This window comes from Haloarcula vallismortis ATCC 29715, assembly GCF_000337775.1.
Lineage (GTDB): Archaea > Halobacteriota > Halobacteria > Halobacteriales > Haloarculaceae > Haloarcula > Haloarcula vallismortis.
The window spans coordinates 108665-163477 of record NZ_AOLQ01000065.1 but is presented as its reverse complement, the minus strand read 5'-3'; the positions used below and the strand labels follow the sequence as shown (position 1 = coordinate 163477).

The following is a 54813-nucleotide window of genomic DNA, read 5'->3' as shown; positions in this document are numbered from 1 at the left end:
TCACAGGCCGCGACGGCAGTGAGGCCGTCCTTGTGCTGTGAGACTTCGAGCGTCCGCCGTCCGATACCACCGGTTCCAAGCACTGCAAAGCGTATGTCGTCCATTGTCAGTCGTCGGATTTGAGTTCTGATTTGGTCTGTGCTGTCCCTGCTGCCGTCTCGGTCTCTGTCTCGTCGGCCGCGCGTTCTTTGACCGCCTCGGGGTCGAACTCGTTCGCCTCGGTGTTCGGTTCGAGCCCGGCCTCCTCCATGATTTCGAGGTCGTCGGCCGCCGTCTGTCCCTCGGTAGTGAGGTAATCACCAGTGAGGATGCCGTCCGCGCCGGCCTCCAGCGCGGCCACCTGTCCGTCCGTGTCGAGATTGACCTCGCGGCCGCCGGTCAGGCGCACGCGGGACTCGGGATGGAGCAGGCGGTACACCGCGATGGTCTTCACGACTTCCTCGGTCGTGATGTCGGGCAGCCCCTGTTCGGCCATGGGAGTCCCAGCGACCGGGTTCAGGATGTTGACCGGCAGCGAGGAGATACCGATGTCCTGCAGGGCCATCGCCGCATCAACCCTGTCAGTCGGCGATTCTCCCATCCCCAGAATGACGCCGGCACAGAGGTCCATACCGGCCTCTTTGGCGACCCGGAGCGTCTCGACCCGCTTTTCGAACGTGTGGGTCTGGACGACCTCCGGGAAGTATCGCGGGGAGGTCTCGATGTTGTGATTGTAATGGTTGAGACCCTCCTCGGCCAGAATTGCGGCCTCCTCTTCTGTCAGGATACCGAGGCTGGCGTCGACCTCCACGTCCGTCTCGTCGCGGACGAGGCGGATGGCTTCGAGGACTTCCGCCCACTCCTCGGGGCGGTTCTCCTTCGAGACGCCTTTCTCGGCGACGACGATACCGAACCGCTGTGCGCCGTCGCGTTCGGCGCGTTTTGCGGCCTCCAGTATCTTCTCCGGGCCGAGAAAGCCGTAGTTGTCGATGCCGGTGTCGAAGTGGACCGACTGGGCACAGAAGCCACAGTCCTCCGCGCAGTTCCCGGCTTTGGCGTTTACGATCGAACACGCGTCGACGGTGTCGTCACCCAGTTGCGTGCGCACGTAGTCGGCCCCGGCTGCCAGGTCGTCGACTGGCTGTGCGATAAGCGCCAGTCCGTCCCGTCGGTCGAGGCGCTCGCCGTCCAGCACGCGCGTGACGGCGTCGTCTACCGTTTGGTTGCCCGTCTCGTAAACCACACTCGCGGTGTCGGTTGACGGCTGCATAAAGATTCGGGTGGGTTCCGCAGCCGACCTGCTAATTGCGGGGGTACCGTTTTACCAGCCCCAGTGTTACACAGTCACATGGCTGGTTCGACGGAGGCGGGAACCGAACACATCACCGAAGACGGCCACGAACACCGGAGTCGGTGGCCCCTGATAGCTGCAATCGGCGCCGCATCGCTGTACCTAGGCGTCGGGCTGGTCTTTGTCGGGCTTGACTTGGTCCCGTCTGTGGTCCCGATTGTCCTCGGCGGCGCTGGTGTGATTGGCTTGCTGACCGGACTCGCCGGGTGGGCCAACGAGGCGTTCATCGCGGAGTACCTGCAGCGGCGTGAGGGGAAGGCGGCGGAGCTGTACACCACGACGATGCTCCTGTTTCTCGTCTCCGACGTAGCGACGTTCGCCGCCGGCTTCGTCTACTACGCGTTCATCCGGGCCGGCGCGTGGCCGCCGGCCCATCTTCCGCCGTTGCTCGGCTCGCTTGTAGCCATCAACACAGCGTTGCTGCTTGCAAGCAGCGTCACGCTCCATTACGGCCACGAGGCGCTCGAAGGCGGGAACCGGCGGCGGTTTCTCGGCCTGCTCGGCGTGACCCTGCTGCTGGGTGTCGTCTTCCTCGCCGGCCAGGTGTACGAGTACTACGAGTTCGTTGCCGTGGAGGGGTTCGGCATCGGGTCCGGTGCGTTCGGAAGTGCGTTCTACGGGCTGACTGGCCTCCACGGCCTCCACGTCGCGCTTGGCGTAGTGCTGCTCGCTATCGCCTTCGGGCGCGCGCTCCGGGGCCATTACACGCCTGAGCGGGACACAGCTATTCGGACCACGTCGCTGTACTGGCACTTCGTCGATCTGGTATGGGTATTCCTTGTCGTCGTCCTGTACCTTGGCGCTGCGCTCTGAGCGCACAGCGAGTGCAGGGCCGCTACTCCGACCGTCCGGCCCGCTGCTCCAGCCGCACCAGCCGCCGGTACAGCGGCGGGGCCAGAACGCCGAGGAACCCGAGCGCGATGGCGAACACCCCGAGCGGGAACTGGAGCGGCGCGGCCGCAAAGCAGGTGTTCTCGGCGACGAGAGTCACGTAGTACTGCTCGCCCTCGTAGGAGACGATGCTCCCGCGTCGGAAGCTGTCGGCGTTGGGCACGTCACCGACGACCTGCTCCTCGCCGACCGGGTCGTCTACAGCCGTCAGAAACGCCGTCTGTTCGGCCGGCGAGAGTTCCTCGAAGGTGAGCTGTGGAAGCTGCGGTCCCGGTTCATTCTCGCCGAACCGCTCGGCCGTCTCCTCTGGCCCCTCCACGCCGATAGTCGGGTTTCCACAGTTCTCCAAATCTGGCTCAATGAGTGCGTACCCGCCGGGCACAGCTCCGGCGATGCCGACCGCGATGAGCAAGACGCCGACGAAGGGCGCGAGATACTGGAACACGAACGAGTCAGCACCGTCGCTCATCTGTCAGCCGCCCCCATCAGTCCGGGTCCGAAGCGTCTCGTCTGATTTGAGGTACTGGAAGGTCACGGTCAGCCCAATGCCGTACGCCCAGTGGGAGACGAGCACGAACGTGAGATAGCCGACGAACGCGAGCCCGCTCTGGCCGGTGTAGAAAGCGATGGCAAACCCGGTGGATATCAGCGTCGCGAACACCAGTCCGGTTTCGAACAGCAGGCGACCGGGGAGGTAGTCAGAGAAGGCGAGGAACAGGAGCGGCCACGTAACGGTTCCACCGACCAGAAACAGGACTGCGCCGATGGCCGGACTCGCAGGCAGCCCAACCAGCTCGGCGATTTCACCGAATGAAACTGGATCGAGGACGCCGATGAGTATCGCCGTAATGAGCCCGCCGGACATCAGAACTGTGCCGACGAACCCGCCCGCGGCGGCCATCCAGGCGTTCCGGGAAACGGTCTGTGCGACAGTGCCGACGCCGCCGGCCAGCCCAGTCGGCTCGGCTTCAGGGGCATAAGAGCGCCGGGTCGACTCGGGCTCGGTCGGCTCAATGTCGTATTTGTCTATCATACGCTGTTCGAACCACTGCCATTCACGGGTGAACTGGTTCGTCGCTTTCAGCCCCCACGGGTCCGTCGTTGTAACGGGGGTTCCGCGCCAGTAGGAGACGAGCATGTTGTACAGCCACAGCAGGGCACTCAGGCCGATGATGTAGCCGCCTACAGTCGCGATCTGCTGGGCGAACTGGTACTCCGGCGGGTAGATGGCCTGTCGTCGCGGGAGCCCTATGCCGCCGATAACCAGCAACGTCATGAACGTCACGAACGACCCAAAGACGATCAGCAGCGCCTGAAACCTCGCCATCCGCGTGTCGTACCACCGGCCCGTGATGAGCGGGTACCAGTAGTAGCTCGCGGCGATCATCAGGAACGGGATGATGCCAACGACGATGAGGTGGAAGTGGCCCACGACGTAGTAGGTCCCGTGATAGAGGATATCGACGGGGATGACGGCGAGGAACACGCCGGTGACGCCGCCGATGATGAACGTCCCGATGCCGCCGGCACAGAGAATAAACGGTGCAGTCAGGCGGATGTCTCCCTCCCACATCGTCGTGATCCAGTTGAACACCTTGATCGCGCTCGGGACGGCGATAGCGATAGAGACGGCCATAAAAGAGAGTTTGACTCGCGGGTCCGCACTCGTCGTGAACATGTGATGCGCCCAGACGCCAAAGGAGAGGACGCCAAGGCCCAGCGTCGAGTAGACGATGAACTGGTAGCCAAAGAGCTTCCGGCCGACGAACTTCGGCAGGATGAGGCTCATCAGCCCCGTTGCCGGAAGGAAGAGGATGTACACTTCGGGATGGCCCCAGAACCAGAACAGGTGTTGCCAGAGAATCGCGCCGCCGCCCTCCGTGGCGAAGAAGGCCGTTCCGAGGTTTCGGTCGAGCAGGAGCATCACCAGTGCGCTCCCCAGCAGCGGGAACGCGAACAGCGCGATGCCGCTCGTGACGAGCATGTTCCACGAGAAGATATCCAGATTTGCCCAGCTGACACCCTTGCCGCGCTCGTAGACGATTGTGGTGATGAAGTTGATGGCTCCGACCGTGGTGGCGATGCCGCTCAGGTGCAACCCGAGCAGTAGCAGGTCTATCTGGGGATTGGGCTGTTGCACGGACAGTGGTGCGTACAGGGTCCAGCCGACGCTCACCTCTCGCATCGTGAGGAAAAACCGGATGGCGTCCGCCGGGAGGACTAGGTTCAGCACCTGGCCGAGCACCTGCATCATGAGTCCCATCCGGACCAGAATCAACGCCGGCGGCAGCAGCCAGAATCCGATGGCGTTGACTCGCGGGAAGGCCATGTCGTCGGCCCCGATGAGCAGCGGCAGGACGTAGTTCCCGATGCCAAAGAACACGGGCAGAACAAAGAATATCAGCATCGTCAGCCCGTGCGTCGTAAACAGCGCGTTGTACGTCTCCGGTGTCCAGATGTCTGCCGGCGGCGTCAGCAGCTCCGTCCGGAGCATCATGGCGTCGACGCCGCCCCACAGGCCGGCAACAGTGCCAAAAGCGATGTAGAGCAGGCCGATGTCGCGGTGGTCAGTCGTCGTCAGCCAGCGGTACACCTCGGATTGGATCCGACCGATTTCGAACTCGATTTCTTCCCGGGTCGTGTATCCGCCGTCGCTCTCCGGTCGCGCCTTCCGCCGCTCCCAGACCCACAGGCAAAGCACTGACAGCGCCAGCACAGTCAGCGCGGTCCCTTCGACGATAGCTCTGTTTAGCATCTGTGTGTAACGTGCCGTCCCGGAACGATTGGTCGTGTCGCCATGCTACACGTTACCAATTTCTGACACGGCCACACTGATAAAACTACGCAGGAGCCACGGGCCCGGTAGCTGTCACTGCCTGCGTGTTCTGGCTTTGGGCAAGTTATTTGACATGGGGATTGGTACAGTGTGACAATGCGTCTCCGACGGCGCGTGGTTCAGGCGGGCCTTGTCGTGGTCGGGCTCTCGCTACTTGCTGCTCCGGCTGCAGCGCAGTCGGTCAACAGGGCAGCTATCGATGACCTCAACGAACAACTCCTGTACGTCGCTTTGCCGCTGACGTTGTTCGTAGAACTCACGCTCGTGTACGTGATCTACCGGTTCCGGAACAATGCCGACCCGAAGCCGACGGTCGATGACCCGGCGCTAGAGGTGACCTGGACGGCCGCGACAGGGGCAATACTCGTCTTTGTCGGGGTCTCAGCGTTCGTGGTGATGGCCAACCCCTATATCACGCCCGCAGCGGCCGAGGCATCCGCTGACGGCGACGCCTTCGCGGATGATACGGAGATAGATGTCCTCGCCTACCAGTGGGGCTGGGAATTCTCGTACACCGACGTGAACGTCACGACTGAGGAACGGCTCGTCATCCCAGCTGACGAGAACGTCACGTTCAGGCTGCAAACGACGGACGTGATTCACGCCATCTACATTCCGAAACTGGGTGTCAAACAGGACATCTTCCCTGGCCGGACGATGACGGCCCGTACGCGTGCGACCGAACCCGGCGAGTACCGGCTGTACTGCGCCGAGATGTGCGGGGCCGGCCACAGCAGGATGGACGCCACCGTCGTCGTCAAGAACCAGTCCGCATACGACACGTGGGTCGAGAATCAGACCGCGACGGCCGGATAGGTCGGCCGCCCAATGTGACCGCTCAGTATAGGTCGTCGAGCTCGCCTTCGGTGTGGCTGTGGGACTTGCTCGGGAACTCGCCGGATTCGACAGCGTCGATGTACTCGTCGACAGCGTCTGCGACTTCGCCGCGAACGTCGCCGAACTGCTCGGCGAACGGTGGGCTAGACTCGGAGAGGCCGACCACGTCGGTAAACACGAGCACTTGCCCGTCGCAGTCGCCGCCGGCTCCGATACCGATAGTCGGAATGTCGACGGTTTCGGTGACCTGAGCGGCGAGGTTGGCCGGGATGTGTTCGAGCACCAGCGCGAACGCGCCAGCGGCCTCGTGTTCGCGCGCTAGGTCGAGGATTTCCTCGGCCTCCTCGCGGCCAGTCGCCTGTCTGGTGTAGCCGGTCTGGTTCACGCTCTGTGGCGTGAGTCCGAGGTGGGCCATCGTCGGGATGCCCAGCTCCGTCAGCCGCTCGGTCAGCTCGACCGTGTGTGGGCCGGATTCGAGCTTGACCGCGTTTGCGCCCTCCTCTTTGAGCATTCGCCCACAGTTCTGGATGCTCTCGCTCTCGTCCGCGCCGAAAGAGAGAAACGGCATATCGGCGACGACCAGCGCGTCGTCTGCGCCGCGTGCGACCGCGCCGACCCGGGACGCCATCTCATCAAGCGTGACCGGGAGCGTGTCGTCATGACCGAGGACGGCGTTCCCCATACTGTCGCCGACGAGGATGACATCGACACCCGTGTCGTCGACGATGCTCGCGGTGACGGCGTCGTACGCTGTCAGCATCGTGATCGACTCCTCACCAGCCATCGCCTGCAGATCCCGGACAGTTGGCATATCCGAGCCGGGGCGCGCCTCCGCCTTACCTGTTCGGGTTGCGCAGTTTGTGCGGGAAACCGCAAGGTGCTTGCCGCACCTAGCTGTACCATCGGACGTGCCAACAGTCGAGAAGACGGACCCGGACGGCGTGGACTTCGGGTGGGTAATGCAGGTCACGTTCGTGTCGACGATTCTCGTCGGCTCGCCGCTCGTCGTCCTCGCGTCGACTGCGGTCACCCTTCAGACATGGACCGCGCGGGCGCTGTTCGCGGTCCGCGTCGGCGCGCTTATCTGGTTCCTGACGGCCGTCTGTGTCTACCTCTACGCGCGATACCGGGCCTGATCGAACTCGCTCGCCCACTCGAAGGCCATCCCGGCTCGCTGGGCGGCCGTCGCGTCGCTCTCCGAGTCGCCGACGAACACGGTCGCTTCGGGGTCGACGCCGATCTCTTCGGTAATTGTCAACAAGCCCTCTGGGTCCGGCTTCGAGGATGCGACGGTGTCCCGGCCGACGACCGGGCCGACGTAGCTGTCGAGGTCATGCGTATCCAGCGCGGTCCGACACGCTTCCTCGGCGTTGAGTGAGCAGACGCCGACGGGGACGCTGTGGGGGAGGCCGTTTGCGAGGGCCAGTCGCTCCGAATCGTACGCACCGGTCCGCTCGTGGTCGGTGATCGTCGCTTCGACGGCGTCACGGTAGCCAGTCTCCGAGGACAGCGTCAGCATCTCCCAGAGGTCGCGGTTCCCAGGGTCGACGTTTCGTTCGCGCAGCACTGCCGCAACGTCGCTGGTCACTGTCCCCCAGTCGACAGCCAGCCTGACGAGCGTCCCGTCAAGGTCGTAGATGACGGCGTCGTGTGTCACACCCACCGCTAGGGCCGACACCTGCAAAACCGCTTCCCCTCCGCTCTACTCCAGCAAGTCCTGTGCGATGATGTTTTTCTGGATTTCGCTGGTCCCCTCGTAGATAGTCGTCACCTTCGCATCGCGGTAGAACCGCTCGATAGGGTAGTCAGTCGTGTAGCCGTAGCCGCCGTGAATCTGGACGGCCTCGTTGGTCACGTCGACCGCTGTCTCGCTCGCGAAGTACTTCGCCATGCTCGCCGTGGCTCTCGCCCGCTCGCCGCGTTCCAGTTGCTGTGCGGCGTTCCACGTCAACAGCCGTGCCGCCTGCACGTTCGTCGCCATGTCCGCGAGTTTGTGCTGAATCGTCTGGAACTCGCTGATCGACTGGTCGAACTGCTCGCGCTCCTGTGCATAGTCGAGGGCTTCGTCGAGAGCGGACTGTGCGAGTCCGACCGCTTGCGCAGCGATAGCGACCCGGCCGGTCGTCAGAATCGACAGGGCTGCGGCCAGTCCCTTCCCTTCCTCGGTCAGCTGGTAGCGTTCGGGCACGCGGACGCCGTCGAACTGCAGCGGCGTCGTGTCGCTCGCACGAAGCCCAAGCTTGTCTTCCTTCTCGCCGACGGTGAGCCCGTCTGCGTCTTTCGGAACGAGGAACTGCGTTATCGAATCCGGGTCGTCTGGGTCGGCCTTCGCGAAGACGATGACGACGCCCGACCGCTTGCCGTTGGTAATCCACTGCTTCTCACCGTCGATGACGTACTCGTCGCCGTCGCGCCGAGCAGTGGTCGACATCTCCCGGGGGTTCGACCCGGCCTGTGGCTCCGAGAGCGCGAACGCGCCGACAGGCCGGCCGTCGGCCATCCTCGGGAGCCACTCGTCCCGCACTGCCTCGGAGCCGAACTGTGCGATACACGAGGTCGCAAGGCAGTGGACTGACAGCGCCGTCGCGACTGCGAGGGACCCGTACGCGAGCTCCTCGTTGACCAGCGCGTAGGTCGGTTTGTCCGCGCCGAAGCCGCCGTATTCGACCGGCGTAGTCAGCCCAGTGATATCGATATCCGCGAGCCCGTCCCAGCACTCCTCGGGAAAGGACTGCTCACGGTCGGCGTCGGCGGCTTTCGGGCGGATATCCTCGACGGCGAACTCTCGAACGGTGTCGCGGATGGCTCGCTGCTCAGCGGAGAGATCCATACCGACCGTTACGCCGGAGTCGGCAAAATATCAAGGGGTCAGCTGGACTCGACGAGGTCGATGTCGAGATACTGTTCGAGCGCCTTGATCGTCGACCCGCCGACGTTCGCCTGCGTCGCGCGCCCTTGCTCGACAGCGAGGACGTCCGCTTCGTCCAGATCGAGTTCCGCAGCCAGTTCACTTGTCTGCAGTCCCTCACTCTGGCGCGCCTCTGTCACGCGCTCGCCGTACTTGCTCACCAGATACGGGAGCTGGTCGTCGTCGTAGTCAGCGCCGTCCTCCCAGTGGGACGTGTCGGTCTGTTGTGCGTCCTGTAGCTTCGCCGCGTTCTGTGCGGCTTTGCGCTTCCGGTTCTGCTCGTCGCGCGAGCTGTCACTGCCCGTCGTTCGCTCATTTTCCCCGTGGTCACGTGCGCAGCTGTCACACACCTGGAGGGTCGCACCAGCGACGTTCGCGGTCTGGAGGTCGCCGTCGCTGCCGCAGAGCTCACAGCTCCCGCCGGCGCTGTCGCCACCACTGCCGGTCGAGTATTTGGCCATGCCCCCCGTAGCGGTTTCGTGATATTTCAAACGTCCGGTTCGACCGAGTGTCACACCCTCCCGGGGCGGGTCCAAACGAAAGCGCTTTTATTGACCCACCGGGAACGATTGAATGCACTAAGCAAGAGCGCGCGTGGGTAGCCAAGCCAGGCCAACGGCGCAGCGTTGAGGGCGCTGTCCCGTAGGGGTCCGCCGGTTCGAATCCGGTCCCACGCACTCTCAGAGTGCAGGTGCATTCCCTTGGGACTGCACCCACGCAAACTTACTTCGGACACAACGCTTCCAGAGCGTTGGCTGTCCAATCCGTTCTCAAGAAACCGATAGACGCGTCCTGAGCGAGCCCACTCCTCGCTCACCGCATCTCGTCGAGCGCGACAGCGTGGTCTATGTCGACCGAAATCCAGTGGGTCGGGAGCTCCTCGTCTTGGTCGCTAAAGACGGTGAGCTCGGTCGGATTGTCCGCGTCGTCAACCGCATAGTCGAACCGAGTCGATCCTGCGGGGCGAGCAGACGAGTCACGGAGTGGGTCGTACACTGACATCGTCAGTCCCTCACCTAATCCGACGTAGACGCACCCTATAAGCGGCAGTTGCCATTCTTGCCCTGTGGGAATCTGGTCGGTGACCCGCTTCAGTTGCTTCTGGCAACGAGAACTCGCGGGACCGGACTCGAACCGGATAGAGCCGGTTGGCCTCACCTCGTTCGGCCGCTGCGCCTCCCAGGGCTCGAATACCCCCCGGCCGCTATTCGTCCTCACTGTCGTTCGGACAGAATATGCGCGGGACCGGATTCGAACCGGAGCAAGAAATGCTCGCTCACAACAGTTCGCTGCGCGTTCCTTGCAGGGTTCGCTCCGGTCCTGCTCTTCGCTCACTTCGTTCGCTCATGCGCGGGACCGGATTCGAACCGGCGGACCCCTACGGGATAGCGTCCTAAGCGCTACGCCTTTGGCCTGGCTCGGCAACCCGCGCGCACCAGTCGATATCCGCGTTGGCATCAAGAACCCTTCGCTTGCGGGCGACGAAGGTTTAGGTAGGATGAGGAACAACGAGCTGTTATGCACCGCGCCAGCGACCGAATCGAGCACGACGAGTGGCTGTCCGATATCGAGGCGGCGTCGGACAGGCTCGACCTCGGAACGGCGGCGCGGTCCCATGCGGTCGACCTGTTCCTTTCGACAGTTCCGGCGGAGGACCGGTCGAAACAGGCGACGATGGCGGCCAGTGTGTACGTTGGCGCCCTGGTAGCCGGCGAGGAGCGGTCCCAGTCCGCTGTCGCGGAGGCGACTGGCGTCTCCCGGTTGACGATTCAGCAGCGCTGGAAGGGCCTGCTGGAGACAGCCGGACTCGAAGCGCCGGGCTGGTAACTACGAAATGTTCTGACGGCCGGTGCGATTCGGGGTCAGGTTCCCGTGTTCGTCGATTTCGCCCTCGACGATTCGGGTCGAAGAGATGATATCGCCGTCTTCAGCGCGGACGTGTGGGACGACTTCGATTTCGAGCGGGTCGTGGCCCCGTTCTTCGCGGATTTCGTTGATACGACGGCCGCCGGTCTCCGTCTCTGGCGAGACGACGAGCATGTCGAACTGCGGTTCCGTGGCGATGCCGGTCGGTTCTGTGAGTTCTCGGACCTCCCACTCGCGCTCCCAGTCGGCGGCGAGCGCCGCGAGCTCGTCGGCAAGTGCGGATTTCCGTTCGCTGAACGGGCGAACATGGCGCTGGTCGTGGCGCGTCTTCGGCGCGAGGTCGTCGCTGGTGAGGCCAACTGTCACGTCCCCGAGTTCGAGTGCGCGTTCGAACAGCGCGCGGTGCCCGTCGTGAATCGGGTCGAACGTTCCCCCCAGCGCGACATTCATATCCCGGGCAACGGCACGGGTAGGTTTAGTAATATCGACTTGCGAAACAGCCTGCTGGAGCCGGGTTTGACTACACGTCGGCGGCGTCGTTTTAATCTTCAGACTCGTCTGGGTCGGTGCCGGTGTCCTCGCCTGCATCGGCGTTCGTCGCGTCGTCGTCCGCATCTTCGACCGTAATCGTCACTGGCTCGTCGTCGGGTTCCAGTGTCGTTTCGCCGCCGATGTGGTCGTCGAGATTGAACACTGTGTTCAGTTCCGACTGGATGTCACCGACGATGGTGTTGACGAGGTCGCTCGGCGAGATGGCGCTGTACTCGTAGGGGTTGTTGCCCGCGCCGTTGCTCTCACGCTTCTGGCGCGTCACAACCTCTTCCTCGGTGAGCGCGGCCAGGGCCTCGCGGACGGTGCTCGGGTACAGGCCGGTTCCCTCGGCTATCTCCTCGCTGGTACTTTCGGGCTGTTGTCGCAGGTGCACGTAGATCCGCGCTCGCGTCTCCGTGTCAAGGACCCACGCCAGCAGGTCGACAATTCCCTCGTCGAACTGCTCGACCGCGCGGTCTGCCTCCTGTTCGATTCGGTCGCGGACATCGTCTGTGTCCTCGAGGTCGTCGTGGTCGTTGTCGTCTGTAGACATACGTTGTCTCTGTGAGGACAAAAGCTATAGCTGGATAAAAACCCTTGGCTATGGCGCTCTGCCGTTCACTCAGCCGGTTCGGCTCTGGACAACAGGGCAGCTCAGGACAGTCGCAGCGAGTCAGCGAGCGCCATGACGCCCTCCGCAGAGCGAAGCCGGCGCTGTCGTTCTGCGCCGCTTTCGCGGTCGTACAGCTTCCACAGACCATCGATACCTAGGCGGTCACTCTCGATTTCAACCAGTTCCTCGACTGACCGTGTGGTCGATAGGTCACGCGACAGCAGTTCGGCGGACTGGCCGTGGCGAATTGCGCGCCACTTGTTCTCGTCGAGGAACTCCCGACGGAGTCGTCGGCCGGATTCTCCGTCCTCGTAGCGCTCGGCGAGGTCGACAACGAGTTCGTAGACGTACTCGACAAATGCCAGCACCCGGTCCGGGTCAGCCTGCCCGTCTGGCGCACGCACTTCGACGGTGCCGTGGCCGGAGTGGGGCCGTACATCGAACCAGAGCTCGCCGCGGTCGTCGATGCTCCCCGTTTCGAGCATCCGCCGTTCGTAGGTCTCGAAGGCGTCGTAGTCGTCGAACGCCGTCGGCATCCCGGTGTTGGGCAGGGCTTCGAATATCTTCCCACGGGCGGACTGCAACCCGGTGTCGAAGCCGTTCCAGTACGGCGAGTTCGCCGACAGCGCGAGCATCAGCGGGAGATGCCAGCGGAGTTCGTTCGCCACCCAGACGGCCTTATCGGCGTCGTCGACACCGACGTGGACGTGCAGCCCCGCGGTCGTGTTGCGGTGCTGTGGATACTGGATGCGGTCCAGCTGTGACTTGTAGCGGGGCTTCTCGGCGTGTTCGAGTTCGCGCCACTTCGCCAGCGGGTGCAGACCCGCAGCGGCGATATCGAACCCGTTCGCTTCGGCGTGGTCGACCAGCGCGTCCCGGACTGACCGGAGGTGGTCACCGGCGTCCGCCGGGTCGTCGATGCGTGGCGTCTGTGTCTCGATAACGCACTTGAACAGCTCGTGGTCAAGCCGGCCGTCGAGAACCGCTGGCGGCTCCGTCTCGTAGACGAGTTCGTCCGTGCCAGACGTCGGGCGACCGAACTCGTCGACGACGTAGAACTCTTCCTCGATGCCAAGCGTCCCCATCCGGGTAAAATGCTCGGCAGAACCCGTCGCGTCCATTATTCAGCACATCGGAATCGACCCGGTAAAGCCTTCCGTCCCTGCCCGCTCGGCCCACATAACTGGCTCTGCTCCTGAAGTGAGTCGCGCGAACAGAACGGACCGAGTCAGTCCTCGCGGGGCCGGGCAACGATACCGAGGTGGTCCTCGTGATACGGGTCCAGACGCGCCGTCTCAAGCAGCTCGTATTCGGCGCTCAGCTCCTCACGCACGCTATCAAACACGTCCGCAGGGTCAGCGGTCACGTCCTCACTCCGGGCTTTGATAGCCGCGAGGAGCCGCCCGTCGTCGCCGAGGAACCGCTTGTTGAGCGCCGCTACCCGGGCCTGCCCTCTGGTCGCCACGTCCTGCACGATAACGTCGACCGGTTCGACGACGTGAGCGTAGCTCCCGGGCTTTCGCGCGTCCTTGAGCAGCGGAAAGAGGTTCTGTCGGCTCTCCGCGGCGTCCAGCAGTTCCCGAACCGGCCGGGGCGCGAACTCGACGGCGTAGGTCGGGCCGCCGAAATCAGCGACGTGACTCACGGTCGTCCCGGCTGCCGCGCCGAGATACAGGACGGTTTCGCCGCCCTCGAGACCGGTTTCCATCCCCTGCTCCAGCATCGCCCCGAGCTTCGAGCGGTGGGGGTCCCATCGCCGCCAGTCGCCGTCAGTCCGCTCGCCATACACCGGCTGTCCCTGTGTGGCGAGGCTCGTTTCGCCGCCAAAGTCGTGGCGCTCGACGCCAGTTGGGAGCGTCATTCGCTGTCTCCCTCCTCGGCTCGTGCCTGAATCCGTTCGATGCGCTCGTCGAGGTCGGCCTGCAGGTCCGGCCGGCGGTCGCCGCTGTAGTGGTCGATGCGGGCCGCGATGGAGAGCTTGCCCGCCAGCGCCCGCGCGGCCGACCCGCGGTCTTCCCGGCGGGTCCCCCGAACGTACTCGTGGGTGAAGATGACGCCGTGTTTCGGTGAGGGGGCATTCCCCTTGAGGTGGGCGAACAGGGCGTCCTCGGCTCCAAGTACTTGCACCGTCCCGCTCGGTTTCTTCGCAAGTGCTTCGAGCCCGCCGGCCAGTGAAATGAGCCGGGCAGCAAGCACTGGCCCGGCCAGCATCGAGAGGTTCGGCGCGACGGCGGGCGCGGTCCGCTCGATGTACGCCCGAAGCGAGTCCGCTTCGTTGGCCAGTTCGACCGTCTGCTCTGCAAGTGACCGAAGGGCGATGTCCCCCTCGTCCTCGTCGTCCCGGTCAGTGACCGAGCGGGCGTACTCGACGCCACTTCCGCTATCACCGTATCGGCTCCCGCCCCATTCAGCGACCCGTTCGGAGAGCTCATTCGCCGTGCGTTCGCAGTCGGCCATTGCTCGCACCGCGTGGACCAGTTGCTGGTCGTCGGCCCCCTCCTGTTCGGCGACCGCCGCGCTGGTCGCCGCCATCGTCACATCGTGGAGGCGGTGGTAGTAGTCCGCCTCGTCGTCGGCGAACCCAGCGTCGACGGCCTGCTGTGGCCAGTCGTCCGGCGTGTCGGCTTGCCCGGCCGCTATCCGTTTGACAGCGGCCGCGTCGTCGTCCGGGTCCAGCCCGGCGAACCACCCGTTGCTCATAGCCGTGTGTGCACGCCCGATGCGAAAAAGTGACCCGATTAGTGTCTGCGAAGCGCGCCGGTTGCCGCTTTCGATCCGGCTTCAGCGCATTCCTGGCGGCGGACCGCGGTCCCGTGGGTCGTCGTCGCCGTCCTCTTCTTCGAGGTCGATACCGGCCTCCTTGCGTCGACGAATCACCGCCTGCAGCTGTCGATAGTAGTACAGCGTCCCCACGACGCCGATGACGATGGCGATGGCCGACAGGCCGCCGAACAGCCACAGGTCGCGGTCGAGGTAGTACCGGACGACGATCTGGTCCGCGGTCACCTCGTCCCAGCGGATGACCTGCTGGCCGTCGACGGTCTCGGACTCGTAGCCACCCGGGCTAATTCGCGAGAGGAACGGTATCCCGGCCCCGGTGTTAGGCGGGAGCACGACCGTGTACGACCCGTCTTCGACGAGTGCCGGAGAGGCAAAGCGCTTGCCGGTCCGTGCGACCGAGTACCCCACCTGTCCGGAGACGTTCCCCGAGAAATTAATCGTGGTCCGCTGGCGGGTCTCCGAAGCGCTCAGCGACGATTCGTTTGCGCTAACGACCGTCCCGTTGTCGTACCTGAACCGAAGTGCGCTGATGGGGACGCTCCGCTCGCGCCCGAGGCCGTCGACGGTGTACACGTCGAACGTCGTTTCGTTTTCGACGGCGTAGACGGCGGTGTACTTCGACTCCTCGATAACAATGGTCCCGTCAGCGGAGGTGTTCCAATCGTAGCTCGCGTTCTCGTTCAGCCGCTCCGGGTCGACCTCTTCGGAGCCGAAGAAGCCGGTACAGCCCGAAAGGGCGACCAGTGCGAGAACGGCGACAAGCAGGAGGTGTCGGCGTTTCATAGCTCGAAAGTCAGGGGACGATTGCCAGTAGCTCCGACGGCATGTACTGCCCGATATCGGCGAGCAGCCCCGGCGGGTCAGTGTCCGGGTTGCAGATGATACTCTGTTCTAACAGGCCGATTCGTTCGACAGTGACGATGTCCTGTGCGTGGCCGGCGCGGTTGACCGTCGCGCGCGCCTCTGAACGCGTGACGCTGTTTGCGTTGATGCGACCGTTATCGCCACGGCTCCACTCGTACAGGCGGTCCTGTTCGACCTCCGCGAGGCGCGCCGGGTCGCCAGCGACGAAACGAAGCGGGAGGTGCTGGACCAGTCCGAACCGCTTCCGGATCTGGGTCGGCGTCCCCTGTCCGAGCCCGAGCTGGTCGGCCGGAATCCGGACCGTCTGGCCGAAGCCGACATCGAGGACGAAGCCGTCCTCGTCCCAGCTATCGAGGGTTCCGACGTACGTCTCGCCGTCCTCGTGGTCGGCGACCATCTCGCCGAACTCCTCACGCAACAGGTTCTTTGCGACGGTCTCGTCGGGGCCGTCGACGGTCACCGACGGGAACTCGTCGTCCCGCAGGCTGATGTCGTATTCCACGTCGAGGTCGCCGAGTTCGTTGCCGACCATCGAGCGCAGCCCGTCGAGCGTACGGTCCCGGGCGTCGCCGGCGACGTACACTTTTGTACCGAGAACGACCATCAGGCTTCCACGTCCACGTCAGCGTTCAGTTCGTCTCTGAGCTCGTCGATGCGGCTCTCCATCGCGGTGACGAGCCGGGTGTTCTCCATCGTCTCGACCTGATTGCCACACTCGGGGCATTCGAAGCCGAACTCCATCGCCTCACCGAACTCGAAGCGGATGCCACAGTGTTCACAGAGGTAGAACTCGTTTTCCCGCTCGTACTCGCGGCGCTCTTCGAGACCGTCAAGCAGGCGGTGCATCTCTTCTTGCAGTTGTTCGGGAATCTTCTCGTACTGGAACGTCCAGAGGTACGTGAGCCACCCGGAGTCCTCGTCGCGGAGCCGACGGTAGGTCGCGAGGTCGTTCTCGTAGAGGATAAACAGCGCTCTACGCACGTCGTTCAGTTCGAGTCCGAGCTCCTCGGCCAGTTCCTCGTCGGTCACTTCGCCGTCCGGCGGCGCGGCGGCGACCGGCATCCCTTTCGGTCCGACCAGCTCGTGGAGGTACTTCTGTATGACGGGGTCCTCCAAGAGTTCCTCAAAAGCCATTACCCGCACATCCGGGAGTCATGTGGTTAAAACCATCGGGTCGTCCTCTCTCGAACGGTGACGCCGGGGCGGTAAGCATGATTGTGCTCATAAGGCCGTGGAGCCCAGCTTTGCCTGCCCGCAGCAGCTACCTACGGCAGGCAGCAGCCCCGCTCGCACCTGCTGCCAGCACTGAAAACGCTGACTGCACCGCTACAGACCCGCTATTCGATTCGCTCGACTGGCGTCCGACAGGAGGCGCAGGTCTCTTTGTCGATAGCGACGAAGACGGAGTCACAGGACGGACACTCGTATAGATTCGATTCGGGTTCGCCGGCCGCGTCCGTCCCGCTATCGCCGGCAGCGCTGGCCTGAACACGTTTCTCGGTCACTGTTCCGGCCTGTGGTTCGTCGTCCGACTGCCGCTTCCCACCCGAGAGCACGTCCGAGACGGATTCTTTGATTTTGTCTAGCATCACGAGCTGTTGCAGGATAGTAGTCATTTGAATTACTTTAACAGCTATGGTTTTCAGGTCACAGACAGTTACGGACGACCGCCCTCGTTGCTGAACGGTCAGAGGTCGTCGAGCGGCCGCGGCGACGCCTGCCTGTACTCGATGACGTCGAACCCGTCGTGAGACTCCCGGGACAACTCCGTCCACTCCTCGCCAAGGTCCGGGAAGTAGCGATCTCCCTCGTTGTGCTCGTGGATACGGCTGAGGAAAACCCGGCCGGCGAACGGGAGAAACAGGTCGTACACCGCTTCGCCGCCGATGACGTAGGTGACGGGCGGGGCGTCACTCGGTCCGGCTGAGTCGTCGCCGGCAAAGGCCTCGGTCGCGCCGGCGCGGGCGGCGGCGTCGACCGCAATCCGGGGCGTCGTGGCGTACTCGACGCTCTCCGAGTCGGCGCTCCGGCTGCCGTCACTCGTCAGAACGACGGTGTAACAGTCCGTGAGCGGATCCATCGAGTCGAACGTCCGTCGGCCGAGGATGACCGGGTGGCCGGCGATGCGGGCCTTGTACTGTCGCACGTCCTCCGGGTAGTGCCAGGGGACACCGCCGTCCAGACCGATGACGTTGTTCTCGTCTGCAGCAACCACGAGGACCAGTTCGGTGTCAGGTATCGTCGTCATCTGTATCCCAGTGCCTCCAGTCGCTCGTCGAGGTCGTCAGCGAACTGCGTGTCGGACGCATCCTCGAACTCGGTGTAGCCGTCGAGCGGCGTCGCAATATCCACGTCGGTGTACCGGTCGCTGTCGAAGTGGTTCCGGACGACGGCGGCATCAATATCGCTGTCCTCGGCCGTGCCGCCACAGCCCTTGATGACGGATTCGTGGGCGCTGTCGCCCCACGCCGCCCGTTTACGCACTTCGTCGCCGGGCCGGTCGTGATAGACCAGTCGGGCGTGCTTCGCGAACGGTGCGGCGTCGCCACAAACCCGTTCGGCCTCTTCGCGCATCGCCGGCCCGATGGGGGCCTGGGACGCGACGACGGTCCCGTTCGGCGAGGCGAACGCCGGGCCGTCCGCGTTGCCGTCGCCGAGCGCTATCGCGCGGACGGCGTCGGGGAACCGGCTGAGGGTCGCCAAGTCAGTGACGCGGTGACCGTGCCGCTGGCCGGGGGCACGGACGATGAGCGGGACGTGGTACATGGTGTCGTGGGTTCCGATGCGGTGGCTGACGGCCGGCGGTTCCTCGGGAATTGCTGTCGGGTCGCCGAAACCCTCGCCGTGGTCGCCGGCGAAGACGACCAGCGTATCGTCGAGGACCCCCTGTTCGTCCAGCCCGCGGATCAGAGTCTCGAAGATGGCGTCGGCCTGCCGGACTGCGCCGTCGTATATTTGTTCGAGGATGCTTGCAAAGCCAAGGGAGAGGTTCCCCGAGAGGAACTCCCAGTGCCACTTGAATCCCATCGACTCCTGCATCTCACGGGAGCGCTCGTCGCTCCACTCGTCGTACTCGGCAAGCGGTTCGTACGGGCGGTGGGTGTCCATCAGGTTGATGCAGGCAGCCCACTCGCTCTCTCGGTCGTCGATCCACTCCAGCGTCCGGTCGGCGTACCAGAAGCCGTTGGGCCAGTCACCCAGCGAGCCGTTCGTCTCGTATTCCGAATCGTACTGCTCGGGTGAGCCGATAGCCGTCTGGAACACCTCGTCGAGCCCCGACTCGTGGTCCGTCAGGAACGGATTGTCGGAGAACAACCCCGTGTCATAGCCCGCCTCGGCCAGTTCCTCGAAGATTGTGTGGCCGGCGTCGAGTCTCGCGGTGTGGTCGACGCCGTGCTCGTGGACCTCGTGGCCCGTGAACATACTGACGTGGCTGGGGACGGTCCAGTTACTTGGGCTGCGGGCCTGCGTGTACACTGTCGCCTCCTCGGCGAAGGTGTCGAGAAACGGCGTTGTCTCCCGGCGATAGCCCAGGACGGAGGTGCTCCGGGCGCGGAGACTGTCGGCGACGACGACCAACACGTTGTGACGCGACATCTGCGCCACAGTTAGCGTCGAGGGATAAAAGCCCCGCGGCACAACTGCGTGGGTATCACTGTTCGTCGGGGTCGACGACCCGCTTGCCGGTCTCCTGTGGAACGACGACTCTATCGGGGTTCTCCCATTCGCGGTCGAGTTCCCGGCCCTCGAACAGGCGGTCGAGGAAGACGGCCAGCGAGGCCACCTCGGAGTGTGGCTGGTTGGTAACGCCGACGTTCCAGTCGGCGTGCTCGTACACCTCGAAGGGAACCTTCTCCGCGCCGACGACGACCAGCAGCGGCTCTTCGGCGTGGGCCGCCCGAACGTCGTCCTCCACGTCCTGAACCGGTTCGCCGTACATCGTCAGATGGACGACGCGGCCCTCGAAATCGCGAATGAGTCGCTTTGGCTCCTCGGTTGAGGCCACGTCGAAGGGGCCGCCGAACCGGTCGGTGATATCGATGACGGTGTCGGCCTGGTTACGGGCGGCGTTGGCCAGTACGACCTTGTCGGCCCCGAGCGCGCGTGCGGTCAGCCCGACGTGGGTCGTCATCCGCTCGTCCCGGCCGGGTCGGTGGCCCAGTCGGAGCACCGTCACCTGTGGCGAGTCCTTCATCCGTCGCTCCGTGCCGACTCGATGGCCGATTGGACCGGCTCGTAGGCGATTTCGCTCCACTCCACGGGTTCGTCGTTGACGAACACGGTTGGCGTTCCCTGCACGCCCCGGTCGATACCGGCTTCGCGGTCGTCGGACACCGTCGGGCGGTACAGTTCCCCCGTCGCGGCCGCTCGGACCGTCTCACCGTCGACGTCGAGTCCCTCCGTCAGGTCGGCGTAGGTGGCCGGCCCAAGCTGGTTCTGGTTTGCGAACAGGCGCTTGGAGTAGGTGAAAAGGGCCTCGTCGCCGGCGTTGTCCTGAACGGCCCGTGCGGCGCTTGCGGCCTGCCAGGAGACGGTCTCGTCGACCGGAATCGGGAAGTCGTGGAGTTCGTAGCGGACGGTTCCGTCAGTGAGGTAGTCTTCGTGGACCTTCGGGTAGACGGATTCCGAGTAGGTTGCGCAGTGTGGACAGGCGTAGTCCTCGTAGACTGCGACTGTCACGTCGGCCTCGGGATCGCCCGCGACCGGCGTCGCGAGCGGTTGGCCCGGGATGGGCGTCGCCGTCTCCCCGCTTTCGGTCGGCTCCCCTTCCGAACTGCCCCCGGAACAACCGGCTATCGCACCGATGGCAACCGTCGTCGCCGAGAGGAAGCCGCGGCGAGTGAATCGAGTCATAGCCGTTTCTCACAGGGGAAGCTATAAAACGACGTTGTCATCCGTTACGAGGCTAGCGACTCCACTGGAATCGGCCGCAACCGCAACGTTTTACCGCGCATACGAAACATCGCAACCATGGACGTATCAGAGAAGCGAATAGTCGTCACCGGCGGGGCGGGCTTTATCGGGTCGCACCTGGTCGAGCGTCTCGTTCCGGACAACGATGTAGTCGTCGTCGACAACGAAGCGAACGGGCAGTCCGAGTGGGTCCACGAGGACGCGACCTATCTGGACGGTGACCTCACCGACCCCGACGTCGTCGCCGAGGCCATCACGAGCGATGTCGACCTCGTCGTCCATCTAGCGGCGTCGAAACTGGTCGACACGGATACGCCCCGCCGACAGTTCGAGGACAACAGCGACATTACCTACAACGTCCTCGAACGGATGCAGGAGGCCGGCGTCGAGAACCTCGTGTTTACGTCGTCATCTACAGTATACGGCGAAGCGCCGCGGCCGACGCCGGAGGACTACGCACCGCTTGAGCCAATCAGCGTCTACGGCGCGACAAAACTCGCAGAAGAGTCGCTGGTCTCGACGTACGCCCACAGCCACGACATCCAGTCGTGGGTGTTCCGGTTTGCGAACATCGTCGGCCCACGCCTGCGCGGCGCAGTCATCCCGGACTTCATCGAGAAACTCACCGACGACCCGTCGACGCTGACGATCCTCGGTGACGGTCGGCAGGAGAAGTCATACATGCACATCACCGAGTGCATCGACGCGATGCTGTTTGCCGTCGAACACGCAGATGCGGACCACAACGTGTTCAATCTCGGCACGCGGACGACCACTTCGGTCGACCGCATCGCCAGCATCGTCGCCGACGAGATGGACATTGACCCCGAGTACGAGTACACTGGCGGCGACCGCGGCTGGACCGGCGATGTGCCACGGATGCGCCTCTCTATCGACAAGCTCTCAGCGCTAGGCTGGGAGCCCGAACAGTCGAGCGACGACGCGGTGCGGCAGTCGACCCGCGAACTGCTCGAAGAACTCTGAGCGGGGCGTCAGGCCGGGTACGTACCGGTTAGTTGTGCCTTTTCCACGACGTGGCCGCTAGCCGCGTCGTATACGTCATCTTTGTCTGCTGCCGGAGAAAGGTCGAGCGACGTATCTAGCGCGTACAGGAGAAACCGGTAGGTGTGTTCCCGGTCGGGCGGACTCGGGCCGCCCCAGCCACCTTCGCCGAAATCGTTCTGCCCCTCTGTAGCCTCGTCGGGCTCCCATCCCGCCGGAATCCGACCGATATCTGGCGGGATATTCCAGATGAGCCAGTGGTCCCATACCTTCCCGGCCGGCTCTTCGGCGTCCGGATCGTCGACGATGAGGAGGAGCGACGACGCGTCCGATGGGACGTTCTCGACCTCCAGCGGGGGGTTTGTGTTCGCCGCTGAGTAGCCGTGCTCCTCGGGAATGCGCTCGCCGTCGTCGAAAGCTGGACTCCGAAGCTGTAGGTCAGCCATGTGCGGATATTTGACAGGCAAACACAAAAACGTCGTCCCGGCAGCCATTTGCGGCTCCGGGTCGAACCGCCGGACGTGCAGGTCGTGGGCTACCGCGCGCGGGTCGACAAACACGCCGCGCTCCTGTTGGCCGAGGGCGGGAGCGTGACTACTGAGCGACTGGACCCGGATACGGACCTCTCCTACACGCTCGGCGAGCGCCACTGTGCCGGGGCAGTCGACGGCGACCGCCACTTCCGCTGTGACAGCGATTCCGCCCCGTACTGTCCGGAACACACTGATATCTGGCCGTGTGCCCGGTGCACCGGGGACTGCAACAAGCCTCTCGACACCTGCGACGAGGAACACGCGGTGTATCTGGCGGCGTTCGCGCCGGATGTCATCAAGGTCGGCGTCACCCGTTCCTGGCGGCTGGAAACGCGGCTCCGCGAGCAGGGTGCTGATAGGGCCGCCCATCTCCGAACCGTCGCCGACGGCCGTATCGCCCGGCAGGTCGAGGCCGATATCGCTACCGAGCTAGGTGACCGCGTCAGAGTCCCCAGGAAGATATCGGGCTTCGACCAGTCCGTCGACACTGACTGGTGGGCGTCGCTATGTGAGCGCTACGACCCGCTTTCGACCTACGAGTTCGAGTACGACCTGTCACTTTCCGAGCGGCCGATGGCCGAAACCCTGGCGACGGGGACCGTCCGCGGGACGAAGGGGCGAGTCGCCGTGCTGGAAAACAACGACAGCGTCTACGCCGTCGACCTCCGGCAGCTCGTTGGATATGAACTTTCGGACGGTGGGACCGACCGCGACCTTCAGTCGAGTCTCGGCGCGTTCGGCTAGCGCGGGAGGCTTCCGTCGGCGTTTGAACGTGCAGAAGACATTTAGTGGCGGCTGTTGGCCATCCTCGTGTGCGACGTGAAACCCTCCTGACCGGTGGCATGGTCGTGGTCGTCCTGACCATGGTCATCGGTGCAACAGCGGTCCCCGGCGCGCTCTCCGAACCCGAAGACGGCGTTCGCGAGAGCTATCTCGACCTCCGCGAGACGACCATCGAGCCGGCTGCCGTCGACGGCCAGACGGTGACGCTCTCTCTGGACGCCCGGCTCTCACACCGCGGCGGGCCAGCCGAGAACGTCACCGTGGAGACGCGGGCCATCGACGCGGACACTGGCCTCGTCGCGACGACGACGCGGCGGTCAGTCGGCACAATCGAAGGGGAACGAGAGGTATCGGTGCGGTCGAACATCACAGTCGAGCGGGCTGGCGGGTATCAGATAGATACAATCGTCTACGAGGACGGGAACCGCGTCGAGACCGGACAGCAGTCGGTCCAGAATGTCGACGCTCTCACGCCAGCGTACGCCCGGAGTACCGTGACCTTCCAGCGGTTCGAGAACGCCGGCGTCCCGCTGGACTCCATAACCTATCGGATTGATAGCGTCTCGAACAACCAGACGACGCTGAACGTCTCGGTGTACGTCACGAACGCCGGCAACAATCCGTCCGATGACCTTTCGCTCCGGCTTCGAGCGCGGCAGGCCGACTCGAATGTTATCGCCGACGAGTCGACCGTGCGGGTCGGCCAGATTCGCCCCGGTCGGACAGAGATCGTCAGAACCCAGCTGACGGTGCCCGACGACTACAACTACTGGCTCGACGGGATGTTGCTCTCCGACGGCGTCATCGTCGGGACGGAGAGCTCCCCGGCGAACCTCCATCCGACGGAGCGCCTCCGGGAGAACGAAACCCGGCAGGAAGTCGGCTTCCAGTCCAGTGACTTCGAACAGGACCGGCCGCCGGAGCGGGAGAGGGACGAACCACAGCAGACGATGGCCGAGGAAGGCCCCGGCTTCACGGCGCTGGTCGGACTGGGTGCGGTCCTCGCAAGCGCCCTCCTCATCGCACGGAGACAGACCAATGAGTGACACCTCCAACACCGACACAGTGGCACAGGACATCGACGCGGAGACCAGCGGCGCTGTCGACGAGGACGATGCAGACGGCTCCGGTCAGTCGATAGCCGTCTACGCACAGTGGGCCGTATTCGCTATTCTCACGCTTGTCGCGCTCATCGCGACACTGCAGTTCTACTTCTCCGCTTCGTCGGCAATTGATACGTTCGTCACCGACAGGTATCGGCCGCTGTTCAACGCGGCGTTCAACCTCGTCGTGGTGCTTGGCTGTGGGCTGGGCCTCTCGGTGCTGGTTCGACGGCTCGCCTGAGACGGACCGTCGCCGGCCAGATCAGGTAGCCACAGTCGGCGTTTCAGTAATCCGAGGTTTCAGGGACCTGTCAGACATACGTCGAGAGGTATCCGCATGACCCGACGAAACGCGACGCGGCGACGATTCCTGCTGAGTTGCAGCGCCATCGCCGGCGTGAGTCTGGCCGGCTGTACCGGCGGGGACGACCCGGCCGAAACCGACTCCACACCGACACCCACCGCTGACGGCGGTAGGGCGGAGCCATCGACAGCGACCGCGACCGACACCGAGACAGCAACGCCGGAGCAGGCGGCCGTCGAGACGCTCGTCTCTGTCGGCGGCGACCGCGTGCCAGAGAACATGGCGTTCGGCCCGGACGGGGACCTGTACTTCGGCATCACTGCTGGCGAGGTTCGGCGGGTCCCCGAAGCAGAGACCGGCACGACCGGCCTCTCGCTCGAAGACACCGAACAGGTTGCGACGCTGCCCGGCGCGATTGGCGTCGAGACAGCGCCCGATGGAACGGTGTACGTCGCCGTCGCCACGCAGGACGACCAGGCGGGTGTCTGGGAAGTCCCACCAGACGGCGAAGCGACACAGCTTGTCGGGATTAGCGGCTTCCCGAACGACATCCACTACGACACCGACCGGGAGCGTCTGCTGGTGACCGAGTCACAGAACGGCGTGGTCTATTCGGTCACGACCGACGGCGAGCGGTCGGAATGGCTGGACGACGACCGGCTCGCGACGGAGAGTTTCGGCGCGAACGGCATCACTCGCGACGGCGATGGCACTATCTACGTCGCAGTGACGCGAGCGCCCGAGGAGACCGGCCGCCTGCTCAGCGTCCCGGTCGAATCGGACGGCGTCGCCGGCGAACCCTCGATGTTTTTTGAGGGCGGTGCGATATTCGGTGCCGACGGGATTACCAGCCGGGACGGTGACATCTACGTCGCGGCCAACAGCCAGAACCGCGTCGTTCGAGTGACTGCTGACGGAGCCACGGAGGCGGTGGCGACCGGAGACGACGGGCTGGTGTTCCCCTCGGACGTGCTCTTCGGCGTCGGCGACCAGCGCGAATCGCTGTTCATCTGCAACTTCGCGAACAACTCACCCGAAGACGGCGCGATTCTCCGGACCAGCGTCCCCCGCTAATCGTCCGGTCGCTCGGGTCCACAGCGGTCTGTCTCCGGACGGCAACCCTTTTCAGCGGCCCAACCAAAGCCGGGCGTATGGCAGACGATGAACCTGAGAACGCTGACGAACCGGCGGATGCGACCGAGGAAGGCGGCGAGGAGAAGTCCTTCCGCGAGCGGGTCGAGGAGATCCGACAGCAGCGCGCCGAGGAGCGCGAAGAAGGTGAGGGTGACGGCGAAGAGATGAGCCGTGAAGAGCGCATGGAAGAGATGATGGGCGGCGGTGGCGGCCCCGGCGGTATGGGCGGGGGCAATCCGTTTGCGCAGATGATGGGCGGTATGATGGGCGGCGGGCCCGGCGGCCCCGGTCCGGGCGGCCCCGGCGGCATGGGCGGCGGCCCGCCAGGCCGACCGGAAGAGGAAGGCAGCAGCGACAACGAGGAACTCACCCGCGAAATCCGAAAGCTCCGGGACGAAGTCCACGACGTTCGACGCTCGCTCGACCGTATCGCCGACGCACTGGAAGACTAACGGAACGCGGCTTGCTGACGTTTCTGCCGACGAACAACTCCATAGCAGAAGTCGCTACCCATCGCAAAACGAGACGCCGGTAATCTCGAAGCGTGCACCACCGTCGGCACTGTCACGAACGCTAATCTCCCAGCCGTGGGCCTCCGCGACCTGCCTGGCGATACTCAACCCGAACCCGGTCCCCTCCGCACTTGTCGAGTAGCCGGCTTTGAACACCGCCTCCCGGTCGTCTTCGGAGATACCGGGGCCGTCGTCGGCGACGTAGAACCCGCCGTTTAACTCACCGACAGTGACGGTCACGTCCGCGCCGCCGTGCTCGACCGCGTTCCGAACAAGATTTTCGAACAACTGCTTCAGGCGGCTTTGGTTTGCCGAGACGGTCCGGTCGATGTCGGTGACGAGCGTTGCACCGGCCGTCGCAACGGTCGCCCAGCAATTTTCCACGAGCGACGCGAGCGCGACCGGTTCGCGGTCGGTTACGGTCTTACCGTCCTGTGCAAGCGTAAGCAGATCAGTTAGCAACGTGTCCATCCGCTCGTGTGCTCGCTCGACAGCCGCCAGATGCTCACTCTCGCACTGTTCGCGTGCCAGCTGCAGTCGTCCCTGAGCGACGTTCAGTGGGTTCCGTAGGTCGTGGGAGACGACGCTGGTGAACGCTTCCAGCCGGTCGTTGTGCTGTTTGAGGTCTTGCTCGCGGTCGCGTAACTCTTCGGTCCCTTCGACCTGCGTGAGCGCGCTGGTAACATGTCCGGCCAGAATCTCCCCGAGGACGACATCTCGCTGGTCGAATGCTGCAGCCGTCTTCGAGCCAGCCAGTAGGATGCCGTACTCGCCGAGCGGGAGGAACAGTTCGCTTTTGATCAGCGTGTCCGGATTGTAGATGTCCGGGTCGGCATGGACGTCATCGACAGCGAGTGCGTCGCCGGACTCGAAGACCCGCCACGCGATACTGTCTCCGGGTGTGAACGTCGGTAAATCGTCTATTAGCTCATATATCGCGTCAGATGCGGCGGCGGGTTCGAGAGTCCGTTCGTCCTCGTTGTAGAGATGGATCGTGTTCGCCTCAAGTCCAAGCACAGTGCGCGCCGTTTCGACGCCGATCTCGGCGACTTCCTCGCGCGTGTCTGCCCGAAGCAGGTCTTGGACTGACTCGCTGAGGGCTTTGAGGCGGTGTTCGTGTTCTTTCCGTTCGGTGACGTCCTGCTGGAACCCGACGTAGTTGACGACCGTTCCGTCGTCGTCACGCACGGGTGCGATGGTCACCTGATTCCAGAACATGGTCCCGTCTTTCCGGTAGTTTCGGAGTTCGACCGAGACAGGTTCGTCTGTCTCGATGGCCGCCCGCATCGCGTCGACTGGCTCGGATTCGGTCTCTTCGCCCTGCAGGAACCGACAGTTTCGGCCGCGCACCGCTGACTCCGTGTAGCCGGTCAGTTCCAGAAACCGACGGTTAGCATACGTAATCGGTGTGTCCTCCTGCTCGGGGCCGGTGATCGTTATCCCGATGGGTGCCTCGTCCATGGCACGTTTGATTCGGGTGAGTTCCTGTTCGCCGTTGCGCTGGTCGGAGATATTCCGGACGGTACAGACCAGCTCACCGCGGTCGGTCCGGGCGAGCACATGGTCCTCCGTGAACGTACTCCCGTCAGCACGAAGCCCCGTCGTCGTCCCGGTCCAGTAGCCGTTTTCGTCGACAGTTGGAACGATGTCCTCGTAGATGCGTGGGATGTCTTCCTCCCGATACAGCAGTTCCCAGTGTTCCCCGCGCATCTCCGCCGGATCGTAGCCATAGAGGTCCGCGTAGGCTTCGTTGACGAAAATGAACTGCCCATCTTCGTCGAGAATGCTGATTCCTTCCTGTGCGGTTTCGATGGCGTCGAGCTGTCGGTTCCGATCGCGCTTGACACGCTGGGACTCCACAGCGTTCGTGATTCTGTTCGCAAGCACCGCGTACTGGTCGGTGCCGCTCCCCTTCTGCAAATAGTCGGTGACGCCGGCCGAAATCGCGTCACTGGCTATCTCCTCTGAGCCTTTCCCGGTGAAGAGAATGAAGGGAAGAGACTCGTCCTGCTCGCGGACGGCTTTGAGGAACTGGATGCCGTTCTGCTCGGGCATGTCGTAGTCGGAGACGATACACTCGATATCGTCCTCGGCCAGCGTCTCAACCCCTGCCGCGGCGCTCGTCGCTGTCTGAACCACCAACCGCTCGTCCTCGCGTTCAAGAAACGACGCCGTCATCTCGGCGAACCCCGGCTCGTCGTCGACGTGAAGAATCTGCATCGTATCTGCGATAGTCGTCATGAATCTATCCGTTGGATATACTTACCTGACGGCGTCGGCACAGATAGTCTCCGTGGCCGGAGACCGGGCTATCGTCACCCCCGGGTGCGGTCCGTCCCCCAGTTCGTCTTCAGACACGTCTGGTCTGTGTGGCTGTCGTGCGTCGCTACCCCTGGCCGACCATCTCGTCCTCGTCTTCCCACTCCTGTTCGCGAAGTTCGTACTTCTGGACCTTTCCGGTCGCCGTCGTCGGCAGTTCCTCGACGAACTCCACCCGGCGAACGACTTTGTATGTCGCCAGTTGTTCGCGGGTGAAGTTTCGGAGGTCCTCGGCTGTCACACCGGGGTCGTCTGTATCGCCCGAATTCGGGACGACGAAGGCCTTCGGCGTCTCACCCCACTCGTCGCTCGGAGCAGGAATAACGGCGACATCGCTGACGGCGTCGTGTTCGTAGAGCGTGTCCTCCAGTTCGATGCTGGAGATATTTTCGCCGCCGGAGATGATGATGTCCTTCTTGCGGTCGCGGATGGCGACCATGCCGTCCTCGTCGACGGTTGCCAGGTCGCCCATGTGGTAGTATCCCTCGACGCGGTCGGAGAAGGCCTCCTCCGTCTGTTCGGGTTTGTTCCAGTAGCGGTCCATCACCTGATTGCCGCGGACGACGACCTCCCCCAGCGTCTCGTCGTCGTGTGGCACGTCGTTGCCGTCCTCGTCAACGACACGGACATCGGTCCCAAGGTAGCCGATACCCTGACGCTTCTTGACGCTGAAGCGGGCATCGCTGCCGTCCTCGAAGAAGCGCCGGGCGTCGGAGGTCGTGACGAGCGGGCCGGTTTCGGTCGCGCCGTAGACGTGTTTCAGGTACCAGCCGAAGTCGTCCTCGACAGTTCGGATGACGGCCTCCGGCGGCGCGCTGCCAGCTGTCGCGATGCGCACGTCGTTGGCCCCCGTCGTCTCAATCTCCCCATTGTGGTCCTTGTAGCGGTCCGAAAGAATGTTCAACACTGTCGGCGCGCCACAGAGATAGGACACGTCCTCTGTCCTGACGGCGTCGAAGATGCCCTTGGCGTCGACACCGCGGGTACAGACGTGTTTCGCGCCCATGCCGGTGACCGAGAAGATGTGGCCCCAGCCGTTGACGTGGAACATCGGGAGCGTCCAGAGGTAGACGTCGTCGTCCGAGAGTTCCTGATGGAGCGCGACCAAGTAGGCATGGAGCGTCTCCGTCCGGTGGGTCCGGACGACTCCCTTCGGGTCGCCGGTCGTCCCGGACGTGTAGTTGATGGTTATGTCGTCGTCTTCGTCCATCTCCGGGCGCTCGTAGTCGGTCCCCGCCGCCTCGATGATTTCGTCGAAAGACTCCCAGTCGCCGTCGACGGCGTCCGTGTCGTTGGTGACGAAGATTTCCGTGGGGACGTCGTCACGGATCGGCTCAATCTTCTCCGCGTACTCGTAGTCCGCGTAGACGGCGTCGACCTCCGCGTCGGAGAGGATATATTCGAAATCGTCCGGAACGAGCCGGTAGTTCAGCGGCGTATGGACCGCGCCCAGCTGCATGGTTCCGTAGGCTGCTTCGAGGTGGTAGTGCGTGTTCGGGTCCAGCACGGCCACCCGGTCCCCCTTCTCGATGCCACGGGCAGCCATCGCCGCCGAGAACCCGTCGGCTCGCTCGCCGAATTCGTTGTATGTAAAGCGCTCACCGGTTGTGGCGACAACCGCCTCTTCGTCCCCGTAGTATTCTCGCGCACGGTCGAGAAAATCCGTGGTAAGCAGTGGCTTATGCATCTCAGGCTATCGTATGGTTAATCATGATAAAGTGGTTGTGATACTCCCCTGATCTTGCTGTCTCAGCACGGGTCATATTTTGGGTGTCCGTCGAACCACAGTCGCTTTGGGGATAGCGTCCCCAGTTTTCACCAATGAGTACAGCGACGGCAGACGTTTCGAAGCGGCAGGCGTGGGTGATGGCCGCGCGGCCACAGACACTGCCCGCCGGGGCCGCGCCGGTCATCGTCGGGATGGGTTTGGCGGTCCACGCCGGCGTCTTCGCCCTATTGCCGGCAGTCGCAGCGCTGGTTGGTGCGCTGCTAATCCAGATTGGAACGAACTTCGCGAACGACTACTACGACGCGGTGAAAGGGGCTGATACCGACGACCGCGAGGGGTTCACCCGTGTGACCGCCGGCGGCCTCATCGATGCCGAGGAGGTCAAGCGGGCGATGATAGCGACCTATGGGCTCGCTGTCGTCATCGGCGGCTATCTCGTCGCTGTCGGGGGTCTTCCTATCGTCGTTGTCGGTCTCTCGGGCATCGCCGCCGGGGTTCTCTACACTGGCGGTCCGTTCCCCTATGGCTACCGCGGTCTGGGCGACCTGTTCGTCTTCGTCTACTTCGGCGTCATCGCGGTCACCGGCACATATTACGTGCAGGCCGTCGCCAGCGCCGGCGGCGTCGGCACGTTCCCGATGACACTACCGGCGGGGTCGGTCACTGCCGCCGCCATCACCGCGAGTCTCCCGGCGGCCGGCCTGTCGACCGCGATTCTCGTCGTCAACAATATCCGCGACCGCGAGACGGACCGCGCCGCGGGCAAGAAAACCCTGGCCGTCTACATGGGCTACGGATGGAGCCGCGTCGAATTTCTCCTGCTGGTCGGGATGGCCTACGTCGTCCCGGTCGTGTTCGCCCTCGACGGTCAGTACGGGCTGCCGGCACTGGCCCCGCTGCTGACGCTGCCACTGGCGGCGACCATTTCGAAGACAGTCCTCACACAGACTGGCGGTGACGCACTGAACCCCACGCTCGAACGGGTCGGCCAGACGCTGTTCGCCCACTCCGTCCTGTTCGCCCTGGGACTCGCCGTCCCACAGCTACTATGAAGGTCGACCCGTTTTCGCTCCCGCTGTCGAGCCCGCTCGCCACCGCGCGGGAGACGATACGCGAGCGGTCTGGATTCGTCGTCCGCTACGACCACCGCGGCGAAACCGGCGTCGGCGAAGCCACCCCGCTCCCGGGCTGGACGGAATCGCTCGACAACTGCCACCGCGGGCTCGACGACGCAGCCACAGTCGCGACTGACGGCGGGCATACGGATATCCTCCTGTCGCTGGACGCCGCTTCGGTCCCGGCCGCCCGACATGGCTTCGCGACCGCGCTACTGGACGCCGACGCCAAAGCCGACGGCGTGCCGCTGTACCAGTGGTTCGAGCCTGACAGGCGATGCGACCGGGTTCCGGTCAATGCGACGGTTGGCGATGGGTCGCCAACGGAGACAGCTGACGCCGTCGAGCAGGCGGTCAAGGCGGGCTATGACTGCTGTAAGCTCAAAATCGGGAAGCGATCCGTTGCCGAAGATGTGGAGCGCGTTCGGGCCGTCCGCGAGCGGGTGGGCGACGACGTGACCCTGCGAGCCGATGCCAACGGCGCGTGGTCCCGCGGACAGGCCGAAGACGCCGTCGACCGACTCGCGCCTCTGGGCGTCGCATACGTCGAACAGCCGCTCCCGGCCGACGACCTCGCCGGGCACGCCGCGCTCCGGGGCGAGGGCGTCGGTATCGCGCTCGACGAATCACTCGTCGACCGCCGGGTCGACAGCGTACTCGACGCCGACGCGGCCGACGTGTTGATACTGAAACCGATGGTGCTGGGCGGCCCGGGGAACGCCCACACGCTGGCCCTGCGTGCCCGCGAGCAGGGCGTCGAGCCGGTCGTCACGACGACCATCGACGCCGTCGTCGCCCGCCTCGCGGCGCTGCACGTCGCCGCCGCGGTGCCCGATATCGGGGCCTGCGGTCTGGCGACCGGTGACCGACTTGCCGTCGACCTCGCGCCGGACCCGACGACGGTAACTGACGGCGCGATGTCAGTCCCACAAAAGACCGGCCTCGGCGTCGACCCCGCGGAGGTGGGGACCGATGCGTGACCCCGTCGACTGGCCGACGAGGGACCTCGTGACCCACCGCGCCGACACCACGCCCGACCGAACGGCGATGGTCGCGGCGGAATCGGGGGCGGCGGTCACCTACCGCGAACTCGACGCCGCTGTCGACGCGGTGGCTGCCGAATTCGACCAACGAATCGACGGCACGGACCCTACGGTCGCGACGCTCCTGCCGACTCGACCGGCGGTCGGCACGCTCCTGTTCGCGGCGATGCGGCTGGGGGCGACGCTCGCACCGCTAAACGTCGAACTCGACGCGGCGACGCTCCGAGCGCAGTGTGCGACGGTCGGGGCGGACCTGCTGGTCTGTGCGCCGTCGACGCACGACCTCGCCACGGAGACGGCGACATGTCCGGTCGTCCCGGTGGATGACCTGCCAGTCACGCCGGACGGCACAGGAGCCGACCGCGAGACCGACGTGCCGCCAGCGACCCTGTCCCGGACGGACACACAGCTCGTCATCTTCACCTCGGGGACGACCAGCGAGCCGAAAGGCGTCCGGCTGACTGTCGGCAACCTCGTCGCCAGCGCCGTCGCATCGTCGTACCGCCTCGGGGTCTTGCCGACGGACCGCTGGCTGGTCTGCCTGCCAACCTACCATATGGGCGGGCTGGCCCCCTTCGTCCGGAGCGCCCTGTATGGCACCGCCGTCGTCGTCCAGCAGTCGTTCGACGCCGCAGCGACGCAACGGGTCGTCGCAGAGCACGAGGTGACGGGTGTCTCGCTGGTGCCGACGATGCTCTCGCGGCTACTGGACGCCGGTTGGGAGCCGCCGTCCTCGCTCCGGTTCGTCCTGCTTGGCGGCGGCCCGGCCAGCGAGTCACTCATCGAGCGCTGCCGGGAGCGGGGCGTGCCAGTCTGTCCCACCTACGGGATGACCGAGACGGCGTCCCAGATAGCGACGGCGCGGCCCGAGACGGCCTTCGAACACGCCGGCACCGTCGGCCAGCCGCTCGTATTCACCGACGCGACGGTCGTCGCGGACGGGGAGCCCTGCGACCCCGGCGAACGCGGCGAGATAGCTGTCGACGGCCCCACGGTGACGCCGGGCTATCTGGGCGGCGACGGCGCGGCGTTCGGCGAGTTCGGCTTCCGGACGGGCGACCTCGGCTACCGCGACGCCGACGGTCGCCTCTGGGTCGAGGGCCGCGTCGACGACCAGATTGTGACCGGCGGAGAGAACGTCGATGCGAGTACGGTCGCTGCGGTGGTGCGGGACCATCCCGGTGTCGAGGACGCTGCCGTGGTGGGTCTGTCAGACGAGGAGTGGGGCCAGCGCGTCGCCGCGCTGGTCGTCGGGGATGTCTCGCCGGAGATAGTGCGTGACCATTGTGCCGAGCGGCTCGCGCCGTACGAAGTCCCGAAGACGGTCCGGGTCACCGACGTGCTCCCGCGGACGGCGTCGGGCACCGTTGACCGGTCCGCCGTCCGGTCGCGGTTCGCGGCTGCTGACGAGGCGAGCGAATCAACCCAGTAGCTCGGAGCAAGTGGCCAAGCGGTTTTTTACGTCCACAGCGTACGAGGTCCTGTGTGTACAATCGTCCTCGCGTGGCAGGTCTTCGACGGGACGCCGGTCGCCGTCGCGGCGAACCGCGACGAACGGCTTGACCGGCCGTCGCAGTCGCCACAACAGCGCCACTGGGGGAGTCAGGTCGTCGCGCCGGCCGACGAGGAAGCCGACGGGACGTGGATCGGCTACAACGAACACGGCCTGCTTGCGGCGGTGACCAACCGCTGGGTTGAGACAGACCTGGCCGGCGACCGCTCACGCGGGCTGTTGGTTCGGGACACGCTCGGTCACGAGAGTGCTGAGTCCGCCGCCCGTGCGGTCGAGCAGGCGACCCGCGAGGCCGAGTACTCGGGCTTCAATCTCCTGCTGGCCGACGAGAACGCCGCGGTCCTGCTGGAATGGGACGGGCAACTCGCTGTCCGAAACTTCCAGCCCGGCATTCACGTCGTCGTCAACGTCGGCGCGGACGGCGACTACCGGATTCCGGCCCATCGGCCCGACGCCGGTGAAGAACAGGCAAACAACGCGACGCGGCTCCACGAGGCGCTTGTTCCGGAGCCCGGTGAATCCGCCGACAAGTGGCTCGGACGGGCGGGCGATACTATCAGCGACCACGAGTACGGCGTCTGCATCCACGGCGACGGCTTCGGGACGCGGTCGTCGTCGCTCATCACGCTGGGTGCTGACTACGAGTATCAGTACGCGGACGGGCCGCCGTGCCGGACACCGTACCGCCCGGTCGAAGGTCAGATTTAAGCGGCCGTCTCACGGTGTACACAATACATGAGTTCAGCAGCGTCGGAGGCGGACCTTTCTGACGGCGAGCGGGCCGGGCTCGAACTGATTCGTGAGTCCGGTGGCATCCACCAGAGCGACTTCTGGAAGGAACTCGACGTTTCCTCGCGGAAGGGAAGTCGCATCGTCGAGTCTCTGTTCGAGAAGGACCTCATCCAGCGCGAGGAGACTGTGTACGAGGGCCATAACACGTACTACCTGACGCCCGCAGCCCGCGACCTCGACTTCTCGCTCCTGATGGCCGGGGACCAGCTCTCGCCGTTCATCGGCGACGAAGAAGTCGACCCCCACGACGACACGTTCTCGCAGTGGGTCATGACCCTCGCCTACGAGGACTGAGCGCGTAGCTTCTTCCGTCCCCGTCGATCCCTACAACGCCCGGTCAACCATCGCTTAGTAGTGCCACGGCACGCCGTCGAAATCCGGCTTCCGGCCCTCGTTAAACGCGTCCCGGCCCTCCTGGGCCTCGTCGGTCATGTACGCCAGCCGCGTCGCCTCGCCGGCGAACACCTGCTGGCCGACCATGCCGTCCGAATCGAGGTTGAAGGCGTACTTGAGCATCCGCATCGCAGTTGGTGACTTCTCGTTCATCCGCTCGGCCCACTCGATGGCAGTGTCCTCAAGCTCTTCGTGTGGCACCACGTCGTTGACCATCCCCATGTCGGCGGCTTCTTCGGCGTCGTAGGTCTTTCCGAGGAAGAACACCTCTCGGGCTTTCTTCTGGCCGACCTGTCGCGCGAGATACGCCGAGCCGAAGCCGCCGTCGAAGCTCCCCACGTCGGGGTCCGTCTGGAGGAATTTCGCGTGCTCCTCGCTGGCGAGCGTGAGGTCACAGACGACGTGCAGCGAGTGGCCGCCGCCGACGGCCCACCCCGGAACGACGGCGACGACGGGCTTGGGGATGTGGCGGATCTGGCGCTGGACTTCGAGAATGTGGAGGCGGCCGACGTTCTCCGGCGTGTCGTCTTCCACGCCATCGCTGACTTCTGTGTCTCGCGGGTCGCTCTGCTCCCCGCTCGCTGTGTCCGAGTCGTGTGGCGACTCGCTGTACTCGTACCCGCTCTCACCTCGAATGCTCTGGTCCCCGCCGGAGCAAAACGCCCAGCCGCCGTCCTTCGGCGAGGGGCCGTTCCCAGTGATGATGACGCAGCCAACGTCGGTCTGGCGCTTGGCGTGGTCCAGCGCCGTCGCGAGCTCATCGACTGTCTCCGGGCGGAAGGCGTTGCGTTTCTCCGGCCGGTCGAAGGCGATACGTACTGCGCCAGTATCGGTCGAACGGTGATAGGTGATGTCGGCGAAGTCGAACCGGTCGATGGCACTCCACCGCTCCGGGTCGAATAACTCAGAGACCATACCGTGGCTCGGGACGGCCGTCGCAAAAAGATTCCTCGTACGCGCTCTCACAGCGGAGGAAACGCTTTGGTGTCGCGCACGTGAATCCACTAGCGATGCCCTCCACACGGAACCGGAAACCGATACTGGCGCTGTTTGGCGTCGTTTCGGTGGTGATTCTGGTGTACAGTGTCGTTATCGTCCAGCAGATTCTGCTCGGCCTGATAGTAGCCGTGGTCCCCTGGCTCCTGTACCTGTTCGTGCGATTCGTCTTCATTCTGGAACGCATCGCGACCGCGCTGGAACGGCTCGCCACAGCACGCGCCCAAGAATCGGAGTCGGCTGGTCCCGGCGGGACCTATCAGCGGCCGTCTGAGTCGTACGAACGCGGCACAGAGTCCGAAGGAGGCGTCGAGAACGAGTGACTGATCGGGGTCGGTGGCAGCTAACGTCAGTCGCTCGCTTGCAGGTGCTACGTCCGGCATGACGGAGACGTTCTACGAGGTGCTGGGCGTTCCGACCGACGCCTCGACGGCGGCCATCGAAGCGGCGTACCGGGAGCGGCTGAAGGAGACCCATCCCGACGTGAGCGATGCGGCCGACGCCGGCGAGGCGACACAGCGGCTCATCGAAGCCCGCGACGTGCTCACTGACGAGGCCGAGCGGGCGCGGTACGACCGGCTGGGTCACGACGCCTACGTCGCGGGCGAAAGTAGTGCGGCGGACGACGACGGCAGTAGCGCGGCGGAAGCGGCACGGCGAGCGGGCTATGACGGGTCTACATCGGCTGGTGACCGAGCCGAAGCAAGCACCGACCGACGCGCGTCTCGAACCAGCGCTCGGGAGCGGGCCCGGCGCGAGCGGGCCGCCAGAGACCGCGTCTCCGAGGACCGAAACGAGCGCTCGACCGCTGCTGCAGAGACGTCGGCGAGCGACGAGCAGTCGACAGACGGGACCGGCGGAACGACGACCGCGTCGAACGCAGAGTCGACCCGGCGTTCCGAGACCGCTGCGACCAGCGGCTTCGGCGACAGCGGCAGTAACGGCGCTACATGGAGTTCGTCGTCAGCGTACTCCGTCCGCCAGACCGACACCCCATCCCGCGGGTCGATTCTGGAGATGCCGACCGGCCGGGGGCTGACGCTGTTTGCCATCACGTTCGCCCTCTACCCGGTGATGCTGTTCAGCGCGCTGCTGCCGGCGTTTCCGCTGTGGGTCAACGTGACAATCGGTATCTGTACCGTCTTCATGGTCGGCTACCTCCAGTCCGAACCCACTATCGCGATCATGGTGTTCGGGAGCTGGAGCCTAGCGACGACAGTGCTGCTTTTCACGCTGAACATCAGTGCGGTCTCGCTCATTGGAGCGCTCGCACTGTCGGGGACGTGGCTCCCGTTCGGACTGTCGCTGTTGACGGCGTCGGTGTTGCGACTCTAACGGTCGCCACCGAGGGCGTCGCCGACCTGCCGGGCAACCCGGTCCCTGACCGCGTGGCTGTCGCCGGCGTCGAACTGGACCTCGATGACCTGTGTGCCGTCGGATTCGACCGATGCACCGAACCGCTCGCGGAACTGCCGGCGGTCGGCCGCCCGCTCGAACTCCAGCGAGTAGAGCGCCTCCGTGGGTTCGAAATCGAGACCGTGTGGCGTTCGGAACTGGTCCTCGAAGGTCGGGTGGTCATCGATCGGGAGCATATGGAAGATACCGCCCCCGTCGTTGTTTACGAGGACGACCGTCGCGTCGACCGCACAGCGACCGAGCGCGAGCAGGCCGTTCATGTCGTGGTAGTACGCCAGATCACCCGTGACCAGCACGAGCGGATCCGCCGTCGCGCTGCCAGCCCCCAGCGCCGTCGACGTGATGCCATCGATACCGCTGGCTCCGCGGTTGCCCAGCACGGTCAGATCGGCGTCGCGGGGCCGGCCGAAGCGGTCCATGTCCCGTATCGGCATGCTGTTTGAGACGAACAGCGTGGCCGGGTCAGGGGCCAGTGCCGCCACGTCTGCGAGGACGCCCCCCTCCCAGTAGGTTTCGGCGGCAGCATCGTCGACGGCGTCCCAGTGAATTCGTTCCGCCCTGGCGAACCGCTCGCGCCACGATGCCGCAACGCTACCCAGCGACCCTGATGCGAGCGCGTCCGCGGTGGCGTCTTCGTCGGCGACGAGCAGGTCCGTGGCGGTGAACTCCGCCTCTGGCCATCCCCCGCTCGGGTCGACGACAAACTGCCGACAGTCGGCGTCCCGGAGGTAGTGACGCAGCGGCTTCGAGGTCGGCGACGCGCCGAAGCGGACGACCACGTCGGGGTCGCTCCACTCGACGCCATCACTGCCGAGATAGCCGTCATAGCCGCTACAGACCGGCACGTCAAGGCGGTCGACATGCGGGCCGAACCGCAGGCCAGAGAGCGGGTCTGCGAGGACGGGGAAGCCAGTCGCCGACGCCAGCTGTTCAAGCGATTCTGCGCTGAGCCCTTGATCGGCCGGACCAGCGACGATGAGGCCCCGTTCGGCGGCCCGAAGCGCGTCCTGTACACGGCGCACCGTCCGCTCGTCCGGCGTGGCGACTCCTTCGCTCGTCGAGACGAACGGGCCGTCGCGGCCGGCTTCGGCCGCGTCGTCGCCGCCCGCCCAGTCGGCCGGCACGCCCGCCGGGTCGTCGTCGGGCGTCGGCGTCGGTTCCAGCGGCTTCCGGAACCGACAGTTCAGGTGGACCGGGCCAGGATTGCGTCCGGTACTCTTCGCGAGTGCCCGGGCCGCCGTCGTCCGAAGCATCCGCATTTTCCGTGGCTCGGCCTCCGGCTCGGGCATATCCCGATACCAGCGGACGGCGTCGCCGTACAGTTTCTCCTGGTCGACGGTCTGGTTCGCCCCGCTGTCGATGAGTTCCGGCGGACGGTCCGCCGTCAGCAGGAGCAGCGGAACGCCCGACTGATTGGCTTCGATGACCGCCGGGTGGTAGTTCGCCGCAGCGGTTCCCGATGTGCAGACCAGCGGCGTTGGCTCGCCAGTTCGACGGGCGCGCCCAAGCGCGAAGAAGGCCGCTGACCGTTCGTCGAGATGGGAGAACACCTCGATATCGGGGTGCTCGGCGAACGCGACCGTCAGCGGCGTCGAGCGACTGCCGGGCGAGAGACACACCGCGTCGACACCGCCCGCGGCGAGTTCGGACACGAGCGTCTCGGCCCACAGCGTGTTGACGTTCGGGGCCGTCATTCTAGTTCGTCCAGTATCGGCCGGTACTTGAGCTGGACCTCGTCCCACTCGCGGTCGGGGTCGCTGTCCGCGACGATGCCCGCACCCGCGAAGAGGGTCGCCTCGCGCGCCGTGGCGACGGCCGAGCGGATGCCGACGGCGAAGGTCCCGTTGCCGGCGGCGTCGACCCAGCCAATCGGGGCGGCGTACCAGCCGCGGTCGAACGCCTCTGTCTCGCGGATGGTTCGCAGCGCCGCGTCCGGCGGCAGGCCGCCGACGGCCGGCGTCGGGTGCAGCGCCTCGACCAGCGAGAGGACGTGCTCGTCGTCGTCGAGTTCCGCCGTTATCGACGTTCGGAGGTGCTGCACCGTGGCGAGCCGGCGGATGGTCCGGTCGCCGATGCGGACCGTCGAGGCGAACGGTTCGAGCTGGTCCCGTATCGCGTCGGCGACGAGCTTCTGCTCGTGGCGGTCCTTCTCGCTGTCGAGGAGTTCAGCGGCAAGCCACTCGTCCTCGGCAGGGGTGTCGCCCCGCCCGGTCGAGCCAGCCAGCGCCTCTGTCCGGACGGTTCGCCCGCGAACCGAGACCAGCCGCTCCGGCGTGGCTCCAAAGAAGGTGCCGCCGGCCTCGGGCGACAGCATGAACCGGTAGCAGTCCGGGTACGTCCGAGAGAGTCGGGCCATCACGTCCGGGACCGACAGGTCAGCCGCCAGCGCGACCGTGAGGCTCTGTGCGAGGACGACCTTCTGGAGGTCACCCCGGTCGACACTGGAGATGGCGGCCGACACCTGCTCGCGCCACCCGTCCTGTGTTGGCGTGCGCTCCCGGTGTGAAATTCCTGGGGGAGTGCCCGGCTCGCGTTCGGTGTCTGTGGTCAGTCGGTCGCGCCACTCCTCCAGTAGCGCCTCCGCTTCGGTCTCGGCCTCGGGACCTGTCGCGACCGTCGTGAGCCAGGTATCGTCGTCCCGCTTCGTTACCTGTATCTCGGGGACGAAAAACGCCGCACTGGGAAACCCGTCCCAGGGAGAGTCCTCCCCTTCGTGCGTTCCATTGTGGAACGCGAATCCCCCGAACGCGCGCGGTCGAGCGATGCTCGAGAGGCTGTCGGGAACTGAGCAGTCATCGAACAGCGCTTCGAGCGCTGTCCGCACGTCGTCGAACCGCGACTGCCCGTCGGCAGTCACAGTCGCCGCGCTCCCGCGGGCTGCGATTGACTCTGTACCGGCCGCCCAGAAGAACCGGGGGCGAGCGTCCGTCTCCAGTACCGCCCGCACCGGTGCATCGTCGAGGCGACACCCGCGTGCGACGACCGTTGTCTCACCAACCGTCGTCTCGTCACCACGCAGTGGTTCCATCAGCCATGTCTTAGGATTGCGCACCTTTGAGCCTAACTATACGCTCGATTCTGCATACACCCGGACCGCCGTACTAGAGCCGCCGATTTCACGCCGTTCTGACCCGCCACGCGAGATAACTGTAACTGGGTTCCGATTCGCGCAAATTAATATCTGGGTTCACAAACTTCCTCTCTCAGTTCTACAATTGTAATTCTGCAATATCCGAACATACCCCCGTCAAATTTAAATAGGGCATAGTCGAAGCCCCCTATGTTGCGATGCCTAAGGTAGAGATCAATATCCCGGAACATCTGGAGATGCAGATCGCGCAGCTCGTCGAAAAAGGCGAGTTCCTCAACCGCGAGGAAGCTATCGAAGACCTCCTGTCGACCGGGCTCAAGGCGTACAAAACCTCCGGACCACAGGACGAAGACGAGGAGCCAGGGTTCGAAGAAGACGGCATGATGGGCCACGACGACGAGTACGTCTTCTGAAAATACAGGCGTGAGCGTCTGGTATCCCTTCTCAAGCAATTCTTATGCACGTCCCACCGCATACTGTAGCTATGCACAAAGACGAGCTTCTCGAGCTACACGAGCAGATGGTGACGATTATGGAGTACTTCCGCGACGATATGGACTCGGTCGATCCGGACCTGTTCGACGCGTACCAGGAGCTTGACGTACGGCCATCGGACGTCCACAAGTCGAAAAGCGAGCACAAACACGCCGTGTTCGTACTCGGGAACTCCCTAGCGACGGCGATGAGCGAAGACGAGTTCTCGGATGCGGGCCGGGTCAGCAAGCGGATGAAGGAACTGGCCGAGGACGCAGAGCGGAAACTGTAACTGGGACCGCTATCGAGTTGCCGTCTCTCTCGTCTTTATTCTGATCCGTCTTCTCCGCCTGATTACGACCTCTCTCCGTCGAGTTCTGTGAACAGCTCCGGATCTGTCTTGAACTTCAGGACATTATGGACGACCGAGTTCCGAACGTTCTGAATCACGTCGCCGTGCTCCTTGTAGAAGTCGTGTATCCAGCGAGACTCGGCCGTTCGGCTCGGGAACATCATTACTGACTTCCACTGATACTCGCCGTCGGAGAGGAAGTAAAACAGTGTGTGGCAGTCGTCCCGGATGGACACCATTGCATCGTGCCAAGAGTCGGCGAAGTGCTCTGGGTTGAACTTGAATTCGAACAGCGCGAAATTGAACAGTTCTTCGTTCGGGACAATAGTCTCCCGGAAGACATCCGCATCGCGCATCTCCCGGATCGATTCGCTGACCGTTACGTGGGACACGTCGATGCCGTACTCGGACGCTAGCAGGTCCGCAAGCTCGCGGGACGACCGCTGGGGGTCCGCCGAAAGCTCTCGTAGAATGTACATATCCCGCTCGCTGAACTCCCAGTCCGGGGGGTCGTCGGTCATGTCGGACCCCCCGTCCCAGCAGAGGGACAGACGCGCTCAGTCACGGTACTGGTGGCCGGTCGAATCTGTGTAGGAAAACTCATAGGCGTCATCTATCTGCTAGCTGATGGTGATCGAATCAGTATTGGCGTCGGTCACAGTCATCAGTTTACTGACCCTCAAACTCCGGGTCGCGTTTCTCGACGAACGCAGTTGTCCCTTCCTCGTGGTCGTCCGTAGTGAAGGCAACGCCCTGCGCGGTGGCTTCGTTTTCGAGTGCCTGCTCGAGTGAACTGTCCAGGCTTCGGTTGACCAGCCGCTTCGCGTGCCCGAGTGCGACTGTCGGTCCGGCGGCGATGTCTGCGACGAGTCCCGAAAACGCTGATTCGAACGTTTCTGCGTCGAATACTCGTGTGAAGAGCCCGAGTTCTCCGGCCGCCTCAGCGTCCAGCAGTTCGCCGGTAAACAGGAGGTCTTTGGCCTTGTTCGGGCCGACGATTCGCGGCAGGAAGTAGGACACGCCGGAGTCACTCGCCAGTCCGACCTGCCGGAAGCCAAAGCCGATCTGACCGGCACTGCTTGCGACCTGTATATCACAGGCCAGCGCCAGTCCAGCACCGGCACCAAATGCGGGGCCGTCGATTTTTGCGACGACTGGGAGGGGACAGCTGTGGACGGTCCGGATCGCTTCGTGGAGTGATGAGACCACCAAGTCGACCTGTGTGGCTGGCGGTCGGTCGTGTTTCACGCCCTGTAGCATCGCATTGATGTCTCCGCCGGCGCAAAACGCCGGTCCCGCGCCCTCCAGCACGACACACCGGGCGTCGCTGTCGGTCACCGATTCGAACTGGGCAGTGAGTGCGTCGGCCAACTCTGCCGACAGGGCGTTTCGCGACTCCGGCTGGTTCAGCGTTACTGTGGCGATCCCCTCGTCAACAGACAGCGTCACGGTCGCGTCTTCCATACGTTGGCCCTCGACCGGCGGCAAGATAACAGTGGTGTCCGTCAGCGCCTGACAGACCAACATCGTTGGGCAGTACCTTTTGACCGGGCTGGCACATGTATACTATATGCGCCTGCACTGGCACCGCCGTGACCTCCGGGCAGCGGACAACGCTGGCCTCGCCGCGGCGACACCGTCCGACCCGGTTGTCCCGGTGTTCGTCTTCGACAGGGCCGTTCTCGACCACGCCGGCTCACCCCGGGTCGCGTTCATGCTTGACGCTCTCGACAGTTTGCGCGAGTGGTACCGCGACCGCGACAGCGACCTTGTCATTGCCGAAGGTGACCCCACGAATGTCCTGCCAGAACTGGCAGCAGAGTACGGCGCGGAGAAAGTCACCTGGGGCAAAGACTACTCTGGGCTTGCACGGGAACGTGACGCGGCCGTCCGGCAAGCGCTCGACGACGCGGACGTGGCCCGCGAGGCCGTCCAGAACGCCGTGTTGCACGAGCCGGGCGAGATAACGACGAACGACGGCGACCCATACAGCGTGTTCACCTACTTCGGCCGGAAGTGGCACGACCGGGAGAAGGATACCGCCTACGAACCACCGTCAGCCGATGAACTGGCCGATGTCGACGGTGACGCGCCCCCGACACTGGCCGACCTCGGTTTCGAGGAGCCAGAAGCGGACGTGCCCACGGCGGGAACCGACGAAGCACGCGCCCTGCTCGATGACTTCCTCGACGAGAACGTCTACGAGTACGAGGAGCGCCGAGACTTCCCGGCTGACGAATGCACGTCACGGCTCTCGGCCCATCTGAAGTTCGGAACCATCGGTATTCGAGAGGTGTACGAGCGAACGCAGGACGCCAAAGAGGGGACCGGTGGCGACCGCCGCGAGTCCGTCCGTGAGTTCCAGTCCCAGCTGGCTTGGCGAGAGTTCTACACGCAGGTGCTGTTCGCCCATCCACACGTCGTCAGTTCGAACTACAAGTCCTACGAGAATCCAATCGAGTGGGAGAACGACGAAGAGCTGTTGCAGGCCTGGAAGGACGGTGAGACGGGCTATCCCATCGTCGACGCCGGAATGCGACAGCTCCGAGAGGAGGCCTACATGCACAACCGCGTCCGGATGATTGTCGCCTCCTTCCTCACCAAGGATCTGCTCATCGACTGGCGACACGGCTACGAGTGGTTCCGGGAGAAACTGGTCGACCACGACACGGCCAACGACAACGGTGGTTGGCAGTGGGCGGCCTCCACAGGAACTGACGCTCAGCCCTATTTCCGCATCTTCAATCCGATGACGCAGGGCGAAGACTACGACCCGAACGCCGAGTACATCAAGGAGTACGTCCCGGAGCTACAGGACGCTGCGCCAGAAGTTATCCACGACTGGAACGAGTGCTCGCTCACACAACGGCGCAGCGCTGCGCCGGAGTATCCGGACCCGGTGGTGAAACACAGCGAGCGCCGCGAGGAAGCGCTCTCGATGTTCGAACAGGCCAGAGGCGACGACTAACGCAGCTACTGTTCGTTTCACTGAACTCTCCCGGGTGCTTACATGCGAGACGGAGCCACTGGGTGGCGTCAGTGTCCCGGGCCGCTACGGCCCCGTCCCGCTGCTCGTGTTATATGATACCAAATGGCTCCTAAACGTTTAACAGGCAGCCGCGCGACAAGTACTGATGGAGGCGTTTTCATATGTCCGAACATTCAAATCCCGAACTGCCACCGCTCCCGTACGACTACGACGCACTGGAGCCACACATCTCCGAGCAGGTGCTCACCTGGCACCACGACACCCACCATCAGGGGTACGTAAACGGCCTCGAATCGGCCGAGGAGACACTCGCCGAGAACCGTGAGTCCGGCGACTTCGGTTCGAGCGCTGCTGCGATGGGGAACGTCACCCACAACGGCTGTGGTCACTACCTCCACACGCTGTTCTGGGAGAACATGGACCCCAACGGCGGCGGTGAGCCGGACGGAGACCTCCGCGACCGCATCGAGGAGGACTTCGGTTCCTACGAAGGCTGGAAGGGCGAGTTCGAAGCCGCCGCATCAGCCGCCGGCGGCTGGGCGCTGCTCGTGTACGACCCCGTTGCCAAGCAACTGCGCAACGTGCCGGTCGACAAGCACGATCAGGGCGCGCTCTGGGGCTCCCATCCCATCCTCGCACTCGATGTCTGGGAGCACTCCTATTACTACGACTACGGTCCCGCCCGCGGTGACTTCATCGACGCCTTCTTCGAGGTTGTCGACTGGGACAAGGCTGCTGAAGAGTACGAGAAGGTCGTCGGTCGCGTCGAATAAGGGATAGCACCCGACATTTTTTGTGACGCTGCCGCCCCTCTGAGTGCACTCTCCACTGATAGCGAGTCGCCCGGCGTTAATATCTGACGACGACGACAAAAAATATCGATGGGACAGGAGCAGACTACGGAACAGCAGGGTTACGGGAGGATATAGTTTTATAAGATGTCCAGCAGTGGTAAGTGGTATGTCTCGCGATATCAATCGGCGAGCGTTCCTGAAGCGCACCGGGGCGATAAGCACTGTCGGTCTGCTTGGCGGGTTAGCAGGCTGTTCGACTGAACAGACCGGCGGAGACGGCGGCGATGGCGGCGACGGCGGCATGACCGGAACCGGGACCGAATCCGGTGGCGACAGCGGTCCGGAGTCGCCGGACGTGCTGATGGTCGTCGGCTACCCCCAAAGCGGTGTCCAACTGTTCAAGGACTTCTACGCCGACTACGGTGACGACGCCGCCGACATCCTCGTGACCGACGGGCTGCAAGACGGCGAACTCCCGAGCAACGTCGGCAACGACATGTCGAACGTCCGCGGCACAGCCCCGTCAGCGGCCGGGCCGGGCGTCGACACGTTCACCGAGCAGTTCACCTCTGAGTTTGACTACGACGAAGCCGGCGTGTTCACGTCACAGGCCTACGACGCGACAGCGGTCCAGATCCTCGCCAACCTGCTGGCCGGGGAAAACGACGGACAGGCCGTCCGGGACCACATGCGCGTTGTCGCCAATCCCGGGGGTGACACGTACGGTCCCTCCGAGTTGCCAGCGGCCGTCGAAGCGGCCGCCGCAGGCGAGAACATCCAGTACGAGGGTGCCTCGAGTGCGGTCGACTTCGACGAAAACGGAGACATGGCATCGGCCCAGTATCAGGTCTTTGGCTTTCAGGACGGTGGGGGCGTCGATACGCTCAACACTGTGGACTTCAGCGCTGGCGACGACATCCCACAGCCGGAACCGAACGGCTCCGGGAGCGACTCCGGACGGACGATTCGGTTCGGTGTGCTGATGCCCGAAACCGGCGACCTCGGGCCGCTCGGCAGGCCGATCCGCGACGGCGCGATACTTCCGGCCCTGCAACTCGAAGGCGAAGTCGACTTCGAGTTCGACTATCAGGTCGGCGACACCCAGACGCAGGCACAGGCGGGCATCGACGCGGCCAACTCCCTCGTCAGCGCGGGCTATCCGTCGATTACCGGGGCGGCAAGCTCCGAAACGTCCATACAGGTCGCCAGGAACGTACTCATCGACAACAGCGTCGTCGGCTGTTCACCGGCGTCTACGTCGCCGACGATCACCGACCTCGAAGACAACGACTACATGTTCCGTACCCCGCCAAGCGACGCCCTGCAGGGGCAGGTTCTGGCGCAAGTCGGCGTGGACGAACTCGGTGCCGAGACCGCATCGACACTGTACGTGAACAACAGCTACGGGCAGGCGCTACAGGAGGCGTTCGCCGGCGCGTTCGAAGCGGAAGGCGGGACCATCGTCAATCAGGTCGGCTTCGAGCAACAGCAGTCCTCCTACACGTCTGAAATCAACAGCGCGATGAACCAGTAACAGAGCTGTCAGCGCCGCCTTTTTTGGAGTTATCCGCCGAGGAAGTCCTGACGAACCTGCTCGTCGTTTAGGAGGACCGTCCCGTCGTCCTCGTAGCGGTTCTGACCCTGCACGAGCACGTAGCCTCGGTCACACCGCCGGAGTGCTTCCTTGGCGTTTTGCTCGACCATCAGAATAGCCGTGCCGTCGTCGTTGATGCGGTCGATGCGGTCGAACATATCCTCGACGAGGTCGGGCGCGAGCCCAGCAGAGGGCTCGTCGAGCAACAGCAGGTCGGGGTCGAGCATCAGCGCCCGGCCCATGGCGAGCATCTGCTGTTGGCCGCCCGACAGCGTTCCGGCCGACTGCTCGGACCGCTCCCGGAGAATGGGGAACCGGTCGTACACGTCTTCGATCCGGTCCTCCGGCACTTCATCGAGGATGTACGCGCCCATTTCGAGATTCTCGCGCACACTCAGCGAGCCGAATACGTTCCCAGTCTGGGGAACGTAGCTGATGCCCTCGTAAATAATTTCGTCGGGGTTGCGCTGGCTGATGTCGGTCTCGTCGAAGATGACCTCTCCGCCCATATACGTCGTCAGGCCGAAGACGGATTTCATCACTGTCGACTTGCCGGCTCCGTTCGGGCCGACGATGACCACGTACTCGCCGTCGGCAACGTCCATGTGAACGTCGCTGAGCACCTGCAAGTCGCCGTAGCCTGCGTCGAGGTTTCGGATAGCAAGGAGTCGCTCGGCCGGGTCGGGGAGCGTAACGGTCTCTGACGCCGTTGCGCGCTGGCTCATACATCCCCTCCAAGATACGCCTCAAGTACCCGCTCGTCCGATGTGATAGTCTCGGCGTCCCCTTCGGCGAGGACGCTCCCCTGATGCATGACGATGATGTGTTCGCAGTTGTTCATGATGACATCCATGTCGTGTTCGACGAGCAGGAAGGTCAGCCCCTGCTCTCGGCGGAGCTCGTGGATTCGCTCCAGCAGTTTCTCTTCGAGCGTCGGATTGACGCCGGCGAGCGGTTCGTCCAGCAGAATCATCTCGGGGTCGGTCATCAGGACCCGGGCCATCTCAAGCAGTTTCCGCTGGCCGCCCGAGAGATTTCCGGCGTTCTCGTGGGCGAGGTGGTCGATCTCGAAGAACTCCAGTGTCTCCCACGCGCGGTCCCGAACAGCCGCTTCGGCTTTGATGACCTCGCTGCGAAGCCCCGGCGTCACCGAGCGGAGGACCGATTCCCCGACCTGCCCGCCCGGCGCGAGCATCACGTTCTCCAGAACGGTCATCTCGGACAGTTCACGCGCGATCTGGAACGTCCGAACCAGCCCGCGGTTCGCGAGCGTGTACGGCGCGAGCCCGGTAATGTCCTGCCCGTCGAAGGTGACCCGCCCGCCGGTCGGCTCGTGAATGCCCGTGATGCAGTTGAACGTCGTCGATTTGCCGGCCCCGTTCGGACCGATAAGGCCGGTGAGCGACCCCTCTGCCACGGAGAACGTCGCCCCGTCGACCGCGACGACACCGCCGAACTCCTTTCGGAGGCCGTCGACCTCCAGCAGCGGCGACTCGATGGCGTCACTTGTAACGGCGGTCTCCTGTCGCGGTGCAGCCTCGGGTTCACTCATCGGTCTCACCTCCGGACCCGGACTGTGGTCTGTCCAGACTCACGCTCGTTGCGGGTTCGTTCCGATGCCCGAGCAGCCCATCTGGCTGGTTCTGGATGATGTATATCAGTACGACACCGATGAGGACGAACCGGAGCGTGCTGACGTTGCTAATGATGTATGCGAGGAGTGGAGCCGGGTCCAGCGACGCGAATCCAGCGACCGCGTCGACGATGTTGCCGGGTGCGCGGGTGCCGCCCAGCGAGATGTTCTCCCCTAACCGAGCCGGCAGATAGAACAGCAGCCCCGAGAACGTCGCTGCACCGACGATACTGCCGGTGTTGGACCCGGAGCCGCCGATGATGAGCGCCGCGAACACGTAGAACGTGATTGTCGGTCTGAACTGCTGTGGGCTGATGTAGCCCGCCTGGCCACGGAACAGGACGCCGGCCAGCCCCATCAGCGCGCAACCGATCATGAAGGTCTTGATCTTGAACAGACGGGTGTCCTTGCCGAGTGACTGGGTCACGGTCTCGTCCTCACGGATCGCCTTCAGCACGCGACCGAACGGCGAGTCCGTAATGCGGGCAAGCACCCAGTAGCTCGCGGCCACGACCAGCAGGAGGAGTATCCCGTAGGTGAGATTCGCCAGGTTCGGCCCGGAGACGCCGACGCCTTCCGCGGCAGTTACGAGCGGCTGCCCGACGCCGTTGATGAGCGTCGACGCCACATCGTTCGCGGACTTGAACGAGATGCCGGTCGCGCCGCCGGTTCCGACCGGCACCCCGAACAGCGAGACCTCGGCGAGACCGTCCCAGTTGACGATGAGCCGGATGATTTCGGAGAACGCGACCGTCACGATAGCGAGGTAGTCGGCTTTCAGTCGGAGCGCCGGCAGCGCCGCGAGACCCCCGACGATAGCGGCCATCACCATGCCGCCGATGAGGCCAACCCACAGCGGGAGTCCAAGCCCCGGAACTGCTCCGGCAGCCGGGTCAGTTGGTGCGGTCAGAATCGCTGTCGTGTATGCACCGACGGCCATGAATCCCGCAATACCGATGTTGAACAGGCCGGTGTACCCCCACTGGAGATTCAGTGCCAGCGCGAGAATCGCGTAGCCGCCGATGAGCACGGTTACGCTGCCGACGAAGCCAGCGGCGAGGTTCGCCCAGTTTGCCCCGCCGACAGCAATAGCCAGCACGAGCATGACGGCCCAGATAGCGCCGATGAAGCCGACCACCAGCCCCACGTCCGGGAGTGCGTCCAGACGGCCTCGGATAGTGTCAACAGTACTCATGCTGTCGACACCCCCCCGAAGATACCGGACGGGCGCAACAACAGGACGACGATGAGCACCAGAAACGCGGAGGCCCGCGTCAGCCCGGACGGCAGCCAGATCAGGGCCAGACTATCGACCAGCCCGATGAGAATCCCGCCGGCCATCGCCCCGTATATCGAGCCGATGCCGCCGACGATGACGGCGGCGAAGATGAGCAGGAGCAGAATCCAGCCGAAGTTGAACGATATCGTCCCGCTTTCCAGCACGAGCAGGTAGCCGCCGATGCCCGCCAGACCGCCGCCGAGAATCCACGTGAGCCGAATCACGCGCTCTGTTGGAATCCCAGTCACGCGTGCGAGGTCTTCGTTATCGGCCATCGCCCGCATTGCTTTGCCGAGCTTCGTCCGCTGTAGCAGGAGGTGGACGCCGAGCATCAGCAGGACCGACACCACCAGCAGAGTGATTTCGTTGTCGGTCACCGAGATCATCGAGAAAACCGTCACCCGGAGCCCGCCGCTTGCAACGCCACTCGTTTCCGTGCCGAAGACGAACGCGATGAGATAGCGCAATGCGAGCGCGACACCGATTGACGCGATCAGTAAGGAGATGTTGTCCGTGTCGCGCATGGGGCGATAGGTGAGGCGGTCGATGAGTAATACGATGCCGATTGAGCCGACGCCGGCGACGACGAGACCCAGAAGCACTGGAGCCAACGTCGAAACGGTGCTTAACTGCCGTCCCGAATTGAGCATGAACAGCTCTGCAATCGGGGCACCGGTCCCGAGGCCGGCGGTGATATACGCGGCGACCCACCCCAGGAACGCCCCGACAGTTACTGTGTCCCCGTGTGCGAAGTTGGCGAAATCGAGGATGCTGTATGTCATCGACAGGCCGATTCCGGCGAGCCCGACCGCCAGTCCGACGAGCAGCCCGTCTACCACCATCGAGAGCAACGAGCTCACAGTGAGGGAGCCACCCAGCAACTTGGTCCCGACGAAGAACACGGTTGTCCCAGCAAGCTTTGCAACTAAATCCAGCAAGAGGAAGCCACCGACAGCGGCCACCACTGCTGCTCCCGGCCGTTCGCCCACCACTACGCGGCCGTCTCTTGCGAACTCAGCAATTCCCATAGGTTACCGTTCGTTGGACCCTCCTCTCTAAATAACCCACCGGAAATTCGTGTGAAATACCGGTGTAGAAGCCAAGACACCGGTGTCAAAACAGAAATCGCCCCCTCCCATGGTCACGTGTCGAGCGAGAGACAATCAATACCACGGGACAGAGTGGCGATTGGGACCGCTTCGAACCGAGTGAGGGCTGTGTGATCGAGCGCCCGCACAGCCCGCGACACCGGTTTCGGGCACTGGCACTTTGCGTTGTCCTCGTATCGAGAAATCGCCGGACATCGGCCCGATACTGACTGAGAACAGTGCTATTCACAGCGCTTTTATGCGGTCCATCGATGATATACGACAGATGGTACGCCTGGTCGTCGCCAGTCTCGTGCTGGTTCTCTTGCTTGGAAGCGGTGCCGCGCCGCTGGCGGTGGCACAGTCGGCCGACGAGAGCGTCGGCGTCCAGACGCCCGACAGGTTCGACCGGACGACGTTTCAGGTCACGCTGTATCAAAACGGATCTGCGGAGTGGGCCATCGTCCACAGGACCCCGCTCGTGAACGAATCCGAGCAACAGCAGTTCGAGGAGTTCGCCACGGAGTTCGAGCAGTCGGAGCAGCCATTATACCAGAGCTTCGTCGAGCAATCGACGCTGCTGACACAGTACGGGACGAACGTGACTGGCCGGACCATGAGTGCAACCGACTACGACCGGTCGGCGACGGTCGACCCGCTACAGAACACCGGCACGGTGCGGATGTCGTTCCGCTGGCAAAACTTCGCTGTCGTTGAGGGTGACTCTGTCGTGGTCAGTGACGTATTCGATGGCGGGTTCTACATCGGGCCGAGCCAGTCGTTCGTTTTTGAGCGCGGCCCCGAGCTGGCGTTCGTCGACGTCCAGCCAGAACCGGACTCACAGAGCGCTCCCGGCTCACTCGAAAGCAGCACGAGCGTCACGTGGAACGGCGAGCAGTCGTTCAACGACCGTCGGCCATACGTGGAACTACGGCCGCGCGAAACCGGACAGAGCGCTGGTACTGAGCGAGACACCACGGCGGGCGGTGACAGCCCCGACGAGGTCGCCGGCGGGCCGTCGTGGATGCTCCCGGCCGCTGTCGTCTTCATCGTCATCGTCGCTGGCGGTGTGGCCGCGTGGCGGTCCGGCGCGCTGGGACAGGTGCTGGGGACCGACGACGACGAACCGCAGGCTTCGACACCGTCGGCCACTGCGAACACAGCGGAGCCGTCGACGGCTGCGTCGGGCGCTGCAACGGCTGACACCGACGAACCGGCAGTCCCCGACGAGGAACTACTCACCGACAGCGACCGCGTCCGCAAACTGCTGGAGGAGAACGGCGGTCGAATGAAGCAGGTCGACATCGTCGACAGCACCGACTGGTCGAAATCGAAGGTGAGCATGCTCCTCTCGGATATGGAGGACGACGGCGACATCTCGAAACTCAGGGTCGGCCGCGAGAACATCATCAGCCTCGCCGGTCAGGAACCCGATGCCGCGGGGTCACCGTTCGACGACGAGTGAACCTGTCGGCGGTTGTGTGGCATTTCGGTACCGCGGATGTCTGTAATAGTTACAGCCAACAGTATGATAAACCAGCACAGGGCGGGGCTGAAACGCAATGATTATACGTATCTCCTCGCTACGAAGATGTGTACGCTCCGTTGGTGTAGTCCGGCCAATCATATCACCCTCTCACGGTGATGACTAGGGTTCAAATCCCTGACGGAGCATTTCTCTCCGATTCACTGAAACCGATACTGCCGAGTCCCATGACCGACAGTATTTGTGTCTCCCAGTACAACTGAGCGGTATGCGCGTCGCGGTAGTCACCGTCGGAGACGAACTGCTCAGTGGCGAGACGGTCAACACGAACGCCGCATGGCTGGGGCAACAGCTCGCGGGGCGCGGCGTCACCGTCGGGCGGACAACGGTCGTCCCCGACGAGATATCGGACATCGCCCGCGTGGTCAACGAGTATCACGCGGAGTTCGACGCCGTCATCGTCACCGGCGGCCTCGGACCGACCCACGACGACAAAACCATCGAAGCTGTCGCCGCGGCGTTCGGTCGAGATGTCGTCGAGAGCGGGGACGCCCTCGCGTGGCTGGAGGAACACGGCGGCTACACGCGCGACGACCTGACCGACGGAACCGGCGAGGTGCCGGAGGGGTCCCGTGTCCTGCCAAACCACGAAGGCGTCGCGCCCGGCTGTGTCGTCGAGAGCTGTTACGTCTTGCCGGGCGTGCCGGCCGAGATGAAGCGGATGTTCGAGGAGGTCGCCGACGAGTTCACCGGCGAGCAGCGGTACGTTCGCACTGTCGACGCCGCTGAACCAGAGAGCGCGCTGCTGGATCGACTGGCGGAGGTACAGGAGCAGTTCCCGGTCAAAGTGGGTAGCTATCCGGGCAGCCACGTGACCGTCCGGTTCGAGGGGACAGAGGAAGCGCTAGTCGAGGAGGCGGCGGCGTGGTTCAGCGAGCGCGTCGAGTCACCGACAGCGGAGTGACTACCGGTAGAGATGGTTCAGCCAGAGAAACGTAAGTAGCAGGCCACCGAGCGTGATGACCGCGCCGGACGCGTTGATAATTCCTGTCTGGACGCCACTCTGGAGTACGACTGACATAGCTGTGCGTTCTGCGTGGGGTGGCTTGAAAGGCACGCTCCCGGGCCGCTTTTGCCGCAGGGTCGCGTAGTGACGACGAATGCGACGAATCGGTGTCGTGGTCAACCCCATCGCCGGCATGGGCGGCCGCGTCGGCCTCAAGGGCACTGACGGGAAAGTCGAAGAGGCGCGCCGCCGCGGTGCGGAACAACGCGCCCCGGACCGGGCACGGATAGCGCTGGAATCGCTTGCCGAGGTCGGGCGGGATGTGGAGCTGCTCACGTACGGCGACCCGATGGGCGAGTCCATCGCTCGCGAGGCGGGGTTCGATCCGACAGTCGTTGGCACCCCGGCAAGCGCTGATGAAACAGGCAGTGAGGACACTCAGGATGCAGTCCAAGCGTTCGTCGAGTCGGATGTGGACGCCATCTTGTTTGTCGGCGGTGACGGCACAGCTGTCGACGTTGCAACGACCCTCGACAGACTGAACGCGGACATTCCGATTCTGGGTGTCCCGGCCGGAGTCAAGGTGTACTCCTCCGTGTTCGGCGTGTCGCCGCGGGCGGCCGGCCGCATCGTCGCCCGCTTCTCCGAGACGGAGCGCGCGGAGGTCAACGACATCGACGAGGATGCGTTCAGGGGCGGGGAGGTCGTCACGGAACTGCGGGCCGTCGCCACGGTCCCTATCGCCGACCAGCGCCAGTCCGCAAAGCAACTGGGCGGCGGGAGCGTCGAATCCCTCGCCGAGAGCGTCGCTGACGCCGCCGAACCGGGCGTCACGTATGTCCTCGGACCCGGGAGCACTGTCGGCGCTATCAAGGAACAACTCGGGTTCGACGGGACGACCCTCGGCGTAGATGTGTGGCGAGACGGGCAGTTGCTCGCCCGCGATGCCGCCGAATCAAATATCCTCGATGCCCTCGGCGACCGGAACGTCATCGTCGTCTCGCCTATCGGCGGGCAAGGGTTCGTGTTCGGCCGGGGGAACCAGCAGCTATCGCCGGCGGTCATCAGGAAGTGTGACCTCGAAGTCGTCGCCTCGCGGCGGAAGCTGGACGGCATCGGCACGCTCCGTGTCGACACTGGCGACCCGGAGTTAGACGAAGAACTGCGCGGCTGGCTGCGGGTCCGCGTCGGACGACACGAGCGCAGACTCGTCGAAGTCGTCTGATCTCCCAGCAACTGGTGGCGACAAGCCATGATATATCGGCACCGGTATTTTATCATGTATAGTCAAGATTAAGGTATCTCGTCCCCCACAAAGGACATATGGAAACCCGGAAAGTCCAGCGGTTGGGACCGTCAACGCTTGCGATGACGTTGCCGGCGGAGTGGGCCAGTGCGCACGACGTTGAAAAAGGCGACGAGGTGTCGCTTCGGATGGGCGGCAAAGGCACGCTGACAGTCATGCCCGAGTCTGTCCAGACTGAGGAGTCAGAGGCTATCATCCACGCGGAGAACCTCGACGCCGACTCTGTCGAGCGGGCCATCGTCGCCCAGTACGTGCTCGGCCGGCGCGTCATCCACGTCGAAGTCCCGGAGGGCGAGACGCTGGAATCCTCCCACATTAACGCCGTCTACAACGCCGAAACCCAGTTGATGGGGCTGGGCGTCATCGAAGAGACACCGGACAGAATCGCGATTCGCTGTTCCGTCGACCCGGAAGACTTCACGCTTAACAACCTCCTCGAACGGCTGGAATCGACCGGCTCGACGATGCGCAACGAAGCGGTGAAATCACTCGCACACGGCAACCCCGACCTCGCCCAGCGGGCGCTCAACCGCGAGCGGCAGGCCAATAAGATATTCGTTCTCTTGCTTCGGCTCATCTTCACGGCCTATCAGAACCCGAACCTCGCACGGGCTATCGGCCTCAACGACGGCTTCCCGCTCATCGGCTACCGCTCCATCGCGA

The 54813-nt window shown here is 64.2% G+C and carries 60 protein-coding genes and 3 tRNA genes (2 of these 63 only partly in view); 28 read left to right on the top strand and 35 right to left on the bottom strand.

Features of this window, described 5'->3' with window-relative positions; all coding sequences use genetic code 11:
- Positions 1–104, bottom strand: partial view of a saccharopine dehydrogenase family protein gene (locus C437_RS15785; protein WP_004517991.1) — the beginning only. 976 nt of this gene lie to the left of the window's left edge; 104 of the gene's 1080 nt are visible here — the first part of the coding sequence; it begins with the start codon at positions 102–104; its stop codon lies off the left edge, out of view.
- 2 nt (positions 105–106) lie between these two features.
- Positions 107–1222, bottom strand: a complete 1116-nt coding sequence (bioB, locus tag C437_RS15780) for a biotin synthase BioB (RefSeq protein ID WP_049919861.1) — start codon at positions 1220–1222, stop codon at positions 107–109.
- Positions 1223–1327: 105 nt separating this feature from the next.
- Here bioB and C437_RS15775 point away from each other — a divergent pair, with 105 nt between their 5' ends.
- On the top strand, positions 1328–2143 hold the full coding sequence (locus C437_RS15775; protein WP_004517989.1) for a cytochrome c oxidase subunit 3: 816 nt from the start codon (positions 1328–1330) through the stop codon (positions 2141–2143).
- A 22-nt stretch (positions 2144–2165) separates the two neighbouring features.
- On the opposite strand, the gene C437_RS15770 is transcribed toward C437_RS15775, so the two are convergent.
- Positions 2166–2690 carry a hypothetical protein gene (locus tag C437_RS15770; RefSeq protein WP_004517988.1) on the bottom strand — a complete coding sequence of 175 codons (525 nt, stop codon included), beginning with the start codon at positions 2688–2690 and terminating at the stop codon, positions 2166–2168.
- Between the two features lie 3 nt (positions 2691–2693).
- A complete protein-coding gene (locus C437_RS15765) occupies positions 2694–4976 on the bottom strand; it encodes a DUF6789 family protein (protein WP_004517987.1) in 2283 nt (760 codons plus the stop codon).
- A 177-nt stretch (positions 4977–5153) separates the two neighbouring features.
- Here C437_RS15765 and coxB point away from each other — a divergent pair, with 177 nt between their 5' ends.
- Positions 5154–5873, top strand: a complete 720-nt coding sequence (coxB, locus tag C437_RS15760) for a cytochrome c oxidase subunit II (RefSeq protein ID WP_004517986.1) — start codon at positions 5154–5156, stop codon at positions 5871–5873.
- 22 nt (positions 5874–5895) lie between these two features.
- On the opposite strand, the gene panB is transcribed toward coxB, so the two are convergent.
- On the bottom strand, positions 5896–6705 hold the full coding sequence (gene panB / locus C437_RS15755; RefSeq protein WP_049919855.1) for a 3-methyl-2-oxobutanoate hydroxymethyltransferase: 810 nt from the start codon (positions 6703–6705) through the stop codon (positions 5896–5898).
- 97 nt (positions 6706–6802) lie between these two features.
- On the opposite strand from panB, the gene C437_RS15750 reads away from it, so the two are divergent.
- Positions 6803–7030, top strand: a complete 228-nt coding sequence (locus tag C437_RS15750; protein WP_004517984.1) for a DUF5822 domain-containing protein — start codon at positions 6803–6805, stop codon at positions 7028–7030.
- Here the strand turns inward: C437_RS15750 and C437_RS15745 are convergent.
- Genes C437_RS15745 through C437_RS15735 form a run of 3 tightly spaced genes read right to left on the bottom strand, consistent with a single transcriptional unit; the run spans position 7009 to position 9263 of the window.
- The gene (locus C437_RS15745) at positions 7009–7551 is read right to left on the bottom strand and encodes an HAD family hydrolase (RefSeq protein ID WP_004517983.1); all 543 of its coding nucleotides are present in this window, start codon (positions 7549–7551) and stop codon (positions 7009–7011) included. The two genes, C437_RS15750 and C437_RS15745, sit on opposite strands and share 22 nt — an antisense overlap.
- Before the next feature lie 45 nt (positions 7552–7596).
- The gene (locus tag C437_RS15740; protein ID WP_004517982.1) at positions 7597–8724 is read right to left on the bottom strand and encodes an acyl-CoA dehydrogenase family protein; all 1128 of its coding nucleotides are present in this window, start codon (positions 8722–8724) and stop codon (positions 7597–7599) included.
- A 38-nt stretch (positions 8725–8762) separates the two neighbouring features.
- Positions 8763–9263: a helix-turn-helix domain-containing protein gene (locus tag C437_RS15735; RefSeq protein ID WP_004517981.1), complete on the bottom strand. Its 501-nt coding sequence runs from the start codon at positions 9261–9263 to the stop codon at positions 8763–8765.
- A gap of 131 nt (positions 9264–9394) precedes the next feature.
- Here C437_RS15735 and C437_RS15730 point away from each other — a divergent pair.
- Positions 9395–9479 (top strand) — tRNA-Leu (locus C437_RS15730).
- 136 nt (positions 9480–9615) lie between these two features.
- Here the strand turns inward: C437_RS15730 and C437_RS15725 are convergent.
- Both C437_RS15725 and C437_RS15720 read right to left on the bottom strand, forming a co-directional pair.
- Entirely contained in the window at positions 9616–9804 is a 189-nt protein-coding gene (locus C437_RS15725) for a DUF7511 domain-containing protein (protein WP_004517980.1), read from the bottom strand.
- Between the two features lie 345 nt (positions 9805–10149).
- Positions 10150–10234, bottom strand: a tRNA-Leu gene (locus C437_RS15720).
- Between the two features lie 86 nt (positions 10235–10320).
- Between C437_RS15720 and C437_RS15715 the strand changes: the two genes are divergently transcribed.
- Positions 10321–10629 (top strand): cyclin family protein, encoded by a 309-nt coding sequence (locus C437_RS15715; RefSeq protein ID WP_004517979.1) that lies wholly within the window; start codon positions 10321–10323, stop codon positions 10627–10629.
- Here the strand turns inward: C437_RS15715 and C437_RS15710 are convergent, their stop codons facing one another.
- The 13 genes from C437_RS15710 to C437_RS15650 all read right to left on the bottom strand — a co-directional run bounded on the left by C437_RS15710 (position 10630) and on the right by C437_RS15650 (position 20311).
- Positions 10630–11118, bottom strand: a complete 489-nt coding sequence (locus C437_RS15710) for a phosphopantetheine adenylyltransferase (protein WP_004517978.1) — start codon at positions 11116–11118, stop codon at positions 10630–10632.
- Between the two features lie 91 nt (positions 11119–11209).
- Positions 11210–11752 carry a winged helix-turn-helix domain-containing protein gene (locus C437_RS15705; protein ID WP_004517977.1) on the bottom strand — a complete coding sequence of 181 codons (543 nt, stop codon included), beginning with the start codon at positions 11750–11752 and terminating at the stop codon, positions 11210–11212.
- Positions 11753–11853: 101 nt separating this feature from the next.
- On the bottom strand, positions 11854–12933 hold the full coding sequence (locus tag C437_RS15700; RefSeq protein WP_049919854.1) for a glutamate--cysteine ligase: 1080 nt from the start codon (positions 12931–12933) through the stop codon (positions 11854–11856).
- A gap of 107 nt (positions 12934–13040) precedes the next feature.
- A complete protein-coding gene (locus tag C437_RS15695; RefSeq protein ID WP_004517975.1) occupies positions 13041–13673 on the bottom strand; it encodes a fibrillarin-like rRNA/tRNA 2'-O-methyltransferase in 633 nt (210 codons plus the stop codon).
- Positions 13670–14512 (bottom strand): NOP5/NOP56 family protein, encoded by an 843-nt coding sequence (locus tag C437_RS15690; protein WP_004517974.1) that lies wholly within the window; start codon positions 14510–14512, stop codon positions 13670–13672. The genes C437_RS15695 and C437_RS15690 overlap by 4 nt, the downstream gene beginning before the upstream one ends.
- Before the next feature lie 81 nt (positions 14513–14593).
- Positions 14594–15376, bottom strand: a complete 783-nt coding sequence (locus C437_RS15685; RefSeq protein ID WP_004517973.1) for a DUF5803 family protein — start codon at positions 15374–15376, stop codon at positions 14594–14596.
- 10 nt (positions 15377–15386) lie between these two features.
- Positions 15387–16061 (bottom strand): DUF2110 family protein, encoded by a 675-nt coding sequence (locus C437_RS15680; protein ID WP_004517972.1) that lies wholly within the window; start codon positions 16059–16061, stop codon positions 15387–15389.
- Positions 16061–16591, bottom strand: coding sequence for a transcription factor E (tfe, locus tag C437_RS15675; protein WP_004517971.1), 531 nt, complete (start codon positions 16589–16591; stop codon positions 16061–16063). Before tfe ends, C437_RS15680 begins: the two co-directional genes overlap by 1 nt.
- A gap of 203 nt (positions 16592–16794) precedes the next feature.
- A complete protein-coding gene (locus C437_RS15670; RefSeq protein WP_004517970.1) occupies positions 16795–17073 on the bottom strand; it encodes a hypothetical protein in 279 nt (92 codons plus the stop codon).
- A gap of 71 nt (positions 17074–17144) precedes the next feature.
- Positions 17145–17705 (bottom strand): dihydrofolate reductase, encoded by a 561-nt coding sequence (locus tag C437_RS15665; RefSeq protein ID WP_004517969.1) that lies wholly within the window; start codon positions 17703–17705, stop codon positions 17145–17147.
- The gene (locus tag C437_RS15660; protein WP_004517968.1) at positions 17702–19054 is read right to left on the bottom strand and encodes a sulfatase; all 1353 of its coding nucleotides are present in this window, start codon (positions 19052–19054) and stop codon (positions 17702–17704) included. The genes C437_RS15665 and C437_RS15660 overlap by 4 nt, the downstream gene beginning before the upstream one ends.
- Before the next feature lie 55 nt (positions 19055–19109).
- Positions 19110–19652 (bottom strand): tRNA (cytidine(56)-2'-O)-methyltransferase, encoded by a 543-nt coding sequence (locus C437_RS15655; protein WP_004517967.1) that lies wholly within the window; start codon positions 19650–19652, stop codon positions 19110–19112.
- Positions 19649–20311 (bottom strand): DsbA family protein, encoded by a 663-nt coding sequence (locus C437_RS15650; RefSeq protein ID WP_004517966.1) that lies wholly within the window; start codon positions 20309–20311, stop codon positions 19649–19651. Before C437_RS15650 ends, C437_RS15655 begins: the two co-directional genes overlap by 4 nt.
- A gap of 117 nt (positions 20312–20428) precedes the next feature.
- On the opposite strand from C437_RS15650, the gene C437_RS15645 reads away from it, so the two are divergent.
- The gene (locus C437_RS15645) at positions 20429–21355 is read left to right on the top strand and encodes an NAD-dependent epimerase/dehydratase family protein (RefSeq protein WP_004517965.1); all 927 of its coding nucleotides are present in this window, start codon (positions 20429–20431) and stop codon (positions 21353–21355) included.
- 8 nt (positions 21356–21363) lie between these two features.
- On the opposite strand, the gene C437_RS15640 is transcribed toward C437_RS15645, so the two are convergent.
- Entirely contained in the window at positions 21364–21819 is a 456-nt protein-coding gene (locus C437_RS15640) for a YbhB/YbcL family Raf kinase inhibitor-like protein (RefSeq protein ID WP_004517964.1), read from the bottom strand.
- 48 nt (positions 21820–21867) lie between these two features.
- Here C437_RS15640 and C437_RS15635 point away from each other — a divergent pair, with 48 nt between their 5' ends.
- The 5 genes from C437_RS15635 to C437_RS15615 all read left to right on the top strand — a co-directional run bounded on the left by C437_RS15635 (position 21868) and on the right by C437_RS15615 (position 25682).
- Positions 21868–22650, top strand: coding sequence for a DUF2797 domain-containing protein (locus C437_RS15635; protein ID WP_004517963.1), 783 nt, complete (start codon positions 21868–21870; stop codon positions 22648–22650).
- 68 nt (positions 22651–22718) lie between these two features.
- Complete coding sequence (locus tag C437_RS15630; protein WP_049919853.1) at positions 22719–23735, top strand: DUF7490 domain-containing protein; 1017 nt, start codon at positions 22719–22721, stop codon at positions 23733–23735.
- Entirely contained in the window at positions 23728–24033 is a 306-nt protein-coding gene (locus C437_RS15625) for a hypothetical protein (protein WP_004517961.1), read from the top strand. Before C437_RS15630 ends, C437_RS15625 begins: the two co-directional genes overlap by 8 nt.
- Before the next feature lie 96 nt (positions 24034–24129).
- Positions 24130–25170 (top strand): SMP-30/gluconolactonase/LRE family protein, encoded by a 1041-nt coding sequence (locus C437_RS15620; protein WP_004517960.1) that lies wholly within the window; start codon positions 24130–24132, stop codon positions 25168–25170.
- Positions 25171–25247: 77 nt separating this feature from the next.
- Positions 25248–25682 (top strand): hypothetical protein, encoded by a 435-nt coding sequence (locus tag C437_RS15615; protein WP_004517959.1) that lies wholly within the window; start codon positions 25248–25250, stop codon positions 25680–25682.
- A 54-nt stretch (positions 25683–25736) separates the two neighbouring features.
- Here C437_RS15615 and C437_RS15610 read toward each other — a convergent pair whose 3' ends face one another.
- Together C437_RS15610 and C437_RS15605 are read right to left on the bottom strand one after the other, a co-directional pair.
- Positions 25737–27983, bottom strand: a complete 2247-nt coding sequence (locus C437_RS15610; protein WP_004517958.1) for a hybrid sensor histidine kinase/response regulator — start codon at positions 27981–27983, stop codon at positions 25737–25739.
- Positions 27984–28128: 145 nt separating this feature from the next.
- On the bottom strand, positions 28129–29748 hold the full coding sequence (locus tag C437_RS15605) for a long-chain-fatty-acid--CoA ligase (RefSeq protein ID WP_004517957.1): 1620 nt from the start codon (positions 29746–29748) through the stop codon (positions 28129–28131).
- Positions 29749–29882: 134 nt separating this feature from the next.
- Between C437_RS15605 and C437_RS15600 the strand changes: the two genes are divergently transcribed.
- Genes C437_RS15600 through C437_RS15580 form a run of 5 tightly spaced genes read left to right on the top strand, consistent with a single transcriptional unit; the run spans position 29883 to position 34547 of the window.
- Complete coding sequence (locus tag C437_RS15600) at positions 29883–30842, top strand: 1,4-dihydroxy-2-naphthoate polyprenyltransferase (protein ID WP_004517956.1); 960 nt, start codon at positions 29883–29885, stop codon at positions 30840–30842.
- Entirely contained in the window at positions 30839–31885 is a 1047-nt protein-coding gene (locus tag C437_RS15595) for a mandelate racemase/muconate lactonizing enzyme family protein (RefSeq protein WP_004517955.1), read from the top strand. The genes C437_RS15600 and C437_RS15595 overlap by 4 nt, the downstream gene beginning before the upstream one ends.
- A complete protein-coding gene (locus C437_RS15590) occupies positions 31878–33380 on the top strand; it encodes a class I adenylate-forming enzyme family protein (protein WP_004517954.1) in 1503 nt (500 codons plus the stop codon). The genes C437_RS15595 and C437_RS15590 overlap by 8 nt, the downstream gene beginning before the upstream one ends.
- A gap of 51 nt (positions 33381–33431) precedes the next feature.
- Entirely contained in the window at positions 33432–34169 is a 738-nt protein-coding gene (locus C437_RS15585; protein ID WP_004517953.1) for an NRDE family protein, read from the top strand.
- Between the two features lie 27 nt (positions 34170–34196).
- Positions 34197–34547 (top strand): helix-turn-helix transcriptional regulator, encoded by a 351-nt coding sequence (locus C437_RS15580; protein WP_004517952.1) that lies wholly within the window; start codon positions 34197–34199, stop codon positions 34545–34547.
- Positions 34548–34601: 54 nt separating this feature from the next.
- On the opposite strand, the gene C437_RS15575 is transcribed toward C437_RS15580, so the two are convergent.
- Complete coding sequence (locus tag C437_RS15575) at positions 34602–35561, bottom strand: 1,4-dihydroxy-2-naphthoyl-CoA synthase (protein WP_004517951.1); 960 nt, start codon at positions 35559–35561, stop codon at positions 34602–34604.
- A gap of 95 nt (positions 35562–35656) precedes the next feature.
- Between C437_RS15575 and C437_RS15570 the strand changes: the two genes are divergently transcribed.
- Together C437_RS15570 and C437_RS15565 are read left to right on the top strand one after the other, a co-directional pair.
- On the top strand, positions 35657–35965 hold the full coding sequence (locus C437_RS15570) for a hypothetical protein (protein WP_004517950.1): 309 nt from the start codon (positions 35657–35659) through the stop codon (positions 35963–35965).
- A 58-nt stretch (positions 35966–36023) separates the two neighbouring features.
- Positions 36024–36977, top strand: coding sequence for a J domain-containing protein (locus C437_RS15565; protein ID WP_004517949.1), 954 nt, complete (start codon positions 36024–36026; stop codon positions 36975–36977).
- On the opposite strand, the gene menD is transcribed toward C437_RS15565, so the two are convergent.
- The gene (gene menD / locus C437_RS15560) at positions 36974–38752 is read right to left on the bottom strand and encodes a 2-succinyl-5-enolpyruvyl-6-hydroxy-3-cyclohexene-1-carboxylic-acid synthase (protein ID WP_004517948.1); all 1779 of its coding nucleotides are present in this window, start codon (positions 38750–38752) and stop codon (positions 36974–36976) included. The genes C437_RS15565 and menD overlap by 4 nt on opposite strands.
- Positions 38749–40086, bottom strand: a complete 1338-nt coding sequence (locus C437_RS15555; RefSeq protein ID WP_004517947.1) for an isochorismate synthase — start codon at positions 40084–40086, stop codon at positions 38749–38751. Before C437_RS15555 ends, menD begins: the two co-directional genes overlap by 4 nt.
- A gap of 260 nt (positions 40087–40346) precedes the next feature.
- On the opposite strand from C437_RS15555, the gene C437_RS15550 reads away from it, so the two are divergent.
- Together C437_RS15550 and C437_RS15545 are read left to right on the top strand one after the other, a co-directional pair.
- Complete coding sequence (locus C437_RS15550) at positions 40347–40562, top strand: ribbon-helix-helix domain-containing protein (protein WP_004517946.1); 216 nt, start codon at positions 40347–40349, stop codon at positions 40560–40562.
- A gap of 71 nt (positions 40563–40633) precedes the next feature.
- On the top strand, positions 40634–40915 hold the full coding sequence (locus C437_RS15545; protein ID WP_004517945.1) for a UPF0058 family protein: 282 nt from the start codon (positions 40634–40636) through the stop codon (positions 40913–40915).
- Positions 40916–40977: 62 nt separating this feature from the next.
- On the opposite strand, the gene C437_RS15540 is transcribed toward C437_RS15545, so the two are convergent.
- Together C437_RS15540 and C437_RS15535 are read right to left on the bottom strand one after the other, a co-directional pair.
- The gene (locus C437_RS15540; protein ID WP_004517944.1) at positions 40978–41496 is read right to left on the bottom strand and encodes an AsnC family protein; all 519 of its coding nucleotides are present in this window, start codon (positions 41494–41496) and stop codon (positions 40978–40980) included.
- 148 nt (positions 41497–41644) lie between these two features.
- A complete protein-coding gene (locus C437_RS15535; protein WP_004517943.1) occupies positions 41645–42502 on the bottom strand; it encodes an enoyl-CoA hydratase/isomerase family protein in 858 nt (285 codons plus the stop codon).
- Between the two features lie 43 nt (positions 42503–42545).
- Here C437_RS15535 and C437_RS15530 point away from each other — a divergent pair, with 43 nt between their 5' ends.
- From C437_RS15530 to C437_RS15520, 3 genes are all read left to right on the top strand, one after another.
- Positions 42546–43943, top strand: coding sequence for a cryptochrome/photolyase family protein (locus C437_RS15530; RefSeq protein WP_004517942.1), 1398 nt, complete (start codon positions 42546–42548; stop codon positions 43941–43943).
- A 182-nt stretch (positions 43944–44125) separates the two neighbouring features.
- Positions 44126–44737, top strand: coding sequence for a superoxide dismutase (sod, locus tag C437_RS15525; RefSeq protein WP_004517941.1), 612 nt, complete (start codon positions 44126–44128; stop codon positions 44735–44737).
- A 187-nt stretch (positions 44738–44924) separates the two neighbouring features.
- On the top strand, positions 44925–46292 hold the full coding sequence (locus C437_RS15520; protein ID WP_004517940.1) for an ABC transporter substrate-binding protein: 1368 nt from the start codon (positions 44925–44927) through the stop codon (positions 46290–46292).
- 29 nt (positions 46293–46321) lie between these two features.
- Here the strand turns inward: C437_RS15520 and C437_RS15515 are convergent, their stop codons facing one another.
- From C437_RS15515 to C437_RS15500, 4 genes are read right to left on the bottom strand one after another with little or no spacing between them, the layout of a single operon-like run.
- Positions 46322–47077 carry an ABC transporter ATP-binding protein gene (locus C437_RS15515; RefSeq protein ID WP_004517939.1) on the bottom strand — a complete coding sequence of 252 codons (756 nt, stop codon included), beginning with the start codon at positions 47075–47077 and terminating at the stop codon, positions 46322–46324.
- Positions 47074–47904: an ABC transporter ATP-binding protein gene (locus C437_RS15510; protein ID WP_004517938.1), complete on the bottom strand. Its 831-nt coding sequence runs from the start codon at positions 47902–47904 to the stop codon at positions 47074–47076. The genes C437_RS15515 and C437_RS15510 overlap by 4 nt, the downstream gene beginning before the upstream one ends.
- Positions 47897–49180, bottom strand: a complete 1284-nt coding sequence (locus tag C437_RS15505; protein WP_004517937.1) for a branched-chain amino acid ABC transporter permease — start codon at positions 49178–49180, stop codon at positions 47897–47899. The genes C437_RS15510 and C437_RS15505 overlap by 8 nt, the downstream gene beginning before the upstream one ends.
- The gene (locus C437_RS15500) at positions 49177–50292 is read right to left on the bottom strand and encodes a branched-chain amino acid ABC transporter permease (protein ID WP_004517936.1); all 1116 of its coding nucleotides are present in this window, start codon (positions 50290–50292) and stop codon (positions 49177–49179) included. The genes C437_RS15505 and C437_RS15500 overlap by 4 nt, the downstream gene beginning before the upstream one ends.
- 319 nt (positions 50293–50611) lie before the next feature.
- Between C437_RS15500 and C437_RS15495 the strand changes: the two genes are divergently transcribed.
- The 5 genes from C437_RS15495 to C437_RS15475 form a co-directional block, all read left to right on the top strand.
- Positions 50612–51817, top strand: coding sequence for a helix-turn-helix transcriptional regulator (locus C437_RS15495; RefSeq protein ID WP_004517935.1), 1206 nt, complete (start codon positions 50612–50614; stop codon positions 51815–51817).
- A 134-nt stretch (positions 51818–51951) separates the two neighbouring features.
- Positions 51952–52026: transfer RNA gene (locus C437_RS15490), tRNA-Glu, on the top strand.
- 80 nt (positions 52027–52106) lie between these two features.
- Positions 52107–52802, top strand: coding sequence for a competence/damage-inducible protein A (locus tag C437_RS15485; protein ID WP_004517934.1), 696 nt, complete (start codon positions 52107–52109; stop codon positions 52800–52802).
- Positions 52803–52998: 196 nt separating this feature from the next.
- On the top strand, positions 52999–54069 hold the full coding sequence (locus tag C437_RS15480) for an ATP-NAD kinase family protein (protein WP_004517933.1): 1071 nt from the start codon (positions 52999–53001) through the stop codon (positions 54067–54069).
- 98 nt (positions 54070–54167) lie between these two features.
- A protein-coding gene (locus C437_RS15475; RefSeq protein ID WP_004517932.1) for a phosphate uptake regulator PhoU crosses the window boundary here: on the top strand, positions 54168–54813 show its 5' portion. It continues 389 nt past the right edge of the window; only the first 646 of its 1035 coding nucleotides appear in the window; it begins with the start codon at positions 54168–54170; the stop codon falls past the right edge of the window.

Coding starts and splice junctions, on each gene's coding strand:
- C437_RS15775 (WP_004517989.1), top strand. CDS start 1,328: ATGGCTGGTTCGACGGAGGCGGGAACCGAACACATCACCGAAGACGGC.
- C437_RS15770 (WP_004517988.1), bottom strand. CDS start 2,690: ATGAGCGACGGTGCTGACTCGTTCGTGTTCCAGTATCTCGCGCCCTTC.
- C437_RS15765 (WP_004517987.1), bottom strand. CDS start 4,976: ATGCTAAACAGAGCTATCGTCGAAGGGACCGCGCTGACTGTGCTGGCG.
- coxB (WP_004517986.1), top strand. CDS start 5,154: ATGCGTCTCCGACGGCGCGTGGTTCAGGCGGGCCTTGTCGTGGTCGGG.
- panB (WP_049919855.1), bottom strand. CDS start 6,705: ATGCCAACTGTCCGGGATCTGCAGGCGATGGCTGGTGAGGAGTCGATC.
- C437_RS15740 (WP_004517982.1), bottom strand. CDS start 8,724: ATGGATCTCTCCGCTGAGCAGCGAGCCATCCGCGACACCGTTCGAGAG.
- C437_RS15735 (WP_004517981.1), bottom strand. CDS start 9,263: ATGGCCAAATACTCGACCGGCAGTGGTGGCGACAGCGCCGGCGGGAGC.
- C437_RS15725 (WP_004517980.1), bottom strand. CDS start 9,804: ATGTCAGTGTACGACCCACTCCGTGACTCGTCTGCTCGCCCCGCAGGA.
- C437_RS15715 (WP_004517979.1), top strand. CDS start 10,321: ATGCACCGCGCCAGCGACCGAATCGAGCACGACGAGTGGCTGTCCGAT.
- C437_RS15710 (WP_004517978.1), bottom strand. CDS start 11,118: ATGAATGTCGCGCTGGGGGGAACGTTCGACCCGATTCACGACGGGCAC.
- C437_RS15705 (WP_004517977.1), bottom strand. CDS start 11,752: ATGTCTACAGACGACAACGACCACGACGACCTCGAGGACACAGACGAT.
- C437_RS15700 (WP_049919854.1), bottom strand. CDS start 12,933: ATGGACGCGACGGGTTCTGCCGAGCATTTTACCCGGATGGGGACGCTT.
- C437_RS15695 (WP_004517975.1), bottom strand. CDS start 13,673: ATGACGCTCCCAACTGGCGTCGAGCGCCACGACTTTGGCGGCGAAACG.
- C437_RS15690 (WP_004517974.1), bottom strand. CDS start 14,512: ATGAGCAACGGGTGGTTCGCCGGGCTGGACCCGGACGACGACGCGGCC.
- C437_RS15685 (WP_004517973.1), bottom strand. CDS start 15,376: ATGAAACGCCGACACCTCCTGCTTGTCGCCGTTCTCGCACTGGTCGCC.
- C437_RS15680 (WP_004517972.1), bottom strand. CDS start 16,061: ATGGTCGTTCTCGGTACAAAAGTGTACGTCGCCGGCGACGCCCGGGAC.
- tfe (WP_004517971.1), bottom strand. CDS start 16,591: ATGGCTTTTGAGGAACTCTTGGAGGACCCCGTCATACAGAAGTACCTC.
- C437_RS15670 (WP_004517970.1), bottom strand. CDS start 17,073: ATGACTACTATCCTGCAACAGCTCGTGATGCTAGACAAAATCAAAGAA.
- C437_RS15665 (WP_004517969.1), bottom strand. CDS start 17,705: ATGACGACGATACCTGACACCGAACTGGTCCTCGTGGTTGCTGCAGAC.
- C437_RS15660 (WP_004517968.1), bottom strand. CDS start 19,054: ATGTCGCGTCACAACGTGTTGGTCGTCGTCGCCGACAGTCTCCGCGCC.
- C437_RS15655 (WP_004517967.1), bottom strand. CDS start 19,652: ATGAAGGACTCGCCACAGGTGACGGTGCTCCGACTGGGCCACCGACCC.
- C437_RS15650 (WP_004517966.1), bottom strand. CDS start 20,311: ATGACTCGATTCACTCGCCGCGGCTTCCTCTCGGCGACGACGGTTGCC.
- C437_RS15645 (WP_004517965.1), top strand. CDS start 20,429: ATGGACGTATCAGAGAAGCGAATAGTCGTCACCGGCGGGGCGGGCTTT.
- C437_RS15640 (WP_004517964.1), bottom strand. CDS start 21,819: ATGGCTGACCTACAGCTTCGGAGTCCAGCTTTCGACGACGGCGAGCGC.
- C437_RS15625 (WP_004517961.1), top strand. CDS start 23,728: ATGAGTGACACCTCCAACACCGACACAGTGGCACAGGACATCGACGCG.
- C437_RS15620 (WP_004517960.1), top strand. CDS start 24,130: ATGACCCGACGAAACGCGACGCGGCGACGATTCCTGCTGAGTTGCAGC.
- C437_RS15615 (WP_004517959.1), top strand. CDS start 25,248: ATGGCAGACGATGAACCTGAGAACGCTGACGAACCGGCGGATGCGACC.
- C437_RS15610 (WP_004517958.1), bottom strand. CDS start 27,983: ATGACGACTATCGCAGATACGATGCAGATTCTTCACGTCGACGACGAG.
- C437_RS15605 (WP_004517957.1), bottom strand. CDS start 29,748: ATGCATAAGCCACTGCTTACCACGGATTTTCTCGACCGTGCGCGAGAA.
- C437_RS15600 (WP_004517956.1), top strand. CDS start 29,883: ATGAGTACAGCGACGGCAGACGTTTCGAAGCGGCAGGCGTGGGTGATG.
- C437_RS15595 (WP_004517955.1), top strand. CDS start 30,839: ATGAAGGTCGACCCGTTTTCGCTCCCGCTGTCGAGCCCGCTCGCCACC.
- C437_RS15590 (WP_004517954.1), top strand. CDS start 31,878: ATGCGTGACCCCGTCGACTGGCCGACGAGGGACCTCGTGACCCACCGC.
- C437_RS15580 (WP_004517952.1), top strand. CDS start 34,197: ATGAGTTCAGCAGCGTCGGAGGCGGACCTTTCTGACGGCGAGCGGGCC.
- C437_RS15575 (WP_004517951.1), bottom strand. CDS start 35,561: ATGGTCTCTGAGTTATTCGACCCGGAGCGGTGGAGTGCCATCGACCGG.
- C437_RS15570 (WP_004517950.1), top strand. CDS start 35,657: ATGCCCTCCACACGGAACCGGAAACCGATACTGGCGCTGTTTGGCGTC.
- C437_RS15565 (WP_004517949.1), top strand. CDS start 36,024: ATGACGGAGACGTTCTACGAGGTGCTGGGCGTTCCGACCGACGCCTCG.
- menD (WP_004517948.1), bottom strand. CDS start 38,752: ATGACGGCCCCGAACGTCAACACGCTGTGGGCCGAGACGCTCGTGTCC.
- C437_RS15555 (WP_004517947.1), bottom strand. CDS start 40,086: ATGGAACCACTGCGTGGTGACGAGACGACGGTTGGTGAGACAACGGTC.
- C437_RS15550 (WP_004517946.1), top strand. CDS start 40,347: ATGCCTAAGGTAGAGATCAATATCCCGGAACATCTGGAGATGCAGATC.
- C437_RS15545 (WP_004517945.1), top strand. CDS start 40,634: ATGCACAAAGACGAGCTTCTCGAGCTACACGAGCAGATGGTGACGATT.
- C437_RS15540 (WP_004517944.1), bottom strand. CDS start 41,496: ATGACCGACGACCCCCCGGACTGGGAGTTCAGCGAGCGGGATATGTAC.
- C437_RS15535 (WP_004517943.1), bottom strand. CDS start 42,502: ATGTTGGTCTGTCAGGCGCTGACGGACACCACTGTTATCTTGCCGCCG.
- C437_RS15530 (WP_004517942.1), top strand. CDS start 42,546: ATGCGCCTGCACTGGCACCGCCGTGACCTCCGGGCAGCGGACAACGCT.
- sod (WP_004517941.1), top strand. CDS start 44,126: ATGTCCGAACATTCAAATCCCGAACTGCCACCGCTCCCGTACGACTAC.
- C437_RS15520 (WP_004517940.1), top strand. CDS start 44,925: ATGTCTCGCGATATCAATCGGCGAGCGTTCCTGAAGCGCACCGGGGCG.
- C437_RS15515 (WP_004517939.1), bottom strand. CDS start 47,077: ATGAGCCAGCGCGCAACGGCGTCAGAGACCGTTACGCTCCCCGACCCG.
- C437_RS15510 (WP_004517938.1), bottom strand. CDS start 47,904: ATGAGTGAACCCGAGGCTGCACCGCGACAGGAGACCGCCGTTACAAGT.
- C437_RS15505 (WP_004517937.1), bottom strand. CDS start 49,180: ATGAGTACTGTTGACACTATCCGAGGCCGTCTGGACGCACTCCCGGAC.
- C437_RS15500 (WP_004517936.1), bottom strand. CDS start 50,292: ATGGGAATTGCTGAGTTCGCAAGAGACGGCCGCGTAGTGGTGGGCGAA.
- C437_RS15495 (WP_004517935.1), top strand. CDS start 50,612: ATGCGGTCCATCGATGATATACGACAGATGGTACGCCTGGTCGTCGCC.
- C437_RS15485 (WP_004517934.1), top strand. CDS start 52,107: ATGCGCGTCGCGGTAGTCACCGTCGGAGACGAACTGCTCAGTGGCGAG.
- C437_RS15480 (WP_004517933.1), top strand. CDS start 52,999: ATGCGACGAATCGGTGTCGTGGTCAACCCCATCGCCGGCATGGGCGGC.